This window comes from Enterococcus sp. DIV1279b (assembly GCF_050531515.1).
Lineage (GTDB): Bacteria > Bacillota > Bacilli > Lactobacillales > Enterococcaceae > Enterococcus_D > Enterococcus_D casseliflavus.
Map to the genome: position 1 here is coordinate 346,029 of NZ_CP172891.1, position 57,671 is coordinate 403,699.

Genomic DNA, 57,671 nt, shown 5'->3' on the forward strand with positions numbered 1-57,671 from the left:
GTGCCGTTTTTAACAAATCGATATGCAGATCCAAAGCATCAAGCAGTTCTTTCTTTAATGAAAGGTAGGGCGGTGTTGATTGTTCCATGATAGTTCCTCCTTTTAATGGAAAAGACGTTTCCAAAATGACGTTTTCTCTGGTTGTTCCTGCTCTTTATCCGATGGAGCGGCAGCTGCAGGGAATTTTTTTTCGATATCGATGACGTCTTCATTGACGGCTTCTTTCCCAGCAATCAGCAAGCCGATACTGTCTGGACCAGCATCTTGGGCATCGGAGACGATCCGAAATTCCATCTGTTGTTTGGTCAGTAAAGTGATGTAATCGGTCTGGATCGATTCTGGCAATTTTCCATTAAGCAGCACGAGCGCTCCTTGATAATCTGGTAAGGCGTTCAAGAGCGTTTTCTGGTTGTCCTTCTTCTTCATTTCTGTTACTGTCATACTAAGATAACACCGTTCACGAAACGTGCCTAAATACTTGCGCTGTTCATCTGGGTTGACACGAGGCGTCCCATACATTCCTGTATCAAGGCGTTTTTCTAATTCGTCTGACATTGAAGTATCCTCCTCAAAGCGTTTACTTATGCTTATTATAGCATATCCAGCAAATAGCAAAAGAGGGGTGCGATCGTGAGAGAGTATTGACAGAAAGTAGGGATCCTATGACAACAAAAGAACGACATTTGCTATTGTTAGCAGAAAATCAACGGTTGGAGACACCGAGGCTGCTCTTGCGTCCTGTTTCCTTGGCGGATGCAGCGGACATGTTTGCCTATGCAAATGATGAAGAAACGACGACCTTCGTCTTTGCTAGACATGGGTCGGTTGAAGAAACAAAACTACGCATCGCCGAGTATTTTGTTGCTGCACCCTTAGGAAAATTTGCGATCGAAGAAAAAGACTCAGGAAAAATGATCGGGACCATCGATTTGCGGGTAGAATCAGAAAAAGAGATCGCTGAGCTCGGTTATACATTGAGTCGCGATTATTGGGGGCAAGGGATCATGCCAGAAGCGGCAATGGCACTGCTGCATTTCGGTTTTGAAACACTCGAATTGATTCGAATTTTTGCTCGACATGATGCCCGAAATCCCAAGTCTGGACGGGTCATGGAGAAAATTGGGATGAAATTGGAAGCAACGATCCCAGCTGCCCGCAAATCGGGTGAAGAAATCATCGATGAAGTCACGCGTGGCATCACCCTTGAGGAATGGAAAAAACCTATCATGTAAAGGAGGGCTCTCGTCATGGAACTGAACATTGAGCCAGCAGCAATTGAAAAAATAACCCCTTATGTGCAGCCAGATGATCGTCTCTACTTGGATTTTGAAGACGGCGTTGGTCCGTTTCCTGCAACGGAGATCACCTGCCGTTTGGACATCCATTTTCGCCTGATCATCGTGCCGCAAAGCTATCCAGAAGAAGGATTGGCGATCTACGACACCCCTTTAACGACACCCTTAGGCACGATTTGGTTGAAGCAAGGGGCTCAGGTGTATTTAGAAGAACAGACTCGGATGCAGGTGGAACCGACCTATCAACGGTTGCAATTGGTGGGAAATAGCGGGATCTTAGCTAACGATGTCCAATTGTTACGGATCGAAAAGCAGACGGCGGGCCGCTGAGATGGGCACGTTGGCGGTTATTAGCGACTTGCACGTCGATATCAACCAATTATTTGATCCCCATCTGCAGCTGATCGCTGATTATTTGCAGCAAAATCAGGTGACCCATCTGCATCTGGCAGGAGATGTGGCGAATAAAAAACAACGGCTATTAGACGTGGTCGCATTTTTTCAAAGTCGACAGGTGCCAACGACCTTTCACTGGGGCAATCATGAAATGGTGGACTTGACGGAACAAGAGATCGAGGCTTTCGATGATCCCGCCTTTCTTAATTTTCAGACGTATCGCTTATCAGAAAAAACACAGCTGTTGGGAATCAATGGCTGGTATGACTACCAATATTCTGATCTGACCAGTGAAGCTGAGATCTTGCGGCTGAAAAATTTGTTTTGGTATGACCGCATGATTCAACGAAAGGGATCGGATAAGGAGATCAGCCAAGCCATCAATGAGCGTTTAGCGGAAACATTGGCCCATTTGCCGCAAGACCAAGAAATTTTTCTTTCTACGCATTTTGTGCCCCAAGAAGCGTTTATTGTGCGGCAGACCGGCAAGTACGCCCGCTGGAACCACCTAAATGCGTTTTTGGGGTCGCCCGATTTTGGCGCAGTGATCGACCAGTACGCCAATGTGCGGGCAGTCGTCTTTGGGCATACCCATCGACGCTTTGAGAAAAAGGAGCTTGCGGGAACCAGCTACTATTGCCGTCCCTTCGGCTACTATTATGAATGGCAGTTGACCCGACGCTTCGTTTTGGAAAATCACTTAGCAGAAGCATATTCTCCAACGAAAGTTCGGACGCTGCTGCGAAACCATCATGAGGCATTTGAGGACTATAAAACGGCGCATCTTGTAGAGGAATTGGCGCAAGCGATCACGCTGCTGCCGTATTAGCGCAGCAAACGAGTCCTGCTTGTTTTCGTGATTGAATTTCCAAGCAATTTAAACCATTAGAAGAAACACACAAAGGAGAAAAATCATGACATTTGAAGAAATCTTACCAGAATTAAAAGCTGGCAAAAAAATCATTCGTGAAGGTTGGGGCGGCTTTGAACTTTATGTGACATTCGTTGAAGGCGAAGTGTACGACAATGCCCCAGTCACCCCTTACTTTTTGATCAAAACAGCAGACGAGGGATTCTCGAGTTTCGCACCGACTGTTTGCGACATTCTTGCGGAAGATTGGAAAATCGTGGAATGACGGCAGCGTGGATCGATGACAAAACGATTGTGTTTGTCACAGGGGCTGCTTCAGGTATCGGTAAAGCGCAAGCAGAGGTGTTTCTTGCAGAAGGCGCTCAAGTATTTGGTGTTGACTGCCAATCGTTTCCTGATACGCTTTTAGCCCAGCCCCGCTTTTTCGGCACATGTTGTGACTTAGCGGTGAAAGAAAATTGTCTTGCAGCGGTCCAAGCTTGTGTGACGCACTTTGGCGGTATCACGGTCTTGTTAAATACAGCAGGAAAGCTTGACGGCTATCATACGATCGCTGAGACGACGTCAATGGAGTGGGAGGAGATATTTCAAACCAATGTCTCCAGCATGTTTTATTTAACGAAAGAAATTTTGCCGCTGATGCAAGCCAATGGCGGCGGAACGATCATCAATATGGCGTCCATCGCTGGAATGGTCGCAGGTGGGGGCGGGATCGCCTATACAACCGCAAAACACGCGATCGTCGGGTTTACCAAACAGTTGGCATTGGATGTTGCAGATCAAGGGATCTCGGTGAAGGGCATCGCGCCCGGTGCGATTCAAACGCCGATGAATGCGGCTGATTTTGCGGGTGACGGGAAAATGGCGCAATGGGTGGCAGAAGAGACGCCAGTCAAGCGTTGGGCGCAACCAGAAGAAGTTGCAGCGCTGACCCTTTTTCTTGCCAGTCCGCAAGCTAGTTACTTGCAGGGGGCGATCGTGCCCATCGACGGTGGTTGGACCTTGAAATAACTAGCCTGAACCCATTAGAGGAGGACGCCAATGAAGGAACAAGCGATCCAGAACTTGTTTGCAAAAAATCGTGAATGTCGACAACTGCTTACGATCATTGAAGCGTTGCAGCTGTCGGATTGCTGGCTGTGTGCTGGGTACCTGCGGAATTATTTATGGGGGTTTCTCAGTGGGAAAATAGCGGAGGTGCCGCTGACCGATATTGATGTCGTGTTTTATGATCCGACTGTAAGCATAGAAGAAACAGCAGCGATCGAAGCGCAACTGCGCCGCTCGTTTCCCGAATTTCCTTGGGAGGTTCGAAACCAAGCGTTGATGCACCAACATAATTTTGCCGAGGAGCCGCCTTATACAAGTACCTTCGATGCTTTAACGAAGTTTCCAGAGCGTTGTACAGCGGTAGCGGCACGAATGAATCAAGGCAAGCTTGAATTGATGGCGCCTTTTGGCTGGCAGGATATTTGCAGTTTTCGGGTGCGTCCAACACCGCATTTTGCCCAAAATGAACAGTATCTTGCGGTTTATCGACAACGCCAAGCGATGAAGCAGTGGCAGAAAATTTGGCCGCAGCTCTCGATTGAAGAGGGGAAGAAATAAAAAAGAACACTCGCGTGATGCGGCGATTTTCAAAAGTTAGACGAGAAAGCTAACTGATGGGAATCGCTGCATATGACGCGAGTGTTTTTTATTAACGTAAAGCCAATGGTTGCGCCAAGCGGTTTCTTAAAAAGATACCTAGATAAGCTGCGGCAACGGCTTTGATGATCCCAGGGATAATAAACAGAACAAAGCCACCGTTAAAGGCAGCCGGCCATGCCATGCCCGTGCTCCATTTCAGCCACAATGTACCAAACAACAAAGTTGCCAGCGCACCGACAATATTGCCGATCACTGCTCCTGTGTAGCGAAACGCTGTTTTTTCTACGATCAATCCAGTAAGCAATCCATTAAAGAGGAAGCCGACTAAATAGCCACCAGTTGGTCCTAACAAAACACCGACACCGCTGGAAAAACCAGCGAAAACGGGCAAACCAATCAATCCTAACAGCAAGTAGATGATGATCGCCATCGTTCCAGTTCGCGTGCCGAGGAAAGTCACCGCCAGCCCGATCGCAAAGGTTTGTCCTGTCAATGGGATCAAACCTAATGGAATCGTCAGTTGGGAAAGACCAGCAATAATGATCGCAAATAAAGCGGCATGGATTTGTTCACGTAATGATAATTTCATCGAATCCTTCTCTCTAATAATAATTTCGTTAACCTAAAAATAAATTATTTGGTTAACGAAATTATAAACGGTGGTTTACCAAAAGTAAAGAAGAATCTTGTTTTTTTAGTGTTCTTTTTTTAAAAGGACAATCAAGTTCTTTGAGGAGAGGAAAGGGGCGATCTCTTCCAGCTCATCTGTTGAGAAGGGCAGTGCTTGAACGAGCCGGCAGATCGTTGCTTCTGTTAGAAACGGCAGCAGTTCTTCGATTTCATCATAAGCCAAGCGTTCTGATGCGGCAACGTTTGGCTGTTCCAGGGCAGTCAGCAGGAGTTCATCCAGATAAGGCGCAGGTAAAAAGGGCAGCAGTTCTTCAATCTCAGAAAAGCGGAAGTCAGGATTTTCAAGCCAGCCTTTGATTTCTCCCGCCAAAAAGTTGGGGGGTAAAAAGGGCGCCGCCTCTTCCCAAAAAGCCATGGAATAGTGCTTACCTTTCAGGAGCTCTTCTACTTGGGGCTTTTTCAAAAAAGGCAGGAGTTCTTCCAGTACCTCTTCTGGGATATTCTCGGCACCATTTAGCAGGTGCTGCAAGTCTGCGCTGGTCAAATGAGGTGCTAGCCTAGGCAATAAGTCTAAATCTAAAGAAGTTTCTTGAAACGGTTCTTCTTGAATCAACGCTGACAATTCTTGCGGTTTGATCAGCGGAGCTAGTTCGGCGATTTCTTCTGGCTGTGCGGTTCCTGCTTGATAATGTTGCACCGCAGCTGCTGGCTTCCCTAACAGCTCATCGATGGATAGGTCTAAAATCGCTGCTAGCTGCGGCAATTTTTCAATGTCCGGCAGTGAGTTGCCCCGCTCCCAATTACTGACCGCCTGATAGCTGACAAGTAACTGGTCGGCCAAGTTGCTTTGGGTCAGATTTTTTTCTTTGCGTTTGGCAGCGATCTGCTGACCGATTTTTCTCATGTTGAATTCACTCATAAATGAATTCCCCCTTTCATGCTCTAAGTATAGTTTCTCAAAAGGTGAAAACGCAATCAAGCTGTGATTGAGCAGGCAAATGCCGACTCAATCACAGCTTGAGTTTACGAATGGATCAACTGAAGGAGGTGTTCACCAAACGCTTGTGTCGTTAAACAGACCGCTTCTGGCATCAACTGCGCGAAGTCGGCAGTGACGTGTTGACTTTGCAAGGCTTGTTCAATGGCTTGTGTTAGGATTTGGGCTGCTTCTGGCCAGTTCAAATGTTCTAATAGCATGCACGCTGACAGCAGCAGCGAACAGGGATTGGCTTTGCCAAGTCCTGCGATATCCGGTGCTGTTCCGTGGGTAGCTTCAAAGATGGCTGCCCCAGTAGCGTAGTTGATATTGGCACCGGGGGCGATCCCGATGCCGCCGACTTGTGCAGCAAGTGCATCAGAAATGTAGTCGCCGTTCAAATTACAAGTGGCAATGACGTCGAATTTTTCTGGATACAAAAGGATCTGTTGTAAAAAGTTGTCTGCGATCACGTCGTTAACAACGATTTTCCCAGCCGCTTTTGCCGAGGCAAGAGCGGCTTCGGCTGCCTTTGAGCCGCTTTCTGCTTTGATTTTGTTGTATTGATTCATTGTAAAACACTGGTCGGTGTATGTGGTCTCTGCAAGCTGATAGCCCCAGTTTTTAAAGCCGCCTTCTGTAAATTTCATGATATTGCCTTTATGCACCAGTGTCACCGTGGGCCGCTTTTGAGCGATCGCATACTCAATGGCAGCAGCGATCAAGCGCTGACTGCCTTCTAAAGAGATCGGCTTGATGCCGATAGCGGCAGTTTTAGGAAAACGAATCGCCTTGACAGCAAAGTCTGCTTGCAATGTCTGGATCAGACGCTGCGTTGCGTCGTCGTCTTTGGCAAATTCGATGCCAGCATAAACATCTTCAGTATTTTCTCGAAAGATCACCATATCGGTTTTTTCTGGCTGCTTTAAAGGCGAAGGGACCCCTGTAAAATAGCGAACAGGTCTGACACAGGCATAAAGATCCAGCGTTTGCCGCAAGGTGACATTCAAGGAGCGAAAGCCCTCGCCAATTGGGGTAGTCAACGGTCCTTTTAAGGCGTATTGTTGAGCCTTGATCGTATCGATGGTTGCTTGCGGCAGCCATTCCCCCGTCTGTTCAAAGGCGGCTTCTCCAGCTAAAACTTCCAGCCATTCGATACGGCGTTGATTGTCATAGGCTTTATTTACAGCGGCATCAATCACAGGTTGCGCAGCCTGCCAAATCTCGGCACCGATGCCGTCTCCTGCAATGTAAGGAATGGTGATCGTCGTTACTTCATGGGTTGTTTGGTTAGGCATGGGCAGTTCCTCCTAATTCAGCTTTTTTTCGAATGACCATCGGTAAAATTCCTTGATGCTTCCAATAGCGAATATCTGCAGGGGCATCAAAGCGCAGGCGGGTCATAAAGGAGACAGTCCCTCCGTCGATCCGTTGCGCAGTGACTTCGATCAGCTGCTTGACCACTGGCTCTTCTGGCAAAGCGATCGAGAATGTTTCGCTGCCGTCCAAATCAAATGATGCAGCACTTTCACCAGCAAGATATTCAAGCGGAATGATCCCCATCATGACCAAGTTGCTGCGATGGATTCGTTCGAAGCTTTCTGCTAAGACGACTTTAACGCCTAACAATTGTGTTCCTTTGGCGGCCCAGTCGCGAGAAGAACCCATGCCATAATCTTTACCAGCTAAAATGATACAGCTTTGACCAGCTTTTTGGTAATTCATAGCTGCGTCAAATATCGACAGGGTTTCCCCTGTTGGAAAATAATGCGTGACACTGCCAGTACTGCCAGGCACTAGCTGGTTTTGCAGACGGATGTTGCCGAAAGTCCCCCGCATCATAATCTGATGATTGCCGCGTCGCGAACCAAAGGAGTTGAATTCACGATACGGAACTTCTTTTTCTTGTAAAAATTTTCCAGCTGCAGAATCCATACTGATGCTGCCAGCAGGAGAAATATGGTCAGTGGTGACGGAATCACCCAATTTTGCCAAGACTTTCAGATCAGCTAAGACATCTGGTTTAGGCAACTCTTTGGTCAATGTTTCAAAGTAGGGCGGATGAGCGATGTAAGTGGATTGCTCCTCCCATTCATAACATGCGCTCGTGGTGGTTTCGATCGCATTCCAGCGTTCATTGGCATCAAAAAGATGCTCATAGGCAGCGCGAAATGCTTCTGGTCCGACGTACTCTTGAACGTAAGCATTGACTTCTTCATTGCTAGGCCAAATATCAGACAAATACACCGGCTCGTCATTGACGATAGCTAACGGTTCTTTTGTGAGATCTTTGCGAATGCTGCCAGCGATGGCATAGGCAACAACTAATGGCGGTGAAGCCAAATAATTGGCTTTGATCTGTGGATGGATTCTTCCTTCAAAATTTCGATTGCCTGACAGAACCGATGCCGCCAGTAGATTGTCTGCCTCAATTGCTTCAGCGACCTGCGCTTCTAAAGGACCTGAATTTCCGATACAGGTGGTACAACCGTAGCCCACCAAATAAAAGCCGAGTTGCTCTAAATACGGCAGCAAACCACTGTTTTGCAAATAGGTGGTCACGATCTGGGAGCCAGGTGCAAGGGAGGTTTTGACCGTACGAGAGACGGTCAGACCTTTTTCAATGGCTTTTTTAGCCAATAAGCCTGCCGAGAGCATGACGAAGGGATTGCTCGTATTCGTACAGCTAGTGATCGCCGCCAAGACGATATCGCCGGTCACTAATTTGTCAGGTGCAGCATCTGACCAGGTAACGCTGGCTTCTTTTTGCCATTCGTCCTCTGAAAGACCAAAGCCCTTGGGACCGACGGCAGCCGTGACCGATTGTTCAAAATCCTGACGGACTGCTGGAAGCAAAATCCGATCTTGCGGGCGCTTGGGCCCTGCTAATGCTGGCTGAACTTCTGCTAGATCGATGGTGATCGTCTTAGTATAGGTTGGCACGATCGCTTCATCATAAAAGAAATGGTTGGCTTTGGCGTAAGCGGCAACGAGTTCGATCAGCTCGCTGGAGCGACCGGTCGTTGCTAAGTAGTTCAAGGTCTCTTGATCAATCGGACAAAAACCGCAAGTCGCACCATATTCGGGAGCCATGTTTGCTAACGTTGCTCGATCAGCTAAACTTAAATGACGATAGCCAGGACCGAAGTATTCGACAAATTTTCCGACCACTTTTTCGATCCGCAGCACTTCAGTTACTTTTAGTGCTAAATCGGTGGCGGTGGTACCTGCAGGCATCTCGTTGATAAATTTCACCCCGATGACTTCAGGCGTAGGGAAGAAAGAAGGTTCGCCAAGAATCGCAGCTTCCGCTTCAATACCGCCAACCCCCCAACCGAGAACCCCCAAGCCGTTGATCATCGTGGTGTGAGAATCGGTTCCTTGCAATGTATCAGGAAACAGCAGTCGTTGATCTTCGTGTGTTTTTTGCAAGATCACATCAGACAACGATTCGATGTTGACTTGATGAATGATCCCTGTTTCAGGTGGAACGACTTCGAAATTGTCGAAAGAACCTTGCGCCCATTTCAAGAATTGATAGCGTTCTGCATTGCGTTCAAATTCCCGCTCCGTATTAAAAGCGATCGCCCCAGGAGTACCGGCTTGATCGACTTGCACAGAGTGGTCGACGACGAGTGTGACGGGGATCTCAGGATTGATGTCTTCTGCGGCACCGCCTAAAGCGACCATCGCATCCCGCATGGCAGCCAAATCAACGACTGCGGGTACCCCAGTAAAGTCTTGCAAAACGACCCGCTCTGGTTTGAATGGCACGACACCAGTAGGGGTTTCTGCCTGCCAGTTCGCTAAAAATGGTAAATAATCCTCTGTAATTTCCTCGTCTTGATGACGAGCAACACTTTCCAATAAAACTCGAATGGAGTAGGGCAAGCGAGATAAATCAGCCCCTAAGTCTTGGGTGATTTTCGCTAAGTCAATATACGTGTATTGCGTATCCTTGACGGTGAGTTGAGATTGCCACTTCATAAGAATCCTCCTTTTTACGAAGATAAACGTACTTATTAGGAATAATTATACGTTGATAATTTAAAAAATCAATTAAATTTATGAAAAATATTTCATTTTATAAACATCGTGCTATAATGTGTGAAAGTTTGTTAAAAAGCAACGATTTTATAGGATGACTATTTTAACGATGTTTGTATACGGTTAAATAACATTGTAATCGATAGTTTGTAGAAAGATTGGAGGTAACATCACCGTGGAAAGATTAGAAAAGAAAGAGAAGATGTCCTATCTTGCATCGCAATGTCAGAAATACAATTTGATAGATGTGAATCTTTATTCAGAATATGATGTGAAACGTGGACTGAGGGATTTAAATGGCACGGGGGTCTTAGCAGGGCTTACGACGATCTCCACCATTTATCCAGAAAAAATCATTGCTGGTAAGCCAATTGAAGCTTGTGGCGAGCTGCGTTATCGCGGAATTGACATCAACGAGTTAGTTGCAGGGTTCGTCAATGAAAAACGCTTTGGCTTTGAAGAGGTTGCATATTTATTACTTTTCGGCGAACTGCCAAACAAAACAGAACTTGCGGCCTTTCATTGCCTATTAGCAGAAAAACGTACATTGCCGACCAATTTTGTTCGTGACGTCATTATGAAAGCACCTTCTTCTGATATCATGAATAGCTTATCTCGCAGTATCTTGACACTGGCAAGTTACGATCCACAAGCAGATGACATCAGCATTGAAAATGTATTGGAACAAAGTCTGATGCTGATCAGTGTCTTTCCGCTCTTGGCAATCTACGGCTATCATGCCTACAATCATTACAATCAAGGGGAGAGTATGTATATCCACCGACCGACCGAAGAGTTGAGTACAGCTGAAACGATTTTGACTATGCTACGTCCAATGAAAGAATATAGCTTCCAAGAAGCCCAAACATTGGATATGGCACTGGTTTTGCATATGGAACATGGCGGCGGGAATAATTCGACCTTTACGACACGAGTCGTTACCTCCAGTGGGACGGATACCTATTCAACGATTGCTGCAGCGCTAGGTTCTTTGAAAGGGCCTAAACACGGTGGTGCTAATATCAAAGTGACAGAAATGATGGGAGATTTGAAGCGTAACGTTGCTGACCTTACCGATGAACAGGCGATCCGCAGCTATTTGGAAGCAGTTTTAGATAAAGAAGCGTTTGACCGTAAAGGATTGATTTATGGCATGGGCCACGCGGTATACAGCGACAACGATCCCCGTGCGGCGATTTTTAAAAATTATGTGGCAAAACTGGCCCAAGAAAAAGGATCAGAAGCTTGGCAAGAATATCAATTGTATACGATGGTCGAACGTATTGCTCCTCAAGTCATCAATGAAAAGCGCAAAATCTACAAAGGAGTCAGTGCCAATATCGACTTTTTCAGCGGGTTTGTTTATAACATGTTGGATCTGCCAGAAGAACTGTATACACCAATGTTTGCTATCGCGCGGATCGTCGGCTGGTCCGCCCATCGGATCGAAGAGCTGGTCAACGCACAAAAAATCATGCGTCCCGCCTACAAAGAAGTGTCAAACGATCGGGAATATATCGATATAGAGTCAAGATAGATCAAAACAGCAGGGAGGAAGCTCGCTGCTGTTTTTGTTTTGGACACTCGAAAAGAGAAGGATTGAGCCTTTTTTTGCGTATTTTTACTAGAGAGAAAATGAATGGCTTGGATCATTCGTTCATTAGAAAATTCAAGTTTTTCTCGTTTTTCATATAGGAATGCAAAAATTGATTACAAAGTTTCTTGCATTTTTTGTATGATAGAGGGAGGAATAAAGGAGGAAAGTTCACGAATGAAAATAAAAAAATGGATGGCGATTGCCATTATTACCAGTCAATTTTCAACAATGCTGCCAGTATCGGCTGCGGCATCTGTTTTGACGAACGAGTCTACTGCAGGTCAAAATACAGCTGAGTCAACGGTTCCGGGAGTGAACGGGCCAACCATGGGCTTGGTTCCTGAAGATGCCGCAACGGTACCAGGAGAAAACGGCGAAGTAGTTCCAGGAGAGTCAACACCTGCTCCTGAACAGCCAACACCAGAACCTTTGCCAGAACCAGAACCAACCCCGACACCAGAACCAACACCGGAACCAGAAGAGCCGACACCAAATCCTGATCCTGAGCCGAATCCAGAACCAGAACCAACACCTGAGCCGGCGCCAGAACCAGAAGAACCAGCACCAAATCCAGCACCAAATCCAGAACCAGAACCAGAGACAACACCAAATCTTGAGCCAGAATCAACACCAAGCCAGCCTTCGCCTGACATCAAAGAAGTACCGAATGTACCAGAGTTGACGGTAACGCCGCCGCAAGAAGATGAGCCAGCAAAATTTGAAGTCACGCCAGTCAAAGAAACGTGGGACTTTATTATGGAGATTGGAGAAGATGCTCGTAAAGTTGGACAAGAAGAAGATCTTTACGCATCGGTCATGATTGCCCAAGCGATTTTAGAGTCTGGCAGCGGAAGAAGCCGTCTGAGCCAGGAGCCTTTTTATAACTTATTTGGTATTAAGGGACTTTATGAAGGGAATGGGATTTCCTTCCAAACGCAAGAAGACGATGGTTCTGGTAATTTATACACAGTTCATGCCACTTTTCGCCAATATGACAGCATCGAATCTTCTTTGAAAGATTATGCGAAATTGTTGAAAGAAGGATTGGACCACAATCCGAATTTTTATAAAGGTGTTTGGAAATCAGAAACGGAATCTTATGAAGACGCCACGGAATATCTGACCGGACGTTATGCATCAGATACACAATACAATGAGAAGCTGAATGCGCTGATCGAAGCGTATGCACTGACGAGTTATGACAAAGAGAAACCAGAATTACCGACAGGCAGCGAAAAGATGATCTATCCTGTCAGCAATCCAGTTGTCTCCTCTGTCTTTGGTCCGCGAGGCAATGGGTTTCATCGTGGAGTGGACTTCGCCGCACCACAAGGAACGCCAATCATGGCTAGTCTTTCAGGAACGGTGATCCGCTCAGAATATCATTCTTCATGGGGAAATTATGTTGCCATTGAGCACAAAGATGGGCTGACGACATTGTATGCCCACAATCATCGCAATTTAGTGGAAGTCGGTCAAACGGTCGAACAAGGCGAGGTGATTGCTTCTATGGGAAGTACGGGGAACAGTACAGGCCCGCACTTGCATTTTGAAGTCAGTCTTTCACCAAGTTTAGCGCGACACCAACTGATTGATCCGTTGGAAGTTTTGTCAAAATAACACGAAAAAAAGAGAGCGTTGTAGATGCTTTCTTTTTTTTTGTCAAGAAAAACGAATCATTTCAGGAAAATTATGCTTTGAGATTTTTTTAGCGCATTCATTTTATCTTGCACGATAAATTTATTCCGAAAACAAGTGTTTTTCTTTGTAAAAAAAACAAAAAGAATTTATGCTAAAAAGGTAGGGAAAAAAATTCCCAAGAGGAATGTCCACTTTAGACAAGGTCGTGTATGCGACTTTGCGATGTCTCTAGTATCCTTTCTTATTTAACCAAGGAGTGTGAAAAATGACTGACGATCAGCAAACAACGAATGTGTCTAATGAAGCAGCGCAAGCAAGTCCACTGTCCTTTGAAGAGAAAGTCATTGAAACAATTGTTGGTGTCGCTTTGCAGTCAATTGATGGCTTGATTAGTGTAAATGGCAGATTTCTTTCAGATATGACCGAAAACCTTGAAGAACAGCCGCAAGTCGCTTCTGGCATTGATGTGGAAGTTGGCAAAGAAGAGGTTGCAGTTGACTTGGAAGTAATCGTGGCTTACGGCAAAGATATCCCCAAACTCTTTGCGCAAGTCCAAGAAGTGGTCTTAGAAGAAATTAGCCGCTTGACTTCTTTGAAAGTCAAAGAGATCAATATTCGAATCGCCGATATCGTCAAACAGGAAACGATCGATCAAATCGAAGGTTGAGCACCAAACAAAAAATCGAAGTACATCAAAGAGAAAGGAAGAATGAACAAATGATATCACTATATACAACACCCAGCTGTACGTCATGTCGTAAAGCCCGTGCATGGTTGACCGAAAATGAACTACCATTTAAAGAGAGAAACATTTTTAGCGATCCATTAAATAGTGATGAACTAATGGAGATTCTTTCTTTAACGAAAAATGGAACGGAAGACATTATATCTACTCGTTCGAAAGTGTACCAAAAGCTAGACATTGATTTAGAAGAGTTGAAGCTAGAGGAGCTGCTTTCATTGATCGAAAAATACCCGAACTTATTGAAACGACCAATTATCTTAGATGAGAACAAGCTCCAAGTGGGATACAATGAAGAAGACATTCGTAAATTCGTGCCACGAAACTTACGAAAGATCATTTTCAAACGACGTCAAACAGAGCTGCTCATGTTTAATTATCGCCAAAAGCAAGAAGAAGGCGAATCTGTTGCGAACTTTATCTAAAATAGGAACAAAACCGGCAAATGAATACAGCGATGTATCATTGTCGGTTTTTTTGGTATTTTTTAAGGGTCTTCTTAAAGGGATCCGTAAATCCGTTGAGTCCACAAAAAAACACGATTCCCAAAAGGAATCGTGTCGGTTGAAATCTTAAAGTTTTTGGTTGTAGAATTCAACGACTAGTGCTTCGTCAACTTCTGCAGACAATTCATCACGCTCAGGTAAACGAGTTAATGAACCTTCTAATTTTTCGCTATCAAAGCTTACAAATGACGCGCGGCCAGCTGTTGCTTCAACTGCTTCTTTGATTGTTGAGATGTTTTGTGATTTTTCACGAACGCTGATGACTTGTCCAACTTCAACGTGGTATGAAGGGATATCAACGCGTTTGCCATCAACTAAAACGTGACCGTGGTTTACTAATTGACGTGCTTGACGACGAGTAGTTGCTAAACCTAGACGGTAAACAACGTTATCTAAGCGTTGTTCTAGCAAGATCATGAAGTTAACACCGTGTTTACCTTCTTTGATTTTGCTTGCTTTGATAAACAATGTACGGAATTGACGTTCGTTCATGCCATACATATGACGCAATTTTTGTTTTTCAGTTAATTGCATGCCGTATTCTGATTTTTTGCCACGGCTGTTTGGTCCGTGTTGACCTGGAGCGTAAGGGCGACGTGCCAATTCTTTTCCAGTTTCTGATAAAGAAATTCCTAAACGACGAGAAATTTTCCATGATGGTCCTGTATAACGAGACATAATTTAGTTCCTCCAATAAAATAGTTTGGAGTAAAATAATCCGTTGAAAAATTCACATTCGTGCAGTTCGTTCTTCAATCTTCACCTTTGCAGCCGCGGTTACGCAATTGCACCCGAGGGGCAACGAACTGGTGACGAGCTGTTATTTTCCTGCTGCATTATTTTACACAAGGAATAGTATACGACAAACTAGGGGCAAAAGTCAAGATGGAGCTGGCTTTGGATTTGATGAAAACAAAGCTTGAAATTTTTCATTAATTACTTATATTTTCAAATATCTCTTTACAAATCAGCATTTCGTCATTAGAATATGGAAGTATTGTGCAAATTATAACGAAGTAAAATTTTTCATAAAAGGAGTAGAAAAATGAATCCAGTATCCCCATTATTTGAGAAGATCGATTCATCCATAGAAAAGAAAATCGATTTGATCAAGAGTAGTTATTTGCGTTACGCTGTACGTGCGATGATGGCTTGTTTATTCTTGACCCTCGGAACAGCTATTGCTTTTGCGATCGCTATGAAAGGTGAATCAATGGTTCACGGGTTAGGAAAAATTTTGTATGCATTTATGTTTAGCTGGTCTTTAGTCATGATTCTTTATATGAACGCAGAATTAGGAACATCGAATATGTTGTATATGACTGTTGGGGTTTACCGTAAACGTCTAAGTATTCCTTTGGCATTGAAAATTTTGCTTACGTGTGTCTTATTCAACTTGATCGGCGGGGTGATCTTCGGCTCGATCGTTGCGCTAACCGGACCTTTTCAAGGGCTGACCGCAGACAACTTTATGCTGACCTCGATCACTGCAAAATTAGAAAAATCCACTATCCAAATTTTAGTGGAAGCGATGTTCGCTAATATCGTGGTAAACACAGCCGTGTTGGTAAGCATGCGGATGAAAGACGATGCTGGAAAAGTCGCAGCAATCATTTTCATCATCTTCATCTTTGCTTTCTTAGGCTTCGAACACGTCATCGCTAACTTCCCAGCGTTTACCTTAGCTTTCTGGGCTTCAGGGGGACACTTGGCAGGCATGACTGTCGGCAGTGTGATCCATAATTTAGTTTTTGCCTTTATTGGTAACTATATCGGCGGTGGCTTGGTCATGGGACTTGGCTATGCATGGTTGAACAACTCAAAATCGACCTATGTCGACTAATCAGAACCTACAAAAAGAAGCAGCGATGCTTCTTTTTTTCTTTTCTCTAACATTTCTCTAGGAAGAAGCTATCATCCCTTAACGGAGCGTTGAAATCAGCGGTCATTTGTGTTAAGAATAAGTATGTACGGTTTTTCTTGCTGTTTTTTGTAAAAATGACCGCAACCAAGACCAAAATCTTAGTTACTTCTTAATAGAAAGCGAGCCTTAACCTTTTATGAATCGGAAATTCTTTGCCTTTGATATTGATGGAACCTTGCTTGACTCGAACAAACAGCCACTAGACAGTACGCTAAAAGCCCTTGACCTTCTGCGAGATGCTGGCCATTTCGTGACCGTTGCCACTGGGCGCAGTCGTTTTCACGCCCAAGACATTATTCGTTCATTGTCCTTTGATAATTACATTTTATGTAATGGGGCAGCCGCCTTTCTTTCGCATCAGCAGGTGTATAAAAATTTGCTCGATGAAACGCAATTGGCTGCTTTCGTGGCAGAAGCCCAAGAGCTTGGGATCGATACGGCCTTTGTCGGGATGGATACAGCGAAACGAGCGTCTTCGTTGGATATTGCTAAAATGGAAGCAGCGATGCATTCCTTTGGTGCCCAACTTCCTGAGCTGGACATGGACTTTCCTGAAGAAAAAGAAGTCTATCAAGCATTGGCTTTTTACGGAAAAGAGTATGAGCATTTTTTTGACGAGAAATACAGCAAACTGCGTTTTGTACGTTGGCATGAAAACAGTGTGGATGTCGTTCCAAAAGAAGGCTCCAAAGCAGCAACGATCTTGTGTGTCGCAGAACAATTAGGGATAGCACAAGAAGATGTGATCTGTTTTGGTGATGGCCAAAACGATCGTGAAATGCTGACTGCCGCAGGTGTCGGTGTGGCAATGGGCAATGCGGTCCCTGAGATCCAACAAGTCGCAGATATGGTGACCGCTAGCAATGATGAAGATGGCATCTGGTTAGCCTTGAAAGAATTACAACTGATTTAAAAAGGAATCCTTTAGACATAGCACAGTCGATTTGCGGCATCTGTGCTATGTTTTTTTGTTTTTTCTCGGTCGCAAAGAAAATAAATTGGTACAATAGAAAAAAGGGGGAATGCAGCAAATGAAAATCGCATTGATTGCTCATGATCGAAAAAAGGATGTAATGGTAAAATTAGTGACTGCCTATCGAGAAATTTTAGCGCAGCATGAACTTTTCGCAACAGGAACTACGGGGAAGAGGATCGAAGAAGCAACCCAGTTGCCTGTCCACCGCTACAAATCAGGGCCGCTGGGAGGAGACCAGCAAATTGGCGCCATGATTTCGCAAGATGACTTGGACATGGTGATCTTTTTGCGCGATCCTTTAGCCGCACAACCCCATGAACCAGATGTAACGGCATTGATTCGCTTGTCAGACGTGTACGAGATTCCTTTAGCCACCAATATGGGAACGGCAGAGATCTTGCTGCGCGGCTTAGCAGCTGGCTTTGCTGATTTTCGACAAGTGATCCACGAAACGGACAATCGTCCCCTGTCGTTATAAAGATAGTAGAAGAATTGAAGAAAAAGGACGTGCAGAATTGAAAGCAATCTTAAAGGATTTTTTGACCTATGCAAAAATGAATACTCGCTCGGATGCCACGAGTCAGACCATCCCAACGACGCAGGGACAAGTTGAGTTGGCTCTTTTATTGAAAGATCAGTTGATCGAGATGGGATTAGCGGATGTTGCTTACTATGAAAAGAATAGTTTTGTGATCGGACGTCTACCTGGTAATCCTGAAAAAACGGCGATCGGCTTTATTGCCCATGTAGATACGGCAGATTTCGAAGCTGAAAATATTCAACCGCAGATCCATGAAAATTACGATGGCAAGGATGTTTGTTTAAATAAAGAAAAAGCCATTTATATGACAACTGCTGAATTTCCTAATCTCAAAGACTATGTCGGCGAAACGTTGATCACAACGGATGGAACGACCCTGCTGGGTGCAGATGATAAAGCTGGTATCGCAGAGATCATTGATGCGCTGCGGATCTTACAAACGATGGATGCGCATAAGCGTGGCGATGTCTGGGTCGCTTTTGGTCCGGACGAAGAGATCGGGACTGGCGCTGATCGCTTTGATGCGGCGGATTTTCCAGTAGCATTTGCTTACACGATGGACAGTGGTCGCGTGGGCCATATGGAGTATGAAACCTTTAATGCGGCTCGTATCGATATAACGATCGACGGTACGAGTGTGCATCCTGGGACTGCCTATGGTCGTTTGGTCAACGCCTTGAAAATCGCGCATCAAATCGATGATGCCTTACCAGCAGAGGAAGTTCCTGAACGCACCCGCGGGTATGAAGGCTTCTACCTGCTGCACAATTTGACGGGACATATTGGTCGAGCAGAAGTTTCTTATATCATTCGTGATCACGATCATACGCTTTTTGAACAGCGAAAAGCCAACATCGTGGGGATCATTGATGAACTGAACACAGCCTATGGGCAAGAACGTATCACCTATACGCTGTATGATCAATATTACAATATGGGGGATTTGATCAAGAAAGATCCCCGCAGTATCGAAGCTGCCCGAGCAGGGATGCAAGCGATTGGCGTGACGCCGATCGAAGCACCGTTTCGTGGCGGGACCGATGGCTCGAAAATCACCTATAAAGGGATCCCAACACCGAACTTATTTGTCGGCGGTGAAAACTTCCATGGCCAGTATGAATTTATTACCGTGGAAGCGATGGAAAAAGCCCGTGATTTGATCGTGGCGATCGTAGAACATGTAGGACAAGAGGACACCACTGTTTCCTAAGAGAATTAAGCGACACGCTAGACTGATGCGAAAGAGTCTAGCGTGTTTTTTTGTTCTGCTGCAGGGAAGAACCGCAAGTGAAAGAACCTTTTTTTTCTGGACCAAAACCCTTATAATAGAAAAGAAGCTAAAAGAGAAGAGGAAAAATGTGTGCGGGTATTATTCATTGGAGATGTAGTTGGTTCATTAGGAAGAGAAACGATCACGGAGTACCTTCCAAAATTAAAAAAGGCGTATCGGCCACAGGTGACGATCGCAAACGGCGAGAATGCGGCGGCGGGTCGTGGGATCACTGGTAAAATCTATAAGAAATTTTTGCAAGATGGTGTCGATGTCGTGACACTAGGCAATCATACATGGGACAACCGTGACATTTTTGAATTTATTGGCGATGCGAAGAAAATGATTCGTCCAGCCAATTTTCCAGAGGGAACACCGGGCGTCGGCATGGTATTTGTGAAAGTCAACACCATTGAATTAGCGGTAATCAACATGCAAGCTCGCTCGTTCATGGTAGACCTTGATGATCCGTTTCGCAAAATGGATGAACTGGTTGCGATTGCCCGCAAACGCACACCGTTTATCTTTGTGGATTTTCATGGGGAGACCACCAGCGAAAAACAAGCGATGGGCTGGTATTTGGATGGCCGTGTTTCGGCAGTCGTCGGCACGCATACCCACGTCCAGACCAATGATGCGCGGATTTTGCCCCAAGGAACGGCTTATTTGTCAGATGTCGGCATGACTGGTCCTTATGATGGGATCTTGGGGATGAAACGCGAACCAGTCATTGAAAAATTTTTGACGGCGTTGCCGCAACGGTTTGAAGTGATTGAAAAAGGCCGCAGTATTTTGTCGGCTTGCTTGCTTGAGATTGATGAAGCCACTGGTAAAGCAAAATCGATCCGTCCGATCCAAATCAGTGAAGATCGCCCGTTTACAGAATAGGAGAAGCATGGAAGAGCAATTAGCCAAGGAACCACACGTTGCCCAAGAGCTGGCTGCTTTGCAAAGGCTCTTGTCTGATCATCCGATCGTTCAAGAATTTCAAGAAATTCAAGCACGAGCCTTGCAAAACCAAGGGCTATTGGAGCTGGAAGAAGCGTTGAAGCAAGCGCAAAAAGAAATCGTTCAATTTGAGCATTATGAGAAACCCGAAGCAAAAAAAGCTGCCGAGCAGCGTTATGCGTCATTGACAAACGAATACGAGCAGCATCCTTTAGTGGTTGCTTATCGCCAAGCGTTACTGCAAGCAGATGAATTGCTGCAATATGTCACGACGGAGATCCAAAAGAAAATGAATAAAGCCATCGAGGAGGATGAAACCAATGCCTCAAAAAACTAAAAATACCCCGATGATGGAACAGTATTTAAGCATCAAGGCTCAGTACCAAGATGCTTTTTTATTCTATCGTTTAGGGGATTTCTATGAATTATTTAATGAGGATGCTGTCAAGGCAGCACAAATTTTAGAACTGACGTTAACCAGCCGCAACAAAAATGCGGAGGAACCGATCCCTATGTGTGGGGTGCCTTACCACGCTGCCAGCAATTACATCGACACCTTGATCGAGCAAGGCTACAAAGTAGCGATTTGTGAGCAAGTGGAAGATCCAAAAACCACCAAAGGAATGGTCAAACGCGAAGTCGTTCAACTGATCACGCCGGGAACGGTGATGGACAGCAAAGGCCTATCCGCCAAAGAAAACAACTTTTTGACAGCTGTTTTGCAGCAAGGGGAGCGTTTTGGCTTTGCCTATGTCGATCTAAGTACCGGTGAATTAAAAGCAGCGCAATTGGAAGATGAAGAAGCTGTCGTCAATGAGGCCGCCGCTCTGCAAACGAAAGAAGTCGTTTTGTGCAGCGAGATCCCTGAGTCATTGCAAACAACACTGACCAATCGCTTGAATGTCGTGTTTTCTAAGCAAGAAACGTTGGAAGAAAATGCCGAATTTCAATTTTTAACAGAACCTCTCTCCCAAGAGTTAGAAAAAGTAGTCACAGGGAAGTTGCTAAGTTATTTGGCGATCACCCAAAAACGCAGTTTAGCGCATATTCAACAAGCCGTGGAATATCAGCCCGATCATGCCTTGAAAATGGATCATTATTCCAAATTCAACTTAGAATTGACGCAGTCGATTCGAACTGGCAAAAAACAAGGGACTCTTTTGTGGTTGTTGGACGAGACAAAAACCGCAATGGGTGGCCGTTTGTTAAAGCAATGGTTAGACCGTCCCTTGATCCAGCCAAAGAAAATCACTGCCCGCCAAGAAATGGTCCAATCGTTACTGGACAGTTTCTTTGAGCGAGCAGATCTGCAAGAAGCGTTGACGAAAGTCTATGACATGGAACGCTTAGTCGGACGGGTCGCCTTCGGAAATGTCAATGGCCGCGATTTGCTGCAGTTGAAATCTTCTTTGGAGCAAGTGCCTCTGATCGCGCAATTGCTGCAAGGCATCAACCGTGGCGAGTGGAATGACTTGCTGCTGGAATTAACGCCCTTAGATGATTTGGTTGCACTGATCGAAGCTGCGATCGATGAAGATGCCCCGTTACAGATCACGGAAGGCAACATCATCAAAGACGGGTTCCATCAACAATTAGATGAATACCGTACAGCGATGCGTAACGGCAAGCAATGGCTGGCGGAATTAGAAGCCAACGAACGCCAAGCGACGGGAGTCAAAAACCTGAAAGTTGGGTTCAACCGCGTCTTTGGCTATTACATTGAGATCACGAAAGCCAATCTAGTGAATTTAGATACCTCTCGCTACGAGCGCAAGCAAACGTTAGCCAATGCGGAACGGTTTATTTCCCCCGAGTTGAAAAAACTGGAGACTTTGATTTTAGAAGCCGAAGAGAAATCGGTGGATTTGGAATACCGCCTGTTTCTTGACGTCCGTGAAGAAGTGAAAAAGAGTATCACCCGTCTGCAAAAGTTAGCCAAAGCCGTCAGTGCGGTCGATGTCTTACAAAGTTTCGCCACAGTTTCGGAACGCTACCAATACGTGCGGCCGACAGTAGCGAAAAAACGAGCGGTATCGATCATCGACGGCCGTCATCCTGTAGTGGAAAAAGTCCTTGGTCACCAAGAGTACATTCCGAATAGTATCGTGATGGATGAAGAAACAGAGATCTTGTTGATCACAGGACCAAATATGTCTGGGAAAAGTACGTACATGCGGCAGTTTGCCTTGCTAGTCATTATGGCGCAGATCGGCTGTTTCGTACCCGCACAATCTGCAGAGATGCCGATTTTTGATCGGATCTTTACTCGCATCGGTGCCAGCGATGACCTGATCGCCGGTCAAAGCACGTTTATGGTGGAGATGATGGAAGCCAACCAAGCGCTGCGTCATGCAACGCCTAACAGCTTGATTTTGTTTGATGAGTTAGGGCGTGGGACTGCGACCTATGATGGCATGGCATTGGCACAAGCTATCATTGAATATATCCACAAAGAAGTTCATGCCAAAACACTTTTCTCCACCCATTATCATGAGCTGACGGTGTTAGATGAGGAATTGGCGCACTTGCGCAATGTCCATGTTGGTGCCGTTGAAAAAGAAGGCGAAGTCGTCTTCTTGCATAAGATGATGGAAGGGCCCGCAGATAAAAGCTATGGGATCCATGTAGCCAAAATCGCTGGACTGCCAAGTGCACTCTTACAGCGCGCAGCCACGATCTTAAAAGCGCTGGAAGAACATGAACCGACGGTACAGCCAAAACCCGTCGTCGAAGAAAGTCAGCAGTTGTCGTTGTTTAGTGAAGTATCTACGGAAGAAATCGGCGTCATCGATCAGTTGAAGAAATTGAATCTGTTGGAAATGACCCCGATGGACGCTCTGAATACATTGTACGAGCTGCAAAAACGAATTTAGAAAGAAGGTCAGCAGATGGGAAAGATCCAAGAGTTATCCGAACGTCTGGCGAACCAAATCGCGGCAGGAGAAGTCGTTGAGCGACCGGCTTCTGTCGTCAAAGAATTAGTTGAAAACGCCGTGGATGCCGGCAGTACCCAAATCGATATTTTTATTGAAGAAGCGGGCTTGCGTAAAATCCAAGTCATCGATAATGGCGAAGGAATTGCAGAAGAGGATGTCTTGACTGCCTTTAAACGCCACGCCACCAGCAAAATCCACAATCGGGATGACTTGTTTCGAATACGTACCCTCGGGTTTCGCGGGGAGGCTTTGCCTAGTATCGCTTCGGTTTCGATCCTCTCGATTGAAACGGCAGTCAAAGGCACCCAACAAGGCTCCTTTGTGCGCTTAAAAGGCGGCGCTGTTGAAGAGCATCTGCCTGCCAACTTGCGGCAAGGAACCAAGATCACTGTGGAAAACCTCTTTTACAATACACCGGCACGTTTGAAATATGTCAAGACGCTGCAAACGGAACTAGCGAACATCGGCGATATCGTCAATCGGATCGCCCTGAGCCACCCAGAAGTGGCTTTTCGTCTCGTTCATGAAGGCAATAAGATGTTGAGCACCACTGGAAGTGGGCAGTTAAAACAAACCATCGCAGGGATCTACGGGGTGGAAACCGCCAAAAAAATGATCGCGATCGATACTGAGGACCTCGACTTTAAAGTCACTGGCTTTGTGTCACTGCCAGAAGTCACCCGAGCCAGCCGCAACTATTTATCCACGATCATCAATGGTCGTTATATTCGCAATTTTGCTTTGAATAAAGCGATCGTTGCTGGTTACGGATCAAAATTGATGGTCGGTCGTTTTCCATTAGCTGTCCTTGAAATCAAAATGGACCCCTTATTAGTCGATGTCAACGTTCATCCGACTAAGCAAGAAGTTCGTTTGTCAAAAGAAGAAGAACTGACCAAGCTAATCAGTAAAGCCATCAATGAGGCGCTGCGGGAAATCAATTTGATTCCTAACGCCGCTGACAATCTGCGTTTCAAGAAAAAAGTGGCCGATCAGCCAAAAGCCCAGCAGCTTGGCTTGGAACTGGAGTCAGCAGGAAATTCGACTTCTGGGTTGTCTTATAATCGCGAAACAGGGAAATTTGAGGTGCAGGGCAACACTTATCAACAGACTGTGGATAACTCTGTGGAAAAACCTGTGGAGGAAGGTGGAAAACTTCCAGAAATGCCACAGGAATCTAGCGACAACCTGTTGGAAGAAACCGAGGAAACCTTTCGCAGTTTGGAAGAGACGCTGCCAAATAAGCCTGTCCGAAAACCATTTGTGGAAGGCCAGACGGAAACAAAAGCGTCGCTGCCAGAAGCGCCAGTCTTTCTCCCAGATGAGACGCCAGAGCTTACGGCGCAGGATCTGCAAAGTCAAGCGACTCTGCATCCTGAAATGCATGGGGATGACCGCAACTACCTAAAAACGGTCGAACGGTTGCTGGAAGAAGAACCAGCGAAGGAGCGTTTTCCCCAATTGGATTATTTTGGGCAGATGCATGGGACCTATTTGTTTGCCCAAAGCGAGGCGGGGCTATATATCGTCGACCAGCATGCGGCGCAAGAACGAATCAAATACGAGTATTACCGCGAAAAAATCGGCGAAGTGACCAATGACCTGCAAGAATTGTTGGTGCCGATCGTTTTGGATTATCCCAACAGCGATGCACTGCAATTACAAGAACAAAGCGACAAGCTGGCAGAAGTCGGGATCCATCTGGAATCTTTTGGGACCAATAGTTTCATCGTCCGAGCGCACCCGACTTGGTACCCTAGCGGTGAAGAAGAAGCCATCATCCGCGAAATGATCGATATGTTATTGACGACAGGAAGTGTCAGTGTCAAAAAGTTTCGTGAAGCAACCGCGATCATGATGAGCTGCAAACGATCCATCAAAGCCAATCACTATTTGAATGAAGCACAAGCTAGGATCTTGTTGCAAGATTTAGCGAAATGCGAGAATCCCTTCAACTGTCCCCATGGTCGTCCGGTGCTGATCCATTTCACCAACAGCGACATGGAGCGGATGTTCAAACGGATTCAAGATCCTCATCGAGCAAGGAGTGGCATGGAATGATTATTTTGGCTTCACAGTCGCCGCGGCGCAAAGAATTACTAGCAGAGTTAGTCTCGGAATTTGCGGTCATACCAGCAGATATCGACGAGTCGGTCCGACCAAACGAAGCTGCGATCCCTTATGTCCAACGGATGGCAGCAGAAAAAGCGGCGGCTATTGCGCAAACCTATCCTGAAGATCTGGTGATCGCGAGCGACACGACGGTCGTGGTGGGTGAAGAAATCTTAGGAAAGCCAGTCGACCGTAAAGATGCTCTGTCGATGTTGCGAAAAATGAGCGGACGTACCCATTGGGTGCATACCGCCGTCGTTTTGCAAAAAGGCAAACAGCAACGCCAAGCAGTGGTTTCGACGGAAGTTGTGTTTCGTCCTTTGACGGATCAAGAGATCGACAAGTATCTTGCCTTAGATGAGTACCAAGACAAAGCGGGCGCCTATGGGATCCAAGGGGCAGCCAAAATATTTGTCTCATCGATAAACGGCGATTTTTATACGATCGTAGGATTTCCTGTCGCTACGGTCTATCAGTTGTTGCAAGAGTTTACGGAGGAGGAATAAGGATGGATGTTTCTGGTAGTTGTCTTTGCGGCAAAGTCACGATCAACTTGACGGGAGTTGCGAAAGAAATCACGGTTTGTCATTGTAGTCTCTGTCAAAAATTTCACGGCGGACCGATGTTTGCTCTTGCGCCATGCGCTGAGGACCAGATGACTCTTCAAGGAGCGAAGTGGCTGCGACGTTACGATTCTTCTGAGTGGGCACAGCGAGGATTTTGCAGTCAATGCGGCTCGAGCCTGTTCTTTTACCTCAAAGAAGCACACACCTATTTTTTTGCGGCTGGGTTGTTTGGCAACATGCCAGAAGCTGTCTTAAGCGAAGAAATCTATACAAAAGATCAACCGCATTTCTACCATTTTGCGGAACCAACGACTCGTTGGCAAAAGCTACAAAACCCTTAAACAATTTGAGCAAGTCATTTTACATTCGCTAAGAAAAAAGGCATGATAGAGCATACAGGATGAGTCTAGAGGAAAAGCAGGTGAAAAAATGACAGATAAAAAAGAATTAAAAGAAAAATTGTCGCCAATCGAATATGCGGTGACCCAAGAAAATGCAACCGAACGCCCCTTTACTGGCGAGTATGATGATTTTTATGAAAAAGGGATCTATGTTGATATCGTCAACGGAGAACCATTGTTTGCTTCTACTGATAAATATGACGCAGGTTGTGGCTGGCCGTCCTTTTCGAAACCGATCAGTCGCCAAGATATTCAAGAAAAAGCCGATTTTTCTCACGGCATGCATCGGGTAGAAGTCCGCAGTAAAGAAGCTGACTCTCATTTAGGACATGTTTTTTCAGACGGTCCTCAGGACAAAGGCGGTTTGCGCTATTGTATCAACTCGGCAGCATTGAAGTTCATCCCTTTAGCAGAAATGGATGAAAAAGGCTATGGCGAATTCAAATCACTCGTTGAGTAAGTATTAGGAACTGTGTGCGAAAAAAAGACGCAGCAGCATGTCTCGTTTGAAAAAATGCGACTGAAACAACGGTTTTTCCTCCGTTTGTTTCCTGCTAAGCCTTTTCCTTCGTTCACAGTCCTTTTTTTGCCCTCTCGTCTGTGCTACAATAAAGGGAACATATGTACAGAAAGGAAAGCACATGTACGAATATATCATAGGAAAAGTAACGGATATCTTTCCGGCGTATATCGTCGTTGAGACCCATGGCATCGGCTATCAGATCGCTTTTGGCAATCCGTATTCATTTAGCGGCAAGTTGAACCAAGAAGTAAAAATCTATCTGCACCAAGTGATTCGTGAAGATGCTCATAGTCTCTACGGCTTTGCCACGATCGAAGGCAAGCAGTTGTTTTTAAAATTGATCAGTGTCTCAGGTATTGGACCAAAGAGTGCGTTAGCAATCATGGCCAATGAAGACCATACAGGGTTGATCACGGCAGTCGAAAATGGGGACGTCAATTATTTGACTAAGTTCCCAGGTGTCGGTAAAAAGACGGCGCAGCAAATGATCCTAGACTTGAAAGGCAAAGTGGCTGAACTGGTTGGAGAAGAAGCGATCGTTCCTCTAAGCGTAGCAACGACTGCTTTAGATGAAGCAATGGAAGCCTTGAAAGCATTGGGTTATAGCGAAAAAGAAGTCAAGAAAGCCGAAAAACAATTAGCGGCGAATACCACAAAATCGACGGATGAGTACTTGCGGGAAGCTCTCCGATTGATGATGAAAAAGTAAGGAGCAAGTAGACGATGGATGAACGAATTGTTTCGCCAGAAAGCACTGAACAAGAAGAGATCATCGAAAAATCCTTGCGTCCGCAAACCCTTGCCCAATATATCGGACAAGACAAAGTCAAGCAGGAGCTTTCGATTTATATCCAAGCGGCGAAAAATCGAGAAGAAGCGTTGGATCATGTCCTCTTATATGGTCCGCCAGGCTTAGGGAAAACAACGATGGCAATGGTGATCGCCAACGAGATGCAGGTCCAAATCAAGACGACCAGCGGTCCTGCGATCGAAAAACCAGGGGATTTGATTGCGATCTTGAATGAGCTACAGCCAGGGGATGTTCTGTTTATCGATGAGATCCATCGCTTGCCTCGTGTCGCCGAAGAAATGCTTTATTCGGCAATGGAAGATTTTTATGTAGATATCATGGTGGGGCAAGGGACAACGGCTCACCCGGTTCATTTTCCACTCCCGCCATTTACCTTAGTCGGCGCAACGACGCGGGCGGGGATGCTCTCGGCGCCGCTACGGGATCGCTTCGGGATCATTTCTCATATGCAATATTATGAAGACCATGATTTAAAAGAGATCGTGCAGCGGACTGCGTCGATTTTTGAAACGGATATCGTGGAAGAAGGGGCGATCGAAATCGCCCGCCGATCCCGAGGCACTCCACGGATCGCCAACCGGTTGCTTAAACGAGTTCGCGATTATGCGCAAGTGCAAGCGGATGGCTTGATCGATCGCGCCGTTGCTGATCAGGCATTGGCGCTTTTGGCAGTCGATCATGCTGGCTTGGATTATATCGATCAGAAATTGATCCGCACGATGATCGAATTGTATCAAGGCGGCCCGGTGGGATTAAGTACGATCGCTGTCAATATCGGGGAAGAAACCGAAACAGTGGAAGATATGTACGAACCGTTTTTGATCCAAAAAGGATTTTTGAAACGCACCTCGCGTGGGCGGATCGCAACGCCGTTAGCCTATGACCATTTTGGCTATCCGCAAAGAAGTGAATAGAACGAAGCAGCAATCAACGATAATTGCTGCTTTTTTGTGCTTTTGGTGAAACGTTTCTTTTTATTTTTTAATGATTTCTGAGAATCAATCGATGTTGAAAAAATACAGCGTTTGTGAAATTTGATTAGAAGGAAATATTTTGAAAAAGGATTTCTTCTGAAAAAGCTGATATGAAAGCTTTTTTATTTGTGAGGAACCCAACAAAATTTGTGAAAAAAGAAAAGCTGAAAAAATAATTGGAAAGGCTTGCATTTTCGATTGGCAGCGGATATAATCTTTTTGTAGAAACGTTTCACCAAAATGTGGAGATATAGGTAGTGTTGCGAGGATAGAAAGAAGGAGATTTTGTGTATGAGTAAACTGCAAAAGTTTTATAGTCAACGGCAGCTTCACTGGATGGTTTTTCCCGGCGTGGCATTTATGATCGTATTTAATTATATTCCGATCTACGGAATTATAATCGCTTTCAAAAACTATACGGTGATTGACACGATTTCATCAGCACCATGGGTCGGGTTAGAGAATTTCCGTATCATTATGAATGACAGTTTTTTCTGGGAAGCGGTTAGAAATACGTTAGCCATCAGCTTATTGAAATTAGGTTTAGGTTTTGCGATCCCGATTGTGTTAGCCATTATGATTTTTGAAATGCAAGATGGCCGCTTGAAGAAATTTATTCAAACGGTTTCATACATTCCCCATTTTTTCTCATGGATCGTGCTAGGTGGGATGATGATTTCTTGGCTGTCAACGAACGGCTTTATCAACCAAGTGCTGATGTCCGTAGGATTGATGGACAAAGGGGTCAATCATCTGTTGGATCCAAGCAAATATTGGTGGATCGCGGTCCTTTCTGATCTATGGAAAGAAGTCGGCTGGGGAACGATCCTTTACTTGGCAGGTATGTCGCGGATCGATCCAACGTTTTATGAAGCCGCACGAATCGATGGTGCCAGCAAGCTAAGACAGATTCGTTCGATCACATTGCCATTACTGACACCGATCATCTCCTTAAACTTGATTCTGAATGTGAGCGGTATCTTAGGGTCAAACCTAGATCAAACATTAGTTTTAATGAATTCACAGAACCAAAACCGTTCAGAAGTCATCAACTCCTTCGTTTATAAAATGGGGTTGACGCAAGGTGATTTCTCTTATGCAACTGCTGTCGGCTTGGGGATCGCGGTCATTTCCGTCATCTTATTGGTGATCACGGATCGAGTGACCCGCAAGTTGAACAACGGCAATTCAGTTATCTTATAGGAGGAAAAAACATGATCAAAAGAAAAGCAAAAGAAAACACGTGGTTTTACTTCTTCAATACCGTGATCTTGATTTTATTCTCATTGATGATCATCGTACCGATTTGGAATATCTTGGTTTCCTCCGTGTCTTCTAGTTCTGGATTAGCGGGCAACGGCCTCGTGTTATGGCCCAAAGGCTTTACCTGGGAAAACTATCGGAAAGTTTTTTCCGACGCAAGTATCCCCCGTGCCTTCTTGATCTCAGTGTTAAAAACGGTTCTTGGGGCTGCGACCCATACCTTGTTTTGTGCGATCGTGGCTTACGGATTGAGTAAATCACGCTTGGTCGGCCGCAACATCTATACAACGATGGGGGTCATCACCATGTACTTCAGTGGTGGGATGATTCCAACATACTTGCTGATTCGCTCGCTAGGATTACTGGATTCTTTCTGGGTCTACATTATTCCAGCCTTGTTCAGCTACTATGATGTCGTAATTTTAATGAACTTTTTCCGTGAGATTCCGCCTTCACTCGAAGAATCTGCGAAGATCGACGGTGCAAGTGAATTCCAAATCTTCTATAAAATCTTCTTACCATTAACGAAACCGGCCTTGGCAACCATCATCTTGTTCAACGGGGTTGGCCAATGGAACGATTTTATGACGACAAAACTGTATATCACAAAAGAGTATCTCTATCCGCTGCAAATGAAGATTTATGAAATCATCGTCCAATCCAACTTGAGTACGATGACTGAAAGCGGTAGTACCGACTTTATCGTCCAAGCAACGACCCGTGGGGTTCAGTTGGCTACGATCGTCATCACGACAGTGCCAATTTTAATTATATATCCATTGCTTCAAAAACACTTTATCGGCGGTATGATGGCCGGTGCAGTAAAAGAATAGAAAGAGGGATAGACATGAAAAAAGTAGTAGGCGGTTTATTGGCAGCATCAGCATTACTCAGCTTAGCAGCATGTGGCGGCAGCTCAGACAATGCCAGCAGTTCGGATTTTTCTATCAAAGATCGGTATGAGTTAGATGAAAAGACACCAGCATGGAAACTCGATACCAAAGAAGAACCAACCAAGATCACATGGTACATCAATTCAGACTGGACAGCTTTGCCATTTGGTGAAGATGTGACGACAGCCCAAATCAAAAAAGATTTGAACATTGATATTGAATTTATTTCAGGGGATGATTCGAAATTAAACGCTTTGATTTCAAGTGGTGATATGCCTGATATCGTGACGTTGATGGATAAAACCAGTCAAGCAGCCACAAAAGCTGATAGCTGGGCATACTCATTGAACGATTTAGCGGAACAATACGATCCGTATTTGATGAATGTCGTGACCGAAGATACCTTCAAATGGTTTGCTTTAGATGATGGCAAAACTTATGGCTATCCAAACTATTCCAACACAGCAGCAGACTACGAAAGCGGCAATATTCCCGTCAACGACAACTTTGTGATCCGTGAAGATGTCTATGAAGCATTAGGCAAACCAGATGTTTCAACTCCAGAAAACTATGTGAAAGTCATGAAAGAAATCAGCGAGAAATTCCCTGATTTGACACCAATGGGCTTCACAACGATCGGCGAAACAGCAGGACCATTCTTAGATAAATTGCAAGATTTCTTAGGTGTTCCATTAGAAGATGAAGATGGTGCGTTCTACGACCGTAATTTAGATGAAGAATATATCTCATGGTTGAAAACCTTCAATCAAGTGTATCGTGACGGCAACATCAGTGATGACAGCTTTACCGATGACGGTCCAACCTATGATGAAAAAGTAAAACAAGGGGACTATGCAACGATCTTAGTCGCAGGAACGAGCGGACAAGGTGGGAACTTCACTGAATTCATGAAAAACTCTGACACACGCTACATCGCAATCGATGGCCCTGCCAGCACGTCTGGTCGTGAAGCAACCTTGAACCAAACAGGAATCTCTGGCTGGTTGATCAACTACATCACAAAAGATGCGGCGGATCCAGCAAAAGTAACCCAACTCTTCACGTACTTGATCGATGAACCAGGACAAATTTTGACAAAATTCGGTGTTGAAGGCGTGACGTATGAATACAACGATGAAGGCAAAATCGATTACTTGCCAGAAATCAAAGAAATGGAACAAACCGACAACGAAGGCTACAACAAAAAATATGGTATCAGCCGTTTCAACTACTTTAATAATGACCGTGTCAATGCAATGAAAGTCAAAACCGAAAATGCGTTGACTCAAATGCAAGAGTGGGGCGAAGGCAAATTGTATCCACACTTTGTGATCGAAAATACGGATCCAGATGCTGGAACTGCTGAAGCACGTTCAAACACAGCCATCAAAACCAAAATCAACAGCACGATCATCTCATTGATCCGTTCAAAAGATGAAGGAACATTTGACAGCACACTAACCGACTTTGAAAGCTTCTTAGATTCAAACAACTGGGATGCAATCAAAGACATTAAAACTGAAAAAATGGCCGAAAACCGCGAACGACTAAAATAACCCCCATAGGAGAGGAAAGGAAGCCAAAAAAAAGACCTTTCCTCTCCTTTGCTTTGAAACACAGGTTTTGCGCGTACTTTGCGCAAAATCTGATGTTTCAAAGTACTAGGCGACTGCAGGGAGCGTAGTGACCGTACAAAGAATCACTGCAATTGGCTCACGTAGTGAGACATGCAAGCTGCAACCTGCAACCCAGAAAACTGTACGTTGAGAAACGACCCAAATTCACAAGAAGGCAAGAAACAAGTTTACGTAGCACCCGCAGCACAAATCAGCAAGTTTTGATTGGAGGATCATAATGAATCGACTATTTTCTTATGAAGGATGGTACTATCGGGTCTTTGCTTTTTTAGCAGATATGATCATTGTTAGTTTTCTCTTTATGATTCCAGCAATGACGCTGATTCTCGCAGGACCAGCATTGATCGCGCTGTATCAGACGATCGATCAATTGTACAAGGAACGGGATGTCCCGATTTGGCAGCGATACAAGCAAGCATTCTTAAGCAATCTCAAACGTGGGCTCTTCTTAGAAGGTCTTATTATTGCGTATGTCGCAGTCTTTGCTGGGTTGATCTATTCCTTGATGATGATTACACCTTACTTTGGCGTTTTAGCCGTGATCCTCGTTAGCTTGGCTGCGCTGTATCTCGTCGTGTTCGTTCTCTTGTACAGCTTGTTTGCCCAATCATTGCAAGAAACAGCAAAAGAAACGGCCTATGCGGTTCTTAGCAGTACGGCGAATGCGATCATTTTATTGGTGGTCCCAATCATTGTCTTTGTATTGTGCAGCAAAGTGAACCTATTCTTATTTGTTTGTTTAGGGATCTCAGGCTCAGCCTTTGTCCAAGTGTTGTTTTTCAATAAAGTATTAGCGAAGGGGGAAGAGACAAATGACTGAATCCACAGCGACGGATCGATCCTGTTTTTGGGCTTCGGTCCAACAAGAACTTGACACCCTTCCGCTAGCCTTTGAAAGAACCAAACAAGCACCTTTGCTGAAAGGGATCGATTGTTTTACGATTTCTTTTCAAAGTCTTGGTAATGAAACGATCTATGGGCATCTGCTGCTGCCAGAACAAGCGGCAGATTGTCCAATCGTGATTGATTTTTTAGGCTATATGAATCATGTGCAAGAACCGTTCCAATTTGCTCATTGGTTATTGATCGGCTGCGGCTGTCTTGTCATCGACAATCGCGGACAAGGGGGACGCACGCAAGATCAGGTTCCCTATGAGACCACGCAGCATGAAGCACCTTTTGGACGCGGCATCTTGAAAAAAGAAGATTTTTATATGAAGCGATTGGTCGCAGATAGTTTGCGCACACTAGAAGTCCTTCAACAGATACCGGAAATCGATCCGCAGCGCATTATTTTAAGAGGCGGCTCACAAGGAGGCGGCATCGCCTTATTGGTCAACGCATTAACGAACGTCCCGATTTTTGCGACGTTTGCCGATGTCCCAAGCCACTCCAATCTTGTCCATCGGATCGAACAAAAAACAGGAAGTTACCAGGTGATTCAAGAGTATATTGAACAATTTCCAGAAACGCGGGAAACGATCTATCAAGTCATGAGTTATTTTGATTTGAAGTATTTTGCTCATCAGATAACTGGTCCTGTTTATACATCGGTCGGCAGTGCTGATCCCATCTGTCCCATGGAAGATTTCTTCGTTTCCTATAAAAAGATTCCTGGACCGAAAGAATTGCGTATTTACTTAAATAAAGGGCATGGTGGCGGCGAAGCGAAACAAATCCGTCGTGAAATGCAGCAAATCACAAAATTACTCAAAGGAAATGAATGCAGATGAAAGCAGCAACCTACAATCTACGAGTCGATACCGACTATGACCAAGAATGGCAATGGCACTATCGATCGGAGGCGGTCTGCTCCTTGATCGATTACTACGACTGGGATGTTCTGGCGATCCAAGAAGCTCGTCCCAGCCAATTTGCGGATTTAGCAAAGTTAGCGCAGTATGCTTCCGTCACGGCTGAACGTGACGGTGATGGCTTAGGCGAAGGCATCGGACTGTATTATCAAAAAGAGGCTTTCGAGTTATTAGATTCAGGTTCGTTTTGGTTGTCATTGACACCGACTGAACCAAGTATTCATCCAGAAGCTGCGTATTCACGCTTATGTGTTTGGGCAGTCTTGCAGGAAAAAAAGAATCCGCCGTTTCTTGCTATCACGACTCATTTAGATAATATTTCAGAAATGGCTCGTTTTGAAGGGATGAAAGTGATCCTTGAGCAGCTGGCAGATCAGATCGAACGCTATCCTGTATTGCTGATGGGCGACTTGAATGCGGAGCCAACGGAGCGGGTGCATCGGTACTTAGAGCAGCATTTTCAAAATGCCAAAGAACATGGACAAAAGCCGCATCATGGGCCAAAAGGCTCCTATCAAAATTTTATTTATACGTTACCATGGCAAGAACTAGAAGAAATTGATTATATCTATACGAAAGGCTTCACGGTGGTCAAAACCGCCTGTCTAACGGATTCTTGTGATCGTCGTTTTCCCTCCGATCATTTTCCTTTAGAAGCAGAAGTCCAATTTGAAGAAAGCAAAGGATGAATAAAAATGGAACAGCAGAAATTAACCGAACTACTTTCAGAAATGACCTTAGATGAAAAAATCGATCAGTTGCTGCAACTGGCAGCGGCTTTTTATTCAGATAAAGCAGAAGAGAAAACAGGTCCGATGGGCGACTTAGGACTGACACAAGAAAACATCAACAATGCGGGAACAACGCTAGGTGTTTCTGGTGCAAAAGAAGCGATCCGCGTCCAAAAAGAGTATATCGCCAATAACCGCTTGAATATCCCGACGATATTGATGGCGGACATCATTCACGGCTTTCGGACGATTTTCCCGATTCCATTAGGATTAGGTAGTTCATGGGATTTGGCAGCAGCGGAGAAAATGGCGGAAGTATCTGCCAAAGAAGCAGCTGTTTCTGGCTTGCATGTGACCTTTTCACCGATGGTGGACTTAGTAAGAGACCCACGCTGGGGCCGTGTCATGGAATCGACGGGGGAAGATCCTTACTTGAACAGTCGCTTCGCTGAAGCCTTCGTCAAAGGCTATCAAGGGGATGATCTGCGAACGGATTTCAACCGCGTGGCTGCTTGCGTCAAACATTTTGCGGCTTACGGTGCGGCTATCGGTGGTCGCGATTACAACACGGTCAATATGTCAGAACGCCAACTGCGAGAAAGTTATTTGCCAGGCTATAAAGCAGCCCTTGATGCTGGTGCCAAGCTGGTGATGACCTCCTTTAATACGGTAGACGGCATTCCAGCAACGGCCAATCGCTGGCTTTTCCGCGATGTTTTGCGAGAAGAATTCGGGTTTGAAGGCGTTGTGATCTCTGACTGGGCAGCAATCAAAGAAGTGATCGCTCATGGCGCAGCGGAGGATGAAAAACATGCCGCTGAACTAGCCATCAAAGCTGGGGTCGATATCGAGATGATGACGACTTGCTACACCGATAACTTGAAAGAGTTGATCGCAGAAGGCACCGTTGAGGAAGCCTTAGTCGATGAAGCGGTGCTAAGAATCTTGACCTTAAAAAATGAGCTGGGGCTATTTGAAAATCCATACCGCGGCGCTGATGAAGCCGCTGAAGCAGCCACTGTTTTGTCTCAAGAACACCGAGAGATCGCCAGCGATATCGCAAAGAAATCAATGGTGTTGTTGAAAAATGAAGGTGTCCTGCCGTTGCAGAAAACCGAAAAAGTCGCAATCGTAGGCCCAGGTGCTCACTCCCGTGATCTATTAGGGGCTTGGTCTTGGCAAGGGAAACAAGAAGAAGTAGTGACTTTAGTGGAGGGTGCCCAAGCCTTGGGTGCGGATCTGTTGATCGGTCAAGAGCCCTTTGATTATTTTGCACCGTCTGAAGCGGCGATCCAAGAAGCGATCGAATTAGTGAAGGCAGCCGATAAAGTGGTCCTAGCACTAGGAGAGCAGGAATGGATGAGCGGTGAAGCTGCCAGCCGCAGCGACATTCGTTTGCCGCAAGCCCAATTATCCTTGGTTGAAACCTTAAAAGAATACAACGAGCAATTGATCGTAACACTTTATAACGGTCGTCCTCTTGATTTGCAAGGTGTGGATGCAGCCAAAGCGATCGTCGAGGCTTGGTTCCCTGGAACCGAAGGCGGAAACGCACTTGCTCAGATCCTGTGGGGAGAATACAATCCAAGCGGTCGCTTGAGCATGTCATTCCCAGAAACCGTTGGACAAGTTCCTGTGTATTACAACGTTGACAATACCGGTCGTCCTTATGAAAGTGCACCGGATGAAAAATATGTCTCGAAATATTTGGATGTCTCCATTTATGCCAAATATCCATTTGGGTTTGGCTTGAGTTATAGCCCAGTTGCGTATTCTGCGGTGACGTTGGATCAGCCGACTATGACCAAAGATCAAACGGTCACGGCTTCCATCACTGTTACGAACCAAGGAACAGCAGCGGTCTGGGAAACGGTCCAATGCTACATTCGCGATTTAGTCGGTGAAGTGGTTCGCCCAGTGAAAGAACTGAAAGGCTTTAAGAAAATTTGGCTAGAGGCTGGCGAATCAGCAACCGTTCAATTTGAGATCACGGAAGAACTGCTGCGCTATGTCCACAGCAACCAACAAGTAAGCAGTGATCCAGGGAAATTCCACATCATGATTGGTGGGAACAGCCGAGACACCCAACAAACAACCCTGCAATTAGTTAGGTAAGATAGGAAGGTTTCTATGACGAAAAAAATAGTGATGAATAACGCAAATACGACCGTGACGTTTTTACCAAACGGTGATTTATATGAGATCCAAAGTCACGGTGTGATGATCAATCAGTTGATCGGAAATGCGCTAGATGGTAGTTTGAATCAAATCTATCTACGTCTGCGTGAGGCGGGGGAGTTGTCCTTTATTCCCTTGATCGGTTCAAATGCTAACAGTGCCTTTGCCTACTCAGAAAAACAGCTGACTTGGACTGGGACGTACCAGTCCATCGATTACCAAGTTGATTTCCAATTGGCACAAGATTGCTGGTTCTGGCGGGTTCAATTGAGTGGTTCTGGGGAAGCGGAACTGGTTTACGGGCAAGACCTTGGCAATGCCGCCAAAGGTGCTGTTCAATCCAATGAAGCCTATGTTTCGCAATATATCGACCATCATGTTAGCCATGATAAGGATCGCATCGTGCTTTCCTCGCGCCAAAATCAACCACAAAATGGTCAATTTCCATTGGTGGAACAGGGCAGCTTCCAAGCCTTAAAAGGCTTCTCGACGGATGGCTATCAATTTTTCGGTCGCAGCTACAAAGAAAAGAATCAACCAGCTGCACTTAGCCAAGAAACGTTAGCCAATGAAGTGTATCAATACGAATTTGCCTATACGGCACTGCAAACGCAATGGTTGACGGTAAGTGAGACGCCTACGGAAATCGTTTTTTACGCAGCGGTCAAAGCCAATCAAGCGACGGCAGTCAATGAACCGCAGTTTGCGCTTGAAACGCTGAAAGAAACTTATCAAGCCTTGTCCTTTGACTCGTTGCAAGCAACGGCGCAGCCACGAAAAAACTTCGGTCGACCGCTCACAGGGCTGACATTTTCCACAGAAGAAATCAACGAGCGGTTCCCGCAGCAAGAAGCAGTGGAAATCGTTGATAAGCAGCTTTATTCCTTTTTTACCCCTGACTATCACCATGTCGTGTTGAAGGAAAAAGAAGCACAGATGGAACGCTCCCATGGGCATATTTTGATGAGCGGACAAGAGTTGATCGTCGATCACCCCATTTTGAGCACGACTGTTTACATGACGGGGATGTTTAACTCCCAAATCGTATTAGGCAATACGAACATGAATAAATTGTTGAGTAATAGCCGCAACTCATTGAATCTGTTCAAACGTTCTGGTCAGCGGATCTATCTGAAAGACGGCGATCAATGGCGGATTTTAACGATGCCATCTGCTTTTGAAATGGGCTTGAATTCGGCGACGTGGTACTACAAAACAGCGGATGATGTCATCCAAGTAACGACCTTCACGAAAGCAAACGGACGCACGATCGCAACCACCATCACCAGTGAAGCAGGACGTGCCTACACCTGGGCCATCACCAATCAATTTGTGATGGGGATCGATGAAGCCGCACCGACTGCTACTGTTACGCAAGACCAGCAATTGCTCACCATCAAAGGAACAGCGGATTCACCGATTGCGGAAACTTATCCAGAATTGACGTATTATCTCCATGCAGCTCAACCTTTTGAACTGACCGATGAAGCAATCTTCAATGTGGCCGCTGCTGATAGCACGACCGTATTGACCTTTGCAGAACAGGCGACGGTTTCCTTCGTGATCCAAGGCACACTGACTGGTGAACCCTTTGTTTCCGAAACGTTAGATCGCCAGCAAGAAGACACTGCCTATACGGCCTTTGTCGATGATTTGTTGAATCAGTTTGAATTGAAACATTCGCAGGCGGACGTTACATCCTTCAATCACTTGGCACGTTGGTACACCCACAATATGCTTGTTCATTACCTGTCTCCTCATGGTCTTGAACAGTACGGTGGTGCTGCTTGGGGGACTCGAGACGTTTCCCAAGGACCGACTGAGTATTTCTTAGCACTTAATCGTCCTGAAATGGTGGCGTCCATCATCGAGCATTTGTTTGAAAATCAATTTGCAGATGACGGCAACTGGCCACAATGGTTTATGTTTGATCGCTATGAGAAACAAAAAGCCGATGAGAGCCACGGAGATGTGATCGTCTGGCCGATGAAAGTCGTTAGTGACTATCTCAAAAAAACCAAAGATTTCGCGATTTTGGAAAAAGAACTGCCTTATACGGATCGCGCGACCTTCCTGAAAACCAAGACCAAAGCTTCATTGTTTGATCATTTGAAAAAAGAAGTGGCGTATATCGAAGCGAACTTCTTGGAAGGAACGTACCTGTCTTGTTATGGCGATGGCGATTGGGATGACACCTTGCAGCCAAATAACAGTAAGTTGAAGAAACAAATGGCCAGCAGCTGGACCGTTGCCTTGACCTATGAAGTATTGAAAAAATTAGCCAGCCAGTTGCAGGCATTTGACCCAGAGTATGCCAAACATTTAACAGAACTGTCTAAGGGCATCAAACACGACTTTGAAAAATACATGTTAGCTGATGGCACGTTGCCAGGATTTGTCTATATGGAAGATAGCGAGCACGTGGAACTGATGGTCCATCCGACTGACAAGAAAACTGGTATCCAATACCGCTTGCTGCCGATGCAACAAAGCATGATCGGTGAGCTGTTATCTCCCGAACAAGCCGATCATCATGTGGCGATCATCAAGGAGCATTTGCAATTTCCAGATGGGGTGCGCTTGATGAATCGTCCAGCGACTTATGCGGGTGGTGTCAGCACCAATTTCAAGCGTGCAGAACAAGCAGCCAACTTTGGACGAGAAATCGGTTTGCAGTACGTTCACGCCCACATCCGCTTTACCGAAGCGATGGCGAAATTAGGTCGAGAAGAAGAGACTTGGCAAGCGCTTGGGGTCATCAATCCGATCCAGATCGCTCAACGGGTCGAAAACGCGGAGATTCGTCAAGCAAATGCGTATTTCAGCAGTTCTGATGGCGATTTCAAAACAAGGGTTGAAGCCCAAGGAAATTTTGGTAAACTTAAGGAGGCAGCAGTCGGCGTCAAAGGCGGCTGGCGCATCTATTCTAGTGGACCGGGGATCTATATGAATCAGTTGATCAGCAATGTGTTAGGCATTCGTACCTTTGTTGATCACGTTGAACTTGATCCCGTCTTGCCAGCGGAGCTAGCAGGGTTGACACTGACGTATCGACTCTTTGATCGGCCGGTCGAAATCGTCTATCATTCGGCAAGTACGCCGAAAGTATTGATCAACGGGGAAGAAATGTCCACTGAGTTTGCGGAAAATCGCTACCGTCAAGGTGCGCTTGTCCTGAAGAAAGCAGCACTTTGCGCCAAATTAAACGAAAACCAAACCAATACGATCGATATTTATCGTTAAGAAAGGAGAAGCCATGGTAGGAATCAAAGATATTGCCCAAAAAGCGGGTGTCTCCATATCCACCGTTTCGTATGCATTGAATGGCAGTCCAAAAGTGACCGAGGAAACCCGCGCGCGGATTCAAGCGATCGCAAACGAATTGAACTATGTTCCGAACATGGCTGCTCGCACACTGAAACGCAGACAAACCAACATCATCGGTGTTTATCTCGCCGATTATGCCGGAAGTTTTTATGGGGAATTGCTAGATGGTATCAAGAAAGGGCTGGAACTTTTCGGCTATGAAATGATCGTCTGCAGCGGCAAGAAGTCACACTTGTTTATTCCTGAGCGGATGGTGGACGGTGCCATCATTTTGGATTGGACGTTTCCAGCAAAGGAAATCGAGCAATACGCCCAACGAGGGCATCAAATCGTCGTGTTAGACCGTGTCTTGTCTCATGAAAACATCCATCAAGTCTTGTTAGACAATAAAGGAGGGGCTGTGCTGGCGATCGATCGCTTGATCGCTGGACAAAGCCAAAAAGTCTTCCTCTTAGCAGGGCCAGAAAAAGGCTACGACAGTCGGGAGCGCTTGGAAGCCAGTACGAAAGAATTGACGCGCTTTGGTATTCCTTATGAAGTCATTCCTGGTGACTTCACGGAACCTTCTGGTTATCGAGCGGCAAAACAGCTCTTAGCAAATGATCCCCAGTTTCCCATTGATATCTTTGCCTTCAATGATGAGATGGCGATCGGGGTCTACAAATATGTCCGCGAGACCGACTATCGCATTGGAAAAGAGATCCGCATCATCGGGTTTGATAACACGGAATTAGGCGCTTTTGTGCAGCCGCGCTTAGCGACGATCTCCTATTCGAAACATCGATGGGGCATGGTGGCAGCTGAGAAAATCGTACAATCGATCCAAGGGGATCCAGTGGCGGACGAGCATATTTATACCACTTTTGTGGATGGCGGATCATTTATTTAATTGATCCATTAAAGGAAAAAGAGTTGAAAAAGCCTCAAACAGAGAACTGCTGGGCTCCCCGTCAAGTGGACAATGAAATAGAATAAAATTATTTTGACGACTGTCTACCGAAATTCGGTAGGCAGTTTTTATGTTTTTTACTTTGTTTAACCTCAACTTTGCTCGACTGGCCTCCTTCTTGGTTAAGCGGATTTATTCTATTCGCTTGTCCAAGAGGGGGAGTGATTAAGCTGCCATTAATAATTCTTGATGAACTTGGCTCGGTGTTTTGCTCTTCAAACATCGTTGATAGCGACCATTGTTGTAATAGTTCATGTATTTCTCGATCATTTCAACGAGACTTTCTCTACTGATAAACTTTCGCCGATAATATTTTTCTCGCTTAAGCATTCCCCAGAAGCCTTCCATTGGACCATTATCGGTACAACGGGCGACACGAGACATACTCTGCTTCATTTTCGCTTTCTTTAGCTTTGTGCAAAAAACTTTACTTGTATATTGAAATCCGCGATCGCTATGAAATAGCGGATGAGCGGTTGGTTCGGCGGCGACTGCTTGATCGAAGGTATCAAAGACTAATTTATTATCATTTTTGTCGCTGATGACAAATGAAACAATGCGACGATCGGCGAGATCGAGAATAGCGCTCAAATAGATTTTCTTCACTTCGGCCCCTTCATAATACTTGAATTCACTCACATCTGTTAGCCATTTTTGATTCGGTTGATCCGCATAGAACTTTCGATTCAAATAATTTTTCGCAATATGATACGGAGTCTTGGATGCCTTAGTGATACTATTGCCTGAATGCTTGATGGTTGATTGGATTTGAAGTTTGCGACAGATTCGAAGAATACGCTTGTCATTCACTTGAAAGCCATAATCATTCACGAGATCTTCACAGATTCTGCGATATCCTTTATCGTTGTCTGCTTCATAAATATAACGAACAAGGTCTGCCAACTGTTCATTCAATACCACTTCAGGCAGTTTGGGATTTTTTAACCAACGATAATAGGCCGATCTTGTGACATGGAGCAGGGTACACATGGTGTTAATTGGATAGCTTTTTGTCTCGTGCAGCTCTTTGATCGATTGGTATTCAAACGTATGACGAACTAATTCAAATCCCGCCTCCTTTCTAACTCGCTGACTTTTTTTAACAGGTCATTTTCCATTTCAAGCAACTTGATCCGTCGTTCTTGTTGAGCCAGTTTATCGCGCATTTCTTCTTCGGGTGTTCTGGCTGGTTTACTTCCCGCTCGTTGCCCTCGACGGTCTTCTAAGCCTTTTTCTCCCATCTCGTCGTATTTCAACACCCAGTTCCGAACTTGTTGGTAAGAGACTTGGTACTGAATCGCGGTTTTCCCATAGTCTCGACCGTTGATAATACAGTCATGCACAATTTTAATTCGTTCATTCAATGTTGTTTTTCTGGATTTACTCATTCTACTTCCACCACTTTCTGATTTGAAGTTTCTATGAGTATTATATATCTTTAACCAGTCTTCTAATTGTTTTTTGTTACGAAGCCCGTATTTCTTGGCGACAGCTCTTAAGCTACCATATGTTCCAGCTAAATAATCATGGACCGCATTCAGTTTCAACTCTGTTGAGTATGATTGATTCCTTTTTGTAGGGAGTAAACCTGTGGGTCCTTCATTCTCATAAAGAGTGATCCACCTTTCTATCGTACTGAAACTTACTTGTGCTTCTTTGGCCAGGCTGTTTATGCTAGCTTCATTTTTTAAAGCTCTTTCTACAAAAGCTAGCCGTTCTTCTGAACTTAATTTCATTTTTCCTCTAGACATACAAACTCCCCCTATATAAGCCACTTTATATTTCAGTGTCCTATATAGGGGGAGCATATCAAACACTGTTTGAGGCTTTTTTTGCGTTATTTCAAAAATAACTTTACTTATTTTATCAAAATCAGTGATTTATAAAAAAATAATAATTTTTATTTTGTTATTTTATATGCAATGGAATTTTTAAATAACGTTTTTTATTCATTTTTGATTATAACATTATCATTATCTACAGTCAGAAGATAGGAAGCGTTCTTTTAACTTATTATTTTAGGTCGTTAGAAAAGAGTTTTGTGCCGCTGAATTTTGTCAAATATTCTAACTTTTTATTTATTTTTCTCATCTTAATTTAATTATGAGTGTTGATTTATCCCTCGTTTTTTGTATGATTTATGAAAGAGAAAAGCAGTTTTTTGAAAAGAATCGATGATTCATCCTGATAATTTGCGCTTTTTTTCAATCGATGAGTAACAGATAGCTCTAAGATGTGGAAGTTACAAAAATCGGAATTATGAAAAATCAATTATAATCATAATTTTGAATGGAAGAAAAAAAGAATTATAATTCTCTTTCGCCAACTCGCTAAACTAAGAGTTGTAACACAGGGCGTGCACTGCGCGATACGTTTATTTTTTTAAGATAGGAGGGATAAAGTGAAACGGTTTTTAACAACTTTACTTGTTTTTCTACTAACATCAGGTCCGTGTTTTTCATATGCAATGGTAGTGGCACAAGCCGAAAGTGTTACAAAAACAAGTGAAGAACAAAGTATGTCTTCTTCTGACCCTGTCGTTTCATCGATCGACAGTCTGGAAGAGACGAACGAAACTGAAGTGCAAGCATCTAGTGAACCTGCTTCGACAGATTCGTCTACAGGAGCCACTGACACAGCTTCATCTGAAACAGAAGCTTCATCGGAAGCTGCAGAAGAAGTACAGGTGACCTTTCTGACAGACACGGAGCATCTATTTGCTACCGGGGAAACCCGCACTCAGATCAGCAAAAACAAAGGGGAAGCACTAAAAGAAAGTGAGTTGCCAGTTTTCGAAGATGATACTGCTTTTGAAGGCTGGTCGTTAGATGGCACGGTCTATACAAGTCAAGCGTTGACCGAATTGATTCTCACGGAGAACCAAACCTTAACTGCTGTTTTTAAACCGACGGTTAAGGCAAGAGCGGCGGACATCTCGTTGGCAGAGCAATCGATCAAAGAGATCATTGCAGAAGCCGATAAAACGAAAGTGATCGCTGTACCAAGCCCAGCTGGAGATGGATCAGCATATGCGGAATACACCAATAGTGCTGAAGGCATTCGTCAAGCGTTGTTTGATATGTATCAAAACGGCAATGGCCAAGAATTTGCTTTGTATGTTGGCTCGGGTGGATCGTTATCACTGCCAACGAATCTGACTTCAAAGACGATTCCAGCCACAGTCGATAATACGAACATGACTTTTTATGCGCTGCAAGGAAAAGTCAGCCGCTTGATCATCACAGGGCATAGTGATGATCCCATCACAGATGCAACAACGTTGACCACTGGGAGTCGCACGGTTGCACTTGGCACGGACATTTACTTCGGTTCTCATGTAGTGATTCGAAACCTCAACTATAGTGGTACGAGGATGTACATGAATGGGTATAGCCTTTCATTGAACGGTGGGTCCACCGGGAACGGTCTTGCGATTTATGGGGGAAGCAACAATGGCGACCTTTCGGGAAACCCAACAATCACATTGAATGCGACAGGTTCAGGAACTTGGAATATTTATGGGGGGAATCAAAACGGTGGTACATTGACCGGGAATACAGCAATTGTCGTAAATAATACAGTAGGTAATATCAGTACGATCGCTGGAGGTGCCAATATTGGTACGATTGATGGGAATACCAGTGTCACGATCAATCGTTTAAATGGCACATTAGGCAGTTATTATGGCGGTGGTCTTGGAACAAACGCTTCCAATACAGCCAATGTGACAGGCAATGTTGAAACGACGATTCAAACCACCAATGCAAGCTTCCGTTTAAGTACTTTTGCTGGTGGCGTTCAATATGGCAACATCAATGGAACGATCCGCAGTACGATCTCGGGTGCAGGCGGTTGGTCAGGGATATCCAATCGGTTTGTAGGCGGTTCATTTTATGGCAACATCGGCTCAGACCGTTCTAAGGATGCCATCGTGACCAACCTTGATGCCAGCAGCTATTCCACTGGACGGAGTGAATTTGAAGGTGGCAATCGGAATACTGGTACCATCACAGGAAACATCGTCAACACCGTGAAAGCCGGACCGAGTGCCAGCGTCGGCGGAATTGGTGATTTTAACGGCGGTGGGGGAAACAACGTTAGTACCTTGACTCAAAGTTCAATGGGGGCTTCGAATACGACGACGTATGACAATTATACTCCGGAACAACGAGCAGCACTGGCAGAAGCAGCGGCAAGTTTTAAAGTTTATGGCGATATCACTTCTCATCTAGTCAGCGGTTCCTTTTCAAACGGTGCGATTTATTCGACGGCAGCTGGTCGAGGCGGCTATGTTGAGGGAAATACGACGATTGAAGTTGGTACGATCACTTCGGATGGTAGTCCTGGGGGAGATGGGATTGCTTACACAGGATCCAGACCGACAAATCTAGATTACTCAACGAGCAATAAAACGAGAGGCTATTCATCTGGATGGGATATCGTTGGTGGCGGCGGTTATCCAGGAACAGCTTGGGATATCTATATTAAAGGGAATACCAAAACGATCTTGAATAACACGGTTGCTCGCTGGACCTACGGTGGTTCCTTCTCAGGTGTCATTGAGGGAAATTCTTCCAATACTTTGAACTCTGGGATCGTCGATACGCTAGAAGGAACAGGCTATACTGGACGCCGTGTTTACGGAGATGGACGAACGACCGTAAATAATGGGCAAGTAGACTGGTTTTTATCTGGTGGCGGCTGGGATGACTTATTAGTGACCGGCAATGTCGCAGTAACGGTTTATGATGGGGTGATCAATGCCTCACTCGGTGCCTCTTATGGTGTCGCTTCTTCCCACACCATTAACGGAAACTCAGATAATCGAGTGTTTGGCGGAAACTTCTCAGGTACTCCGCGTACAGGGTCTAATGGTTTTTCAGGCGGTGTTACGAACAATGGACGGTTATTAGGAAATGCCAGTTTGACATTGGATTTGAGAAATTACGATGGTGAGTTTGCCCTTCCTTCTGGAACGAACATCTCAGGCGGAAATCCGTTTAACAGTACGAATATCGTTGGGACCGACAGCTCCAATACGATTACATTGAACATATACACAAAGCCGGGGTCAGATGCACTGAATGGGGCGACGATCTATGGTGATGGCGGACGGACTGCTAGCAATACGAGAAGCGGCAAAATTTATATGAATATCCAGGCGGAAGGATCAAGTATCGGGAATTTATACACTACGTATTATTCCAATATTTCTTCCAGTCAAATTTTAAGAGATGTCGAGATGCGACTTCAAGGAGCCAAAAGTATCAATGGGATCTCAGGCGGAAACGCGTCAGATAATTTTACGAACACGATCGTAGCCAACAGCAGTAATCAAGTGAAGATGAACTTTGGTGAAAATGTCGATGGGACAGCTTCTTATCAAACTGATCCAATCGCTGTGACGGGTCTGGGGATCGTCAACTTTACCGAATTGAATGTGACAAACGGTATCAAGCTGATGGCCAATGGGGGAGACATCAAAAATGGCCGTTCAGCGACTGCTGCCAATCACGCAACGACCTATCATCAGTTCGGTGACATCCATCTTTCCAAAGATGCTGGTATCGGGATTACTTCCGCAACGAATTTGATTTCAGGGGCGAAGTTAACGGTAGAAGACAAAGGGACGATCGAGTCGCCGCCGGGAACGGGACGAATCAATCTGTCAGATTTCGCCACACCAGATACGGACAAAGATCACTTAATGTGGCTGAAAACGACGACCAATGATGCAGGTTCTCGAGTCAACAGTCAAGGAACGTGGTTTGGGGCGGTTAGTGCCTATCAAGTACTGACCATAAATCCAACTGCTGCTAATGCTGCAGCGATCACGCCAATCAATTTCAGTGGGATCGAAAAAGCGACTGGGAAAACCTTCATTGGGGACAACGATGTCACCAATGCAGCCAATGGGTACGGTATTGCGATACCAGGTTCGATCATTAACTACGAAGTCGAAACACCGGGAGTCGCGAATGGGATCGGTGCCATTAGTCACGATGTAACGGCAGTCAAAGAGAACAATACGCCGCTGACCTTGCAAGCATGGGGAACTGAGCAGGCGGGGACGCAGGTGCAAAAAGGGCGTTTATTGATTCCCTACACGGTAACGGAATTGCCAACATTGACGTTCACACCAGAAACCCATACGTCCGGTTCATGGGTCTATGGGGGTCAAATCAAATCCAGCAAGCTGGATAGCACGGATCAGCAGTTGACGGAACAACCAGATTCAGAACCAGTTGATTGGACGAGTCCTGATGGGGAATATAGTTACGATATCAGCGTCCGCTACTCAAATAAGGCGGAAGTCCAAGCACGCAATGTGATCCTTACAGAGCAAGAGGCACAATCGCTGACCAAAGAACAAGCTGTGACTTATCTCGAAGCTAGTGGGCGTCCTTTCTTTAAGGATACACTGACAGATGAGGTCTTAGCTGCGATTCAAGAACCGTTAGAAACAGCGGTCTATCGCAAACAAGCGATCACTTTTTCCGTAGGGGAAAACGATCAGAATCAGGCAGAAACTACCGTGAATCTGGTGGTGGTCAAAAATGAAAGTGTCATTTCTGCTGATCGGCAATTTGCCGTCTATGCAAAAGATGTCCGTTTGACCTTACCAGAAGCAACGGCACTGACAGATGAAGCCGCTTTGGCAGACTATACCCAAGCAACCACGATTTTTGCAGATAATCGGGCAAATGTACCACCGACTGTCGATCCGCAAGCTTTTGCCGCGATCCAGCAAGCAACGGAAGCTGAGCTGTTGAAAAATGTGTCAACGGCTTACCATTATGAAGCAGGCAGTCAACGGGCAGAAAAAGTCGTCAATGTCGCAGTTGCCGGCGAGCTTATTTTAAGCAGTGTGCCAACAGACTTTGATTTTGGGCAGCAGAAAGTTGCCACAGAAACACAAGATTATTGGCCAACGATCACAGGCGAGCTAGCAGTGAAAGATACGAGAGGGTCCGAACGGAGTCCATGGCGCTTGACGGTCAAAGAGCAACAGCCATTAACGGATGGGACAGATCAATTAACCGATGTCTTCCGCTTTGTGACAAACGGTCAAGAACAGATGATAACCAGTGGGGAAATGATCATCGAGGAAACGGAATTGACAGAAAATGGCACATACGTCGTGAACCAGCACTGGGGCGAAAGTCAGAATGAAGGAATCAAGCTTACCGTTCCAGTCGAACAGCAAAAAGTCGGGGACTATCAAGGAACCTTGAGCTGGCAGCTAGTTTCGGCACCTGGCAACCCATAAAGGCAGGAAAATAAATGAAAAAAATCATGATCGGTATTATTGCTGGCTGTCTATTAATGTTTCCTCAGCTCGTTTCAGCAGCCGAAGCAGGTGCCTATGACAGCAATGGCATTACTTCCTTTTTCGGTGTCTATGAAGAACCAGTTGAGGAGCCAGAAGAGCCCGTAAAAGAACAGCCAGGGAATAAACAAGTAAATCAAAAAGGCAACAACATTCTGCCGGCAACAGGGTCGGATCACTTTAATAGCTATCAAAGCAGTGGTCTTGTCGTTTTGTTGGCAGCAGGAATCATTTTAATCAAAAGGAGAACAAAAAATGAAAAAACTTTTCTTGACGGCAGGCATTCTATTGATGAGCACTGCTCTGTTACCAACAACCGTTAATGCCGCTGAATACACCTCAAATGGAGCAATCACTTTTGAAGCGGACCCGAATCCAACCAATCCAGTTGATCCGACCGATCCAGAAAAACCAGTGGATCCCGTCGATCCAACCGATCCAGATGGACCAAACCCTGGAACAGCTGGACCATTATCGATCGATTTTGCTTCAAGTTTTCAATTTGGCAACCAACTGATCACTTCCGAAACAAAAGATTATTACGCACAGCTGCAAGAGTTCACAGCTGGCGCTGCTGGACCAAACTATGTGCAAGTAACAGATAAACGAGGAACGCAAGAAGGCTGGTCATTGAGCGTTGTGCAAAACGGACAATTCAAAACGGCTGATGACGAAGAACTAGTCGGGGCTTCATTATCGATCGCCTCAGGTGCAGCAACTTCGGTCACCGATATGCAGTATGCACCAACGGTTACGGCAAGTCATACCTTTGTACCCGATAGTGAAATCACATTGGTCAACGCACCTGTCGGAAAAGGAATGGGCACTTGGATCTACAAGTTTGGGAACGATGCAACGGAAGGGTCAACGGCAGTAAAATTAAATGTACCAGGCAGTTCCGTAAAATTAGCCAAAGAGTATCGGACGATATTGACTTGGAATTTAAAGAATGTCCCTGAAAGCAATTAAAATCACTGATTTTCAGTAAAACAGATAAAGGAGTGTCAAATAGAAATGAAAAAAACAGCATGGGTCTTTTTAAGTCTTGCCGTATTGGCAGCAGCGAGTGCAGCAACTGAGGTTTCAGCAGCTGAAGCGGCTTCTTACACCTCAAATGGGGCGGTTGATTTTATTCCAAATACCGATCCGACGAACCCAGTCAATCCAGAAAATCCAGATCCAGAAAACCCAGTCAATCCTGTGGATCCAACCGATCCAGATGGACCAAACCCTGGAACGAATGGACCATTATCGATCGATTATGCCTCTAGCTTAGATTTTGGTGTCAATAAAATCTCCAATAAAAACGAAGTCTATTATGCACGAGCACAAGGGTATTTGAATGACGATGACACAGTTTCTACATTAAAAACTGCCAATTATGTTCAAGTAACGGATAATCGCGGTAGTAATGCTGGTTGGCGGTTGTCTGTGAAGCAAAATGGTCAATTCAAAAACGAATCGACGTTGAATCAAGAATTGACTGGTTCTGTCATTACCCTAACAAGTCCTGCCGTTAAATCAAATGCGATCGGCGTTACTGCTCCAGTGGCAGAAGCGACGATCATATTGGATGCAGCAGGTGCTGAATCAGTGGTGATGACCGCAGCAAATCAAACGGGTGCTGGAACATGGGTCAACGCTTGGGGAAGCGTTGAGACGGTCACTGAAATAGATAAGGATGGCCAAGAAGTACAAGCAGATGTTACCAAAGCGGTCGCACTTTCTGTACCCGGCAGCACACCAAAAGATGCCGTTAGCTACACGACTACACTAACTTGGGTATTATCAGATACACCAGGAACGGAAGGATAAGGAGTATAGACATGAAAAAAACACTAGCATTTCTCTCAGTATTAGGGCTAAGCTTCGCTGCTCCTGCGCTGGCACAAGCAGCGGACAGCGCAGAATACAATTCAAACGGACAGATCACTTTTGAACCAAATACAGACCCAACCAATCCAATCAGTCCAACAGACCCAGATCCAGAAAATCCGATCAAACCAGTTGACCCAACGGACCCAGATGGACCAAATCCAGGAACCAACGGACCGTTATCGATTGATTTTGCTTCAAGCCTTTACTTTGGTACGCAAAAAATCACCTCAAAAACAGAGATCTACCATGCGGAAACCCAAAAATACGTAGATTCAGCAAATGTGAATCAAGAAGGACCAAATTTTGTCCAAGTGACAGACAATCGGGGAACAGAGAGCGGTTGGACATTGAATGTTCGCCAAAATGGTCAGTTCAAAACAGCAGAAGATCAAGAATTGACCGCCGCGCAAATTCGTTTGACGAAGGGAACTGTAGTAACACCTTCCTTGTCACCAAAACCATCAAATGTAAGTTCAACGATCACATTGAATCCAAATGGTGCTCAATCCTTAGTGATGAGTGCCCAAGATGGCGAAGGGGCAGGGACCTATCTAATGAGCTGGGGCGATAGTTTAGCTGCAGCTATGGATAGCATTGAGTTGGAAGTTCCAGGCTCAACGACAAAATATGCCAGCCAATACAACACCACGTTTACTTGGTTACTGACAGACACACCAACAAACCCATAAGTACCAGCTTTCTCCTTGAACCCTTTCGTGGTTTAAGGAGAATACATAGAAAGAAGGGACATCCATCATGAAAAAAATCAACCAGCTTTTGGCGCTCCTATTCGCAAGTATTTTCTTTTTTGTACCAACGATAGGAACCGCTTCTGAATTTAACTTTGCCGTCAATCCCGTAATTCCAGAAAATCAAATCGATAAAGAAAAAACGTACTTTGACTTGAAAATGGCGCCGGGTACGGTACAAACCGTTGAAGTTCAATTGCGTAATGACACCGATCAAGAGGTCGTCATCGCACCAGTGATCGCTTCAGCTACCACAAACTTAAACGGAGTCGTGGAATATGGCGAAAACGACATCGAAGCGGACGAAACCTTGCCTTATGATATGGCTGATTTGATTGAAGTGGATGAAGAGATCACGATCCCCAAACAATCCCAAATCACCTTGCCCTTAAAGATCACCATGCCTTCAGAATCCTTTGAAGGGGTTATCGCAGGCGGATTGACCTTAAAAGAGACGACAGAGGAAACCGATACTGCTGACAGTGAAGAAGAGCAAGGGTTAGCTATCAAGAATGAGTATGCCTATGTCGTTGCGATTTTACTGCGTCAAAACACAACAGAAGTTTCACCGGATCTAAAACTGCTGGATGTTGGACCAGGTCAAGTCAACGCCCGAAATACTATCAATGTCACTCTTCAAAATCCTGAAGCAGCTTACTTGAATTCATTACGCCTGATCAATGAAGTGAAGAAAAAAGGTGATAGCGACGTCTTGTATTCTTCGGATACCTCACGAATGCAAATGGCACCTAATTCCAACTTCTCGTACCCAATCTCTTTAGAAGGACAACGTTTAGAAGCAGGGACCTACGTGTTGACTTCCGTTGCCTATGGTGGAAAAAGCGATGAAGGACAATACAAAATTGAAAATGAAGAAGGCGAAGAAGAAAGCTATCTCTATAAATGGACCTTCGAAAAAGAATTTACAGTGACGGGAGAGGTCGCACGTGATCTTAATAAGAAGGATGTGACGATCGAAACAGATTACACATGGCTTTACTTCTTGATCGGCGGACTGTTGCTACTACTCGCCTTGCTGCTGCTTTTATGGTACCGACGAAAGAAAAAAAATGAAACGGATGAAGCGTGAGCACCTTGAGAAATGCTTGATCGATGGGTTGATCATCGTAGGTATTCTTTTGCTGGCACTGCCTTTTCTAAAAGAAAGCATCGTCAGTTGGCAATTACGCACCACGCAATTGACGATAGCCACCCAGCTGCCGGCAACGATCCCAGAAGAAGAAACGATCCAAATGCCAGCTCTGTCAGATGTAATGGCGCCTCAGCCGACAACGATCACTGGGTACGGCTTTGTCGCAATCGAGGCGATCGATTTCCAGCAGCCGCTGTTGGTGGGACTAACGAATCAACAGCTGCTGAGAGGCGGCGTCGTGATGTTTCCCGAACGTTCGTTGAAAAATAGCAATTTTGTCGTTTTAAGGCATCATCTTGGGAGACAAAGTTTGTTATTTGGTCAATTGCTAGAAGCACAGGTGGGGATGGAAGTATCAGTGACCTATCTCGAGGAGAGTCAACAGTATATCATCACGGATAAAAAAATCGTAGACGAGTCGGACTTGTCGGTGCTAGAGGAAGAACAGACACCAAAATTGACCTTGATCACTTGTCCTACGCCTACTCGAACAGAAGAACGGTACGTGCTGACAGCAATTCCTGTTGAGCAGGCAACTGCCGATCATCCACAAAAACCAGCGGCGACAATCAGCACGCCGAAAGCAGCAAAAGTGATGGTTGAAAAACAAGAAACGGTATGGAAACAACAATCAATGAAAAATTGGTTTCTTTTATTTGTTATTTTATTTATAATTAGTGGATGTCTGCTGGGCGCCCATAAGTTGTTGGACCGTTCAGCGTCGTAGAAACATCATCAGAAGATGCGCTGATGATAAGGAGGGTGAATAAAATGAAACGCAGATTTGGCTTTGTCATTGGTGCGTGCATGATTATCGGAATGATCGATCTTGTTACAGAACAAGTCGTTTTTGCGACCATTTATAATCCGCTGGACCCCTCAGAAGAAATCGTCCCCACGGACCCACCAGAAGAAATACCAGAAAAAGTGGAGGAACCGCCAACTGAAATGGAAGAATCCAAAGAACAACCCGCGCCTGAACCAGAAACCGTTCCGAAAAAAGAGCCGGAGCGATCCTCACTGTCAGAAAGCAGTTTTTTGGAAAAGCAAAAACATTTTGCCCAACGAGTCATGCTGGAGGATGTCTTTGCGCCGGATCGTTTGAACGTCGATCTAGCACTGCCAGGAAATAATACAGATGGTGATGGCGATGATAAGCCTTCTTATCTTGCCAGCTTGTGCTACTTATTTTCAGGAAACGTCCTTTATGGCCAAAAAAACAATGGAGGCTTGAAAACGCATGTTTGTGACATTTTTGAATAAGGCGGACAAACGAAAATTGGTGATGCTGCAATATTTGGAAAACGCAGTCGCTCTTTCGGAAACGAAGGAAACATTGATGGATCAATTGACCATGTCAGAATTTTTGATCAACAAAACCGTTCAAGAATTGAATCTTGATTTTTATGAACTCGGATTGAACGAGGAATTTGAGATCGTGACCGATGGGACGGTCATTAAACTGAATGCCTCGGGGCTGGCAACTTCCGATACACTGCTGACCTATTATTTGGATCAAGCGTTGAAATTTTCCATGTTGAAAGAATGTTTTTTTGAGCAATTGTCTTCTTTATACGAATTTGCCACCAATCACTATTTAAGCCATAATCCCGTCTATAAAGAATTTAAACAGTTCAAACTGATCTTGAAAGAATATGATATTGAAGTGACGAAAGAATTTCAGCTGGTTGGGGAGGAAAGTGAGATCAGGGAATTTATTTTTCTCTTTTTTATGAAGGAATACTATCTGAATCATTCGCCTTTTCCAAAAGAAATCCTAGAAAAAGAAAAGACCTTTGATCGTTTTAATGAAAGCACCTGGCTTAAACCAGAACATTCTGCTCGCATGCGGATTCGCAAGAAACATTATCTAGGAATCGTTTTGGCACGGATGACGAATGGTCATTACCTGCAAAACAGCGTGGAAAATGATTTAGTCTTGCCCAAACATCTCGTGATCATTGAGGAATTGAAACGCTGGCTGCAGGAGATTTTGACGATCACCGATCAAGAAGTGCTAGAGCGTGAAGCTCGAGATATTTTGCGCTTTTTGATCGTTGAGGGCTGGCTGATCGACAACAATAGCTACATCGATCAAGAACAAACCTATATCCAACAATTAAACGAGCATTTTATTCAAGCCGTCCAACAGCAGTTTTCCTTAACCGCGGGCACGTTGGCACTTCTTCATGCTGAAACGACAACGATCCATTATCAGCTCTTGTCGTTTTCCTTTAGTTCTCGCTATGAATACCAATATATGGATGTGACGTATTTTCTTGAAACCTATCCAGAATATGCTGCCTTTTGCCGTAACTATCTGGAAGAAAGCCGCAACCGGCCGATCTTATGGAACAATAAAGAGTTTTTGTTTTTCAGGTACCTGATTCTGTTGATTTCCACGATTCCGCTAAAAGAGATTTTGGTTCCCTTGTATGTCTGCGTGGACTTTTCATTTGGCGATTCCTACAATCAGATGATCCAAAAGAATATCGAAAAAATCCTCGATTTAAATGTCCAATTCCAAAGTTACCCAGATGATCATACGCATCTGATTCTTTCAAACTTACCCTTTTATGGTGCATTGGGGATCGACCATATCTTATGGCTGGCACCACCTAGACCCATCGACTGGGCCAATTTCACTGAAAAAGTCAGTGTGATTCGAAGAGAACAGTTTCAAACCAAAATGGCACAATGAGCAACCCGCCGTTTAACTATCGAAAGCAACGTCTGCCTCAAATGGAGGCAGGCGTTTTTTGTAGAAACCTGTCCTATTTAAAAAGCGCCCAGGAATCTATTGCTCTGATGAAGGTTTCGGGGAAGGTCTGTGAAAAAGGACCATTTGATAGGATTTTTTTTTGCAGGAAAATTTGGTATGATAGAAAGAGAAGAAAAAGAGGTGCCCTATGATGGATGGGAAACAAACGAAGGCTGTGATTGGCCAGACATTGATCACCCTTTGTGAGACCAAAGAAGTGAATAAAATCAGCGTACAGGAGATCGCCGAAAAGGCGCAAGTCAATCGGCAGACGTTTTACTACCATTTTCCTGATAAAAAAGCTTTGATCCAATGGATCTATCGGCAAGATGCCCTGATTTTTTTGACGACAGAAGATGTCTCCCTTGATAACTGGGAAGAAGCCGCCTTGCGCATGCTGAAAGCAATGAAACAAGCGCCGGCCTTTTACCGCAAATCACTGGCTTATGACCGCGAAATCTTAATGAACGGATTTCTACAGATCACAGAACCGCTTTTTCAGCGCTTGTTCTTGGAGGTCGATCAAGAGCAGCAATTGACGAAACAAGACATTCTATTTTATAGCCGGTTCTTTTCCTACGGCTGCGGAGGCATTTTGGAAAATTGGATTCACAACGACTTTCCAGAGACCCCCTTAGAGATTGCAACGCAATTGTTTCGTTTGGCGAAGGATGTGGAATTTTTTGGCCACCAAATCTATGAAAAAGAGGAGCAGTGAGCGATGACGAAAGTTTTATTTGTTTGTTTAGGTAATATTTGCCGTTCCCCCATGGCAGAAGCTATTTATAAAGCAGAAATAACAAAACGCAAATTGGATTGGCAGATCGATTCGGCAGCGACCAGCTCATGGGAAGTCGGACATTCTGCTCATCCCGGAACCAAAAAAAGATTGCGTCAAGCAGGCTTATCCAGCGAGGGACTCATTTCACGGCAGATCACAGAAGCAGACTTTGCCAAATTTGACTGGATCATCGGTATGGATCAAAGTAATGTTGAAACACTTCAAGCGCTGGCACCTGCCGATACCACCGCAAAGATTCGTTCGTATTTGAGTGTTGTTCCTGGCAAAGAAACCGCGGAAGTACCAGATCCTTATTATACAGGAGATTTCGAAGAGACCTATCAACTGCTACAAGAAGGAATTCCTTTTTGGCTAGAGGTTATTTCTTCTGAAAAATAAGGCGTGTTCGCTTGTATTTTACCAAAAATTTGCTAAAATAGAACCATGGAAATGCGAACGTATGTGTGGTTTTTATAAACTGCTGCAACGCGCAGAAAGGAATGTCCAATGGAAAAGAAACCATCGCCCATCAAACAATTGGGCAAACTCATTGTGATGACATCCACAACGTTGCTGGATACCTTTTTCAGTGATGATGCTGACAAGAAGAATCAGTCTGAAAAAGTCAAAGAAATCCAGCGAACGCTGCAAGAGGCAGCCGCTGCCAAGCACCTGGTCGTGCTGCAAGTAAAAACAGAGAAATTGGGTGGTTTTGAAACCGTTACCGGCTGGATCGTCGGCAAAACGGTAGCAAAAGAACAAGTTGTCTTGAAATTACAAAGCGACCGTCAGCAGCTGCGGATTATTCCCCTGCATCATGTGCTGAAAGTTAGCACCTTGAATACAAAACCTGGCTTGTAGACAAGCCTGTGCATAGCAAAAAAACCGCTGCGTCATTAGACACAGCGGTTTTTTTATTGCTGGTTAAGCGTGCTTGTTTTTGACTTCTGCGAGTCGCCAAGCGGTCATCACAGCGATCAGTTCGTAAGGGATCGGCTGTGCAAAAGGAAACTGAACCGCCCCTTTACTGGTTTTGTAGGGTTGTAGGTCTTCTGTGAAGGCCGTGATCGCAGAAGGCGTGGGATAAAAGCCAAGATGCTGTTTGGCGCAGGCAAAATGCACGATATTTTCTCCCTGATGATAGGTAGGCATTTGATAACTGATTTTTTCAACCGCTTCAGGTAAAACGGCTTTGATGGTTTGACGGACCTTTCTTAAAATCGCTTGTCGTTCTGCTGGAGCTGTTGCAATGTATTGGTCAACTGTCGTAATGGCTTTTGTCATAGGACACCTCCTGCCTTTAGTATACGGCAAACCCCGTAAGAAAAAAAGGAGCCTGTCAGTGGGTAGCTGACAGGCAAGGAGTAAAAATGAAAAGTGTTAGTTAGGGTTGTTTGTTGGGTTATGTATACTATACTGTTCAAATATGAATTTTTTGTGGAGAAAAGATTGGAAAGTGTTTAAGTTTGCTGGCTGCGAAAAGAAGCAAAAAAAGACCCGTCGGTGGGTGGCCGACGGGAAGGAGTTAAAAATGAAAAAGTGTTAGTTAGGGTTGTTTGTTGGTATACATAGAGTATACGAGATAAATATGAATATTTTGTGACAAATCTTTTCGGAAGTTCTTAAGAAACCGTAACGGTTTGATTACAGAGAAAGGTTCTTTTCATCAAAACGGTTTTTCAAGGTACGATACAAATCAATGTATTGCCGATCATCTGCCGCATAATCCCAAATATAACTCATTTTTTCTGGTTTGAGTTTTTTCATCAACTGATTGGAACTAACGATGACATCATAGTTTTCTTGCTGGTTTAGATCATAAGGTTCTGCTGCTACGAAGGTCAAGTCATGTAAGAATTGATTCAATCCTTGAACGACTAAGAAATTGTCTTCT

General features: G+C 44.9%; 55 protein-coding genes (2 of these 55 cut by a window edge). 44 read left to right on the forward strand and 11 right to left on the reverse strand.

Going from position 1 to position 57,671, the window contains the following annotated elements; translation table 11 throughout:
- A protein-coding gene (locus IGI71_RS01645) for a hypothetical protein (RefSeq protein WP_010748629.1) crosses the window boundary here: on the reverse strand, nucleotides 1-88 show its beginning. Its footprint begins 332 nt before the window's first position; the window shows 88 of its 420 coding nt (coding positions 1-88); the start codon lies at nucleotides 86-88; its stop codon lies off the left edge, out of view.
- A 14-nt stretch (nucleotides 89-102) separates the two neighbouring features.
- Complete coding sequence (locus IGI71_RS01650; protein WP_010748630.1) at nucleotides 103-555, reverse strand: YueI family protein; 453 nt, start codon at nucleotides 553-555, stop codon at nucleotides 103-105.
- Nucleotides 556-662: 107 nt separating this feature from the next.
- Here IGI71_RS01650 and IGI71_RS01655 point away from each other — a divergent pair, with 107 nt between their 5' ends.
- The 6 genes from IGI71_RS01655 (at nucleotide 663) to IGI71_RS01680 (ending at nucleotide 4,170) form a co-directional block, all read left to right on the forward strand.
- Nucleotides 663-1,232 carry a GNAT family N-acetyltransferase gene (locus tag IGI71_RS01655; protein WP_010748631.1) on the forward strand — a complete coding sequence of 190 codons (570 nt, stop codon included), beginning with the start codon at nucleotides 663-665 and terminating at the stop codon, nucleotides 1,230-1,232.
- Between the two features lie 15 nt (nucleotides 1,233-1,247).
- Nucleotides 1,248-1,625: an iron-sulfur cluster biosynthesis family protein gene (locus IGI71_RS01660; protein ID WP_005227145.1), complete on the forward strand. Its 378-nt coding sequence runs from the start codon at nucleotides 1,248-1,250 to the stop codon at nucleotides 1,623-1,625.
- Nucleotide 1,626: 1 nt separating this feature from the next.
- Complete coding sequence (locus IGI71_RS01665; RefSeq protein WP_010748632.1) at nucleotides 1,627-2,520, forward strand: metallophosphoesterase; 894 nt, start codon at nucleotides 1,627-1,629, stop codon at nucleotides 2,518-2,520.
- Between the two features lie 85 nt (nucleotides 2,521-2,605).
- Nucleotides 2,606-2,827: a DUF2829 domain-containing protein gene (locus IGI71_RS01670; protein WP_005227147.1), complete on the forward strand. Its 222-nt coding sequence runs from the start codon at nucleotides 2,606-2,608 to the stop codon at nucleotides 2,825-2,827.
- Nucleotides 2,824-3,573 (forward strand): 3-oxoacyl-ACP reductase, encoded by a 750-nt coding sequence (locus IGI71_RS01675; protein ID WP_010748633.1) that lies wholly within the window; start codon nucleotides 2,824-2,826, stop codon nucleotides 3,571-3,573. The genes IGI71_RS01670 and IGI71_RS01675 overlap by 4 nt, the downstream gene beginning before the upstream one ends.
- A 30-nt stretch (nucleotides 3,574-3,603) precedes the next feature.
- Nucleotides 3,604-4,170, forward strand: coding sequence for a nucleotidyltransferase family protein (locus tag IGI71_RS01680; protein ID WP_010748634.1), 567 nt, complete (start codon nucleotides 3,604-3,606; stop codon nucleotides 4,168-4,170).
- Between the two features lie 91 nt (nucleotides 4,171-4,261).
- Here the strand turns inward: IGI71_RS01680 and IGI71_RS01685 are convergent, their stop codons facing one another.
- The 4 genes from IGI71_RS01685 to acnA all read right to left on the reverse strand — a co-directional run bounded on the left by IGI71_RS01685 (nucleotide 4,262) and on the right by acnA (nucleotide 9,805).
- A complete protein-coding gene (locus tag IGI71_RS01685; protein ID WP_005227150.1) occupies nucleotides 4,262-4,801 on the reverse strand; it encodes a biotin transporter BioY in 540 nt (179 codons plus the stop codon).
- Nucleotides 4,802-4,906: 105 nt separating this feature from the next.
- Complete coding sequence (locus IGI71_RS01690) at nucleotides 4,907-5,761, reverse strand: helix-turn-helix domain-containing protein (protein ID WP_010748635.1); 855 nt, start codon at nucleotides 5,759-5,761, stop codon at nucleotides 4,907-4,909.
- Between the two features lie 104 nt (nucleotides 5,762-5,865).
- Nucleotides 5,866-7,116 carry an NADP-dependent isocitrate dehydrogenase gene (gene icd, locus IGI71_RS01695; protein ID WP_010748636.1) on the reverse strand — a complete coding sequence of 417 codons (1,251 nt, stop codon included), beginning with the start codon at nucleotides 7,114-7,116 and terminating at the stop codon, nucleotides 5,866-5,868.
- Entirely contained in the window at nucleotides 7,109-9,805 is a 2,697-nt protein-coding gene (gene acnA / locus IGI71_RS01700) for an aconitate hydratase AcnA (protein WP_081116163.1), read from the reverse strand. Before acnA ends, icd begins: the two co-directional genes overlap by 8 nt.
- A 235-nt stretch (nucleotides 9,806-10,040) precedes the next feature.
- Here acnA and IGI71_RS01705 point away from each other — a divergent pair, with 235 nt between their 5' ends.
- The 4 genes from IGI71_RS01705 to spx all read left to right on the forward strand — a co-directional run bounded on the left by IGI71_RS01705 (nucleotide 10,041) and on the right by spx (nucleotide 14,270).
- Complete coding sequence (locus tag IGI71_RS01705) at nucleotides 10,041-11,402, forward strand: citrate/2-methylcitrate synthase (RefSeq protein WP_428210840.1); 1,362 nt, start codon at nucleotides 10,041-10,043, stop codon at nucleotides 11,400-11,402.
- Nucleotides 11,403-11,636: 234 nt separating this feature from the next.
- On the forward strand, nucleotides 11,637-13,082 hold the full coding sequence (locus IGI71_RS01710) for a peptidoglycan DD-metalloendopeptidase family protein (protein ID WP_430616154.1): 1,446 nt from the start codon (nucleotides 11,637-11,639) through the stop codon (nucleotides 13,080-13,082).
- 286 nt (nucleotides 13,083-13,368) lie between these two features.
- Nucleotides 13,369-13,770: an Asp23/Gls24 family envelope stress response protein gene (locus tag IGI71_RS01715; RefSeq protein ID WP_005227156.1), complete on the forward strand. Its 402-nt coding sequence runs from the start codon at nucleotides 13,369-13,371 to the stop codon at nucleotides 13,768-13,770.
- Nucleotides 13,771-13,820: 50 nt separating this feature from the next.
- Nucleotides 13,821-14,270 carry a transcriptional regulator Spx gene (gene spx / locus IGI71_RS01720; RefSeq protein WP_010748641.1) on the forward strand — a complete coding sequence of 150 codons (450 nt, stop codon included), beginning with the start codon at nucleotides 13,821-13,823 and terminating at the stop codon, nucleotides 14,268-14,270.
- 147 nt (nucleotides 14,271-14,417) lie between these two features.
- On the opposite strand, the gene rpsD is transcribed toward spx, so the two are convergent.
- Nucleotides 14,418-15,029, reverse strand: a complete 612-nt coding sequence (gene rpsD, locus IGI71_RS01725) for a 30S ribosomal protein S4 (protein ID WP_005227158.1) — start codon at nucleotides 15,027-15,029, stop codon at nucleotides 14,418-14,420.
- 367 nt (nucleotides 15,030-15,396) lie between these two features.
- Here rpsD and IGI71_RS01730 point away from each other — a divergent pair, with 367 nt between their 5' ends.
- The 22 genes from IGI71_RS01730 (at nucleotide 15,397) to IGI71_RS01835 (ending at nucleotide 41,065) form a co-directional block, all read left to right on the forward strand.
- Entirely contained in the window at nucleotides 15,397-16,194 is a 798-nt protein-coding gene (locus tag IGI71_RS01730) for a formate/nitrite transporter family protein (RefSeq protein WP_005227159.1), read from the forward strand.
- A gap of 217 nt (nucleotides 16,195-16,411) precedes the next feature.
- On the forward strand, nucleotides 16,412-17,188 hold the full coding sequence (locus tag IGI71_RS01735) for a Cof-type HAD-IIB family hydrolase (RefSeq protein WP_005227160.1): 777 nt from the start codon (nucleotides 16,412-16,414) through the stop codon (nucleotides 17,186-17,188).
- Nucleotides 17,189-17,306: 118 nt separating this feature from the next.
- Entirely contained in the window at nucleotides 17,307-17,729 is a 423-nt protein-coding gene (locus IGI71_RS01740) for a methylglyoxal synthase (protein ID WP_008376307.1), read from the forward strand.
- Between the two features lie 37 nt (nucleotides 17,730-17,766).
- Nucleotides 17,767-19,002: a peptidase T gene (pepT, locus tag IGI71_RS01745; protein ID WP_005227162.1), complete on the forward strand. Its 1,236-nt coding sequence runs from the start codon at nucleotides 17,767-17,769 to the stop codon at nucleotides 19,000-19,002.
- Nucleotides 19,003-19,152: 150 nt separating this feature from the next.
- Nucleotides 19,153-19,950, forward strand: coding sequence for a TIGR00282 family metallophosphoesterase (locus IGI71_RS01750; RefSeq protein ID WP_010748642.1), 798 nt, complete (start codon nucleotides 19,153-19,155; stop codon nucleotides 19,948-19,950).
- Nucleotides 19,951-19,957: 7 nt separating this feature from the next.
- On the forward strand, nucleotides 19,958-20,347 hold the full coding sequence (locus IGI71_RS01755) for a YlbF family regulator (protein WP_010748643.1): 390 nt from the start codon (nucleotides 19,958-19,960) through the stop codon (nucleotides 20,345-20,347).
- A complete protein-coding gene (gene mutS, locus IGI71_RS01760) occupies nucleotides 20,331-22,883 on the forward strand; it encodes a DNA mismatch repair protein MutS (RefSeq protein WP_010748644.1) in 2,553 nt (850 codons plus the stop codon). Before IGI71_RS01755 ends, mutS begins: the two co-directional genes overlap by 17 nt.
- 15 nt (nucleotides 22,884-22,898) lie before the next feature.
- Entirely contained in the window at nucleotides 22,899-25,007 is a 2,109-nt protein-coding gene (gene mutL / locus IGI71_RS01765) for a DNA mismatch repair endonuclease MutL (protein WP_428210838.1), read from the forward strand.
- Nucleotides 25,004-25,564, forward strand: a complete 561-nt coding sequence (locus tag IGI71_RS01770; RefSeq protein ID WP_081116165.1) for a Maf family protein — start codon at nucleotides 25,004-25,006, stop codon at nucleotides 25,562-25,564. The genes mutL and IGI71_RS01770 overlap by 4 nt, the downstream gene beginning before the upstream one ends.
- A gap of 2 nt (nucleotides 25,565-25,566) precedes the next feature.
- A complete protein-coding gene (locus IGI71_RS01775; protein WP_010748647.1) occupies nucleotides 25,567-25,965 on the forward strand; it encodes a GFA family protein in 399 nt (132 codons plus the stop codon).
- A gap of 88 nt (nucleotides 25,966-26,053) precedes the next feature.
- Nucleotides 26,054-26,485: a peptide-methionine (R)-S-oxide reductase MsrB gene (gene msrB / locus IGI71_RS01780; protein ID WP_008376288.1), complete on the forward strand. Its 432-nt coding sequence runs from the start codon at nucleotides 26,054-26,056 to the stop codon at nucleotides 26,483-26,485.
- Between the two features lie 181 nt (nucleotides 26,486-26,666).
- Nucleotides 26,667-27,257 (forward strand): Holliday junction branch migration protein RuvA, encoded by a 591-nt coding sequence (ruvA, locus tag IGI71_RS01785; protein ID WP_005232405.1) that lies wholly within the window; start codon nucleotides 26,667-26,669, stop codon nucleotides 27,255-27,257.
- A gap of 14 nt (nucleotides 27,258-27,271) precedes the next feature.
- The gene (ruvB, locus tag IGI71_RS01790; RefSeq protein WP_010748648.1) at nucleotides 27,272-28,273 is read left to right on the forward strand and encodes a Holliday junction branch migration DNA helicase RuvB; all 1,002 of its coding nucleotides are present in this window, start codon (nucleotides 27,272-27,274) and stop codon (nucleotides 28,271-28,273) included.
- A gap of 351 nt (nucleotides 28,274-28,624) precedes the next feature.
- Nucleotides 28,625-29,536, forward strand: coding sequence for an ABC transporter permease (locus IGI71_RS01795; RefSeq protein ID WP_005232388.1), 912 nt, complete (start codon nucleotides 28,625-28,627; stop codon nucleotides 29,534-29,536).
- 11 nt (nucleotides 29,537-29,547) lie between these two features.
- A complete protein-coding gene (locus IGI71_RS01800) occupies nucleotides 29,548-30,429 on the forward strand; it encodes a carbohydrate ABC transporter permease (RefSeq protein ID WP_005227173.1) in 882 nt (293 codons plus the stop codon).
- Nucleotides 30,430-30,443: 14 nt separating this feature from the next.
- A complete protein-coding gene (locus tag IGI71_RS01805; protein ID WP_010748650.1) occupies nucleotides 30,444-32,045 on the forward strand; it encodes a sugar ABC transporter substrate-binding protein in 1,602 nt (533 codons plus the stop codon).
- Between the two features lie 298 nt (nucleotides 32,046-32,343).
- Nucleotides 32,344-32,946, forward strand: a complete 603-nt coding sequence (locus tag IGI71_RS01810; RefSeq protein WP_010748651.1) for a DUF624 domain-containing protein — start codon at nucleotides 32,344-32,346, stop codon at nucleotides 32,944-32,946.
- Nucleotides 32,939-33,859 (forward strand): acetylxylan esterase, encoded by a 921-nt coding sequence (locus IGI71_RS01815; RefSeq protein ID WP_010748652.1) that lies wholly within the window; start codon nucleotides 32,939-32,941, stop codon nucleotides 33,857-33,859. The genes IGI71_RS01810 and IGI71_RS01815 overlap by 8 nt, the downstream gene beginning before the upstream one ends.
- Nucleotides 33,850-34,629, forward strand: a complete 780-nt coding sequence (locus IGI71_RS01820; protein ID WP_010748653.1) for an endonuclease/exonuclease/phosphatase family protein — start codon at nucleotides 33,850-33,852, stop codon at nucleotides 34,627-34,629. The genes IGI71_RS01815 and IGI71_RS01820 overlap by 10 nt, the downstream gene beginning before the upstream one ends.
- Nucleotides 34,630-34,635: 6 nt before the next feature.
- Complete coding sequence (locus IGI71_RS01825) at nucleotides 34,636-36,786, forward strand: glycoside hydrolase family 3 N-terminal domain-containing protein (RefSeq protein WP_010748654.1); 2,151 nt, start codon at nucleotides 34,636-34,638, stop codon at nucleotides 36,784-36,786.
- Between the two features lie 15 nt (nucleotides 36,787-36,801).
- Nucleotides 36,802-40,092, forward strand: coding sequence for a GH36-type glycosyl hydrolase domain-containing protein (locus tag IGI71_RS01830; RefSeq protein WP_428210837.1), 3,291 nt, complete (start codon nucleotides 36,802-36,804; stop codon nucleotides 40,090-40,092).
- 13 nt (nucleotides 40,093-40,105) lie between these two features.
- Nucleotides 40,106-41,065, forward strand: a complete 960-nt coding sequence (locus tag IGI71_RS01835) for a LacI family DNA-binding transcriptional regulator (protein WP_010748656.1) — start codon at nucleotides 40,106-40,108, stop codon at nucleotides 41,063-41,065.
- A gap of 225 nt (nucleotides 41,066-41,290) precedes the next feature.
- On the opposite strand, the gene IGI71_RS01840 is transcribed toward IGI71_RS01835, so the two are convergent.
- A complete protein-coding gene (locus tag IGI71_RS01840; RefSeq protein ID WP_306453152.1) occupies nucleotides 41,291-42,157 on the reverse strand; it encodes an IS3 family transposase in 867 nt (288 codons plus the stop codon).
- 26 nt (nucleotides 42,158-42,183) lie between these two features.
- Nucleotides 42,184-42,876, reverse strand: a complete 693-nt coding sequence (locus IGI71_RS01845) for a helix-turn-helix domain-containing protein (RefSeq protein WP_010748054.1) — start codon at nucleotides 42,874-42,876, stop codon at nucleotides 42,184-42,186.
- A 650-nt stretch (nucleotides 42,877-43,526) separates the two neighbouring features.
- Here IGI71_RS01845 and IGI71_RS01850 point away from each other — a divergent pair.
- From IGI71_RS01850 to IGI71_RS01905, 12 genes are all read left to right on the forward strand, one after another.
- Nucleotides 43,527-48,395 (forward strand): hypothetical protein, encoded by a 4,869-nt coding sequence (locus IGI71_RS01850; RefSeq protein WP_430616158.1) that lies wholly within the window; start codon nucleotides 43,527-43,529, stop codon nucleotides 48,393-48,395.
- 14 nt (nucleotides 48,396-48,409) lie between these two features.
- Nucleotides 48,410-48,778, forward strand: coding sequence for an LPXTG cell wall anchor domain-containing protein (locus IGI71_RS01855; protein WP_010748658.1), 369 nt, complete (start codon nucleotides 48,410-48,412; stop codon nucleotides 48,776-48,778).
- Nucleotides 48,711-49,424, forward strand: a complete 714-nt coding sequence (locus IGI71_RS01860; RefSeq protein WP_428210835.1) for a WxL domain-containing protein — start codon at nucleotides 48,711-48,713, stop codon at nucleotides 49,422-49,424. The genes IGI71_RS01855 and IGI71_RS01860 overlap by 68 nt, the downstream gene beginning before the upstream one ends.
- A 45-nt stretch (nucleotides 49,425-49,469) precedes the next feature.
- Complete coding sequence (locus tag IGI71_RS01865) at nucleotides 49,470-50,270, forward strand: WxL domain-containing protein (protein ID WP_010748660.1); 801 nt, start codon at nucleotides 49,470-49,472, stop codon at nucleotides 50,268-50,270.
- Nucleotides 50,271-50,281: 11 nt separating this feature from the next.
- Nucleotides 50,282-51,022: a WxL domain-containing protein gene (locus tag IGI71_RS01870; protein ID WP_010748661.1), complete on the forward strand. Its 741-nt coding sequence runs from the start codon at nucleotides 50,282-50,284 to the stop codon at nucleotides 51,020-51,022.
- 67 nt (nucleotides 51,023-51,089) lie between these two features.
- On the forward strand, nucleotides 51,090-52,172 hold the full coding sequence (locus IGI71_RS01875) for a DUF916 and DUF3324 domain-containing protein (RefSeq protein WP_015508842.1): 1,083 nt from the start codon (nucleotides 51,090-51,092) through the stop codon (nucleotides 52,170-52,172).
- On the forward strand, nucleotides 52,162-52,962 hold the full coding sequence (locus tag IGI71_RS01880) for a class A sortase (RefSeq protein WP_430616345.1): 801 nt from the start codon (nucleotides 52,162-52,164) through the stop codon (nucleotides 52,960-52,962). Before IGI71_RS01875 ends, IGI71_RS01880 begins: the two co-directional genes overlap by 11 nt.
- 44 nt (nucleotides 52,963-53,006) lie before the next feature.
- Nucleotides 53,007-53,498, forward strand: a complete 492-nt coding sequence (locus IGI71_RS01885; RefSeq protein ID WP_015508844.1) for a hypothetical protein — start codon at nucleotides 53,007-53,009, stop codon at nucleotides 53,496-53,498.
- Nucleotides 53,476-54,936 (forward strand): helix-turn-helix domain-containing protein, encoded by a 1,461-nt coding sequence (locus tag IGI71_RS01890; protein WP_428210834.1) that lies wholly within the window; start codon nucleotides 53,476-53,478, stop codon nucleotides 54,934-54,936. Before IGI71_RS01885 ends, IGI71_RS01890 begins: the two co-directional genes overlap by 23 nt.
- 208 nt (nucleotides 54,937-55,144) lie before the next feature.
- Complete coding sequence (locus IGI71_RS01895) at nucleotides 55,145-55,714, forward strand: TetR/AcrR family transcriptional regulator (protein ID WP_005227190.1); 570 nt, start codon at nucleotides 55,145-55,147, stop codon at nucleotides 55,712-55,714.
- A gap of 3 nt (nucleotides 55,715-55,717) precedes the next feature.
- On the forward strand, nucleotides 55,718-56,176 hold the full coding sequence (locus IGI71_RS01900; protein ID WP_010748668.1) for a low molecular weight protein-tyrosine-phosphatase: 459 nt from the start codon (nucleotides 55,718-55,720) through the stop codon (nucleotides 56,174-56,176).
- Nucleotides 56,177-56,284: 108 nt separating this feature from the next.
- A complete protein-coding gene (locus tag IGI71_RS01905) occupies nucleotides 56,285-56,638 on the forward strand; it encodes a hypothetical protein (RefSeq protein WP_005227192.1) in 354 nt (117 codons plus the stop codon).
- Nucleotides 56,639-56,701: 63 nt separating this feature from the next.
- Here the strand turns inward: IGI71_RS01905 and IGI71_RS01910 are convergent, their stop codons facing one another.
- Entirely contained in the window at nucleotides 56,702-57,061 is a 360-nt protein-coding gene (locus IGI71_RS01910) for an iron chaperone (protein WP_010748669.1), read from the reverse strand.
- A gap of 360 nt (nucleotides 57,062-57,421) precedes the next feature.
- Nucleotides 57,422-57,671, reverse strand: partial view of a helix-turn-helix domain-containing protein gene (locus tag IGI71_RS01915; RefSeq protein WP_005227194.1) — the end only. It continues 1,256 nt past the right edge of the window; 250 of the gene's 1,506 nt are visible here — the last part of the coding sequence; its start codon lies beyond the right edge, outside the window; it ends in the stop codon at nucleotides 57,422-57,424.

Bases quoted from the DNA above. Each gene is read 5' to 3' on its own strand.
- IGI71_RS01650 (WP_010748630.1), bottom strand. From the start codon at position 555: ATGTCAGACGAATTAGAAAAACGCCTTGATACAGGAATGTATGGGACG.
- IGI71_RS01655 (WP_010748631.1), top strand. From the start codon at position 663: ATGACAACAAAAGAACGACATTTGCTATTGTTAGCAGAAAATCAACGG.
- IGI71_RS01660 (WP_005227145.1), top strand. From the start codon at position 1,248: ATGGAACTGAACATTGAGCCAGCAGCAATTGAAAAAATAACCCCTTAT.
- IGI71_RS01665 (WP_010748632.1), top strand. From the start codon at position 1,627: ATGGGCACGTTGGCGGTTATTAGCGACTTGCACGTCGATATCAACCAA.
- IGI71_RS01670 (WP_005227147.1), top strand. From the start codon at position 2,606: ATGACATTTGAAGAAATCTTACCAGAATTAAAAGCTGGCAAAAAAATC.
- IGI71_RS01675 (WP_010748633.1), top strand. From the start codon at position 2,824: ATGACGGCAGCGTGGATCGATGACAAAACGATTGTGTTTGTCACAGGG.
- IGI71_RS01680 (WP_010748634.1), top strand. From the start codon at position 3,604: ATGAAGGAACAAGCGATCCAGAACTTGTTTGCAAAAAATCGTGAATGT.
- IGI71_RS01685 (WP_005227150.1), bottom strand. From the start codon at position 4,801: ATGAAATTATCATTACGTGAACAAATCCATGCCGCTTTATTTGCGATC.
- IGI71_RS01690 (WP_010748635.1), bottom strand. From the start codon at position 5,761: ATGAGTGAATTCAACATGAGAAAAATCGGTCAGCAGATCGCTGCCAAA.
- icd (WP_010748636.1), bottom strand. From the start codon at position 7,116: ATGCCTAACCAAACAACCCATGAAGTAACGACGATCACCATTCCTTAC.
- acnA (WP_081116163.1), bottom strand. From the start codon at position 9,805: ATGAAGTGGCAATCTCAACTCACCGTCAAGGATACGCAATACACGTAT.
- IGI71_RS01710 (WP_430616154.1), top strand. From the start codon at position 11,637: ATGAAAATAAAAAAATGGATGGCGATTGCCATTATTACCAGTCAATTT.
- IGI71_RS01715 (WP_005227156.1), top strand. From the start codon at position 13,369: ATGACTGACGATCAGCAAACAACGAATGTGTCTAATGAAGCAGCGCAA.
- spx (WP_010748641.1), top strand. From the start codon at position 13,821: ATGATATCACTATATACAACACCCAGCTGTACGTCATGTCGTAAAGCC.
- rpsD (WP_005227158.1), bottom strand. From the start codon at position 15,029: ATGTCTCGTTATACAGGACCATCATGGAAAATTTCTCGTCGTTTAGGA.
- IGI71_RS01730 (WP_005227159.1), top strand. From the start codon at position 15,397: ATGAATCCAGTATCCCCATTATTTGAGAAGATCGATTCATCCATAGAA.
- IGI71_RS01735 (WP_005227160.1), top strand. From the start codon at position 16,412: ATGAATCGGAAATTCTTTGCCTTTGATATTGATGGAACCTTGCTTGAC.
- IGI71_RS01740 (WP_008376307.1), top strand. From the start codon at position 17,307: ATGAAAATCGCATTGATTGCTCATGATCGAAAAAAGGATGTAATGGTA.
- IGI71_RS01755 (WP_010748643.1), top strand. From the start codon at position 19,958: ATGGAAGAGCAATTAGCCAAGGAACCACACGTTGCCCAAGAGCTGGCT.
- mutS (WP_010748644.1), top strand. From the start codon at position 20,331: ATGCCTCAAAAAACTAAAAATACCCCGATGATGGAACAGTATTTAAGC.
- mutL (WP_428210838.1), top strand. From the start codon at position 22,899: ATGGGAAAGATCCAAGAGTTATCCGAACGTCTGGCGAACCAAATCGCG.
- IGI71_RS01770 (WP_081116165.1), top strand. From the start codon at position 25,004: ATGATTATTTTGGCTTCACAGTCGCCGCGGCGCAAAGAATTACTAGCA.
- IGI71_RS01775 (WP_010748647.1), top strand. From the start codon at position 25,567: ATGGATGTTTCTGGTAGTTGTCTTTGCGGCAAAGTCACGATCAACTTG.
- msrB (WP_008376288.1), top strand. From the start codon at position 26,054: ATGACAGATAAAAAAGAATTAAAAGAAAAATTGTCGCCAATCGAATAT.
- ruvA (WP_005232405.1), top strand. From the start codon at position 26,667: ATGTACGAATATATCATAGGAAAAGTAACGGATATCTTTCCGGCGTAT.
- ruvB (WP_010748648.1), top strand. From the start codon at position 27,272: ATGGATGAACGAATTGTTTCGCCAGAAAGCACTGAACAAGAAGAGATC.
- IGI71_RS01795 (WP_005232388.1), top strand. From the start codon at position 28,625: ATGAGTAAACTGCAAAAGTTTTATAGTCAACGGCAGCTTCACTGGATG.
- IGI71_RS01800 (WP_005227173.1), top strand. From the start codon at position 29,548: ATGATCAAAAGAAAAGCAAAAGAAAACACGTGGTTTTACTTCTTCAAT.
- IGI71_RS01805 (WP_010748650.1), top strand. From the start codon at position 30,444: ATGAAAAAAGTAGTAGGCGGTTTATTGGCAGCATCAGCATTACTCAGC.
- IGI71_RS01810 (WP_010748651.1), top strand. From the start codon at position 32,344: ATGAATCGACTATTTTCTTATGAAGGATGGTACTATCGGGTCTTTGCT.
- IGI71_RS01815 (WP_010748652.1), top strand. From the start codon at position 32,939: ATGACTGAATCCACAGCGACGGATCGATCCTGTTTTTGGGCTTCGGTC.
- IGI71_RS01820 (WP_010748653.1), top strand. From the start codon at position 33,850: ATGCAGATGAAAGCAGCAACCTACAATCTACGAGTCGATACCGACTAT.
- IGI71_RS01825 (WP_010748654.1), top strand. From the start codon at position 34,636: ATGGAACAGCAGAAATTAACCGAACTACTTTCAGAAATGACCTTAGAT.
- IGI71_RS01830 (WP_428210837.1), top strand. From the start codon at position 36,802: ATGACGAAAAAAATAGTGATGAATAACGCAAATACGACCGTGACGTTT.
- IGI71_RS01835 (WP_010748656.1), top strand. From the start codon at position 40,106: ATGGTAGGAATCAAAGATATTGCCCAAAAAGCGGGTGTCTCCATATCC.
- IGI71_RS01845 (WP_010748054.1), bottom strand. From the start codon at position 42,876: ATGTCTAGAGGAAAAATGAAATTAAGTTCAGAAGAACGGCTAGCTTTT.
- IGI71_RS01855 (WP_010748658.1), top strand. From the start codon at position 48,410: ATGAAAAAAATCATGATCGGTATTATTGCTGGCTGTCTATTAATGTTT.
- IGI71_RS01860 (WP_428210835.1), top strand. From the start codon at position 48,711: ATGAAAAAACTTTTCTTGACGGCAGGCATTCTATTGATGAGCACTGCT.
- IGI71_RS01865 (WP_010748660.1), top strand. From the start codon at position 49,470: ATGAAAAAAACAGCATGGGTCTTTTTAAGTCTTGCCGTATTGGCAGCA.
- IGI71_RS01870 (WP_010748661.1), top strand. From the start codon at position 50,282: ATGAAAAAAACACTAGCATTTCTCTCAGTATTAGGGCTAAGCTTCGCT.
- IGI71_RS01875 (WP_015508842.1), top strand. From the start codon at position 51,090: ATGAAAAAAATCAACCAGCTTTTGGCGCTCCTATTCGCAAGTATTTTC.
- IGI71_RS01880 (WP_430616345.1), top strand. From the start codon at position 52,162: ATGAAGCGTGAGCACCTTGAGAAATGCTTGATCGATGGGTTGATCATC.
- IGI71_RS01885 (WP_015508844.1), top strand. From the start codon at position 53,007: ATGAAACGCAGATTTGGCTTTGTCATTGGTGCGTGCATGATTATCGGA.
- IGI71_RS01890 (WP_428210834.1), top strand. From the start codon at position 53,476: ATGTTTGTGACATTTTTGAATAAGGCGGACAAACGAAAATTGGTGATG.
- IGI71_RS01895 (WP_005227190.1), top strand. From the start codon at position 55,145: ATGATGGATGGGAAACAAACGAAGGCTGTGATTGGCCAGACATTGATC.
- IGI71_RS01900 (WP_010748668.1), top strand. From the start codon at position 55,718: ATGACGAAAGTTTTATTTGTTTGTTTAGGTAATATTTGCCGTTCCCCC.
- IGI71_RS01905 (WP_005227192.1), top strand. From the start codon at position 56,285: ATGGAAAAGAAACCATCGCCCATCAAACAATTGGGCAAACTCATTGTG.
- IGI71_RS01910 (WP_010748669.1), bottom strand. From the start codon at position 57,061: ATGACAAAAGCCATTACGACAGTTGACCAATACATTGCAACAGCTCCA.